This window comes from Streptomyces sp. NPDC028331 (assembly GCF_055565775.1).
In genome coordinates this window covers 1-55,565 of record NZ_JBVHTR010000021.1, presented here as the reverse complement: position 1 = coordinate 55,565, position 55,565 = coordinate 1, and the positions used below count along the sequence as shown (strand labels likewise).

Annotated in this window: 51 protein-coding genes (1 of these 51 running past the window's edge); 26 read left to right on the top strand and 25 right to left on the bottom strand. The window is 71.6% G+C overall.

Annotated features, from left to right (window positions below):
* From ACZ4SW_RS27255 to ACZ4SW_RS27235, 5 genes are all read right to left on the bottom strand, one after another.
* Nucleotides 1-1,200, bottom strand: the 5' portion of a protein-coding gene (locus ACZ4SW_RS27255) for a styrene monooxygenase/indole monooxygenase family protein (RefSeq protein WP_468250883.1). Its footprint begins 54 nt before the window's first position; only the first 1,200 of its 1,254 coding nucleotides appear in the window; it begins with the start codon at nt 1,198-1,200; the stop codon falls past the left edge of the window.
* 186 nt (nt 1,201-1,386) lie between these two features.
* Entirely contained in the window at nt 1,387-2,025 is a 639-nt protein-coding gene (locus ACZ4SW_RS27250; protein WP_468250881.1) for a GTP-binding protein, read from the bottom strand.
* The gene (locus ACZ4SW_RS27245) at nt 2,006-2,407 is read right to left on the bottom strand and encodes a DUF742 domain-containing protein (protein ID WP_468250879.1); all 402 of its coding nucleotides are present in this window, start codon (nt 2,405-2,407) and stop codon (nt 2,006-2,008) included. The genes ACZ4SW_RS27250 and ACZ4SW_RS27245 overlap by 20 nt, the downstream gene beginning before the upstream one ends.
* Entirely contained in the window at nt 2,404-2,907 is a 504-nt protein-coding gene (locus ACZ4SW_RS27240; RefSeq protein WP_468250877.1) for a roadblock/LC7 domain-containing protein, read from the bottom strand. The genes ACZ4SW_RS27245 and ACZ4SW_RS27240 overlap by 4 nt, the downstream gene beginning before the upstream one ends.
* Complete coding sequence (locus ACZ4SW_RS27235) at nt 2,904-5,918, bottom strand: sensor histidine kinase (RefSeq protein WP_468250875.1); 3,015 nt, start codon at nt 5,916-5,918, stop codon at nt 2,904-2,906. The genes ACZ4SW_RS27240 and ACZ4SW_RS27235 overlap by 4 nt, the downstream gene beginning before the upstream one ends.
* A 371-nt stretch (nt 5,919-6,289) precedes the next feature.
* Here ACZ4SW_RS27235 and ACZ4SW_RS27230 point away from each other — a divergent pair, with 371 nt between their 5' ends.
* Complete coding sequence (locus ACZ4SW_RS27230; protein ID WP_468250874.1) at nt 6,290-7,078, top strand: protein phosphatase 2C domain-containing protein; 789 nt, start codon at nt 6,290-6,292, stop codon at nt 7,076-7,078.
* Nucleotides 7,079-7,112: 34 nt separating this feature from the next.
* Here the strand turns inward: ACZ4SW_RS27230 and ACZ4SW_RS27225 are convergent, their stop codons facing one another.
* Together ACZ4SW_RS27225 and lon are read right to left on the bottom strand one after the other, a co-directional pair.
* Entirely contained in the window at nt 7,113-7,664 is a 552-nt protein-coding gene (locus tag ACZ4SW_RS27225; protein WP_468250872.1) for a MarR family winged helix-turn-helix transcriptional regulator, read from the bottom strand.
* A gap of 348 nt (nt 7,665-8,012) precedes the next feature.
* Nucleotides 8,013-10,430, bottom strand: coding sequence for an endopeptidase La (gene lon / locus ACZ4SW_RS27220; RefSeq protein WP_468250870.1), 2,418 nt, complete (start codon nt 10,428-10,430; stop codon nt 8,013-8,015).
* Nucleotides 10,431-10,606: 176 nt separating this feature from the next.
* Here lon and ACZ4SW_RS27215 point away from each other — a divergent pair, with 176 nt between their 5' ends.
* Nucleotides 10,607-11,275 (top strand): GNAT family N-acetyltransferase, encoded by a 669-nt coding sequence (locus tag ACZ4SW_RS27215; RefSeq protein ID WP_468250868.1) that lies wholly within the window; start codon nt 10,607-10,609, stop codon nt 11,273-11,275.
* A 174-nt stretch (nt 11,276-11,449) separates the two neighbouring features.
* Here ACZ4SW_RS27215 and ACZ4SW_RS27210 read toward each other — a convergent pair whose 3' ends face one another.
* On the bottom strand, nt 11,450-12,229 hold the full coding sequence (locus tag ACZ4SW_RS27210; protein ID WP_468250866.1) for a rhomboid-like protein: 780 nt from the start codon (nt 12,227-12,229) through the stop codon (nt 11,450-11,452).
* 211 nt (nt 12,230-12,440) lie between these two features.
* Between ACZ4SW_RS27210 and ACZ4SW_RS27205 the strand changes: the two genes are divergently transcribed.
* From ACZ4SW_RS27205 to ACZ4SW_RS27175, 7 genes are all read left to right on the top strand, one after another.
* Nucleotides 12,441-13,124, top strand: coding sequence for a spermidine synthase family protein (locus ACZ4SW_RS27205; protein WP_468250864.1), 684 nt, complete (start codon nt 12,441-12,443; stop codon nt 13,122-13,124).
* 112 nt (nt 13,125-13,236) lie between these two features.
* A complete protein-coding gene (locus ACZ4SW_RS27200) occupies nt 13,237-13,974 on the top strand; it encodes a response regulator transcription factor (protein ID WP_468250862.1) in 738 nt (245 codons plus the stop codon).
* Nucleotides 13,971-15,077, top strand: a complete 1,107-nt coding sequence (locus ACZ4SW_RS27195) for a HAMP domain-containing sensor histidine kinase (protein WP_468250860.1) — start codon at nt 13,971-13,973, stop codon at nt 15,075-15,077. Before ACZ4SW_RS27200 ends, ACZ4SW_RS27195 begins: the two co-directional genes overlap by 4 nt.
* A gap of 282 nt (nt 15,078-15,359) precedes the next feature.
* On the top strand, nt 15,360-19,196 hold the full coding sequence (locus ACZ4SW_RS27190) for a multifunctional oxoglutarate decarboxylase/oxoglutarate dehydrogenase thiamine pyrophosphate-binding subunit/dihydrolipoyllysine-residue succinyltransferase subunit (protein ID WP_468250858.1): 3,837 nt from the start codon (nt 15,360-15,362) through the stop codon (nt 19,194-19,196).
* A 192-nt stretch (nt 19,197-19,388) separates the two neighbouring features.
* The gene (locus ACZ4SW_RS27185) at nt 19,389-19,568 is read left to right on the top strand and encodes a DUF6104 family protein (protein ID WP_311692815.1); all 180 of its coding nucleotides are present in this window, start codon (nt 19,389-19,391) and stop codon (nt 19,566-19,568) included.
* 219 nt (nt 19,569-19,787) lie between these two features.
* Entirely contained in the window at nt 19,788-20,723 is a 936-nt protein-coding gene (locus ACZ4SW_RS27180; RefSeq protein ID WP_468250856.1) for a DUF4097 family beta strand repeat-containing protein, read from the top strand.
* A 1-nt stretch (nt 20,724) separates the two neighbouring features.
* Nucleotides 20,725-21,762, top strand: coding sequence for a PadR family transcriptional regulator (locus tag ACZ4SW_RS27175; protein WP_468250854.1), 1,038 nt, complete (start codon nt 20,725-20,727; stop codon nt 21,760-21,762).
* Nucleotides 21,763-21,828: 66 nt separating this feature from the next.
* Here the strand turns inward: ACZ4SW_RS27175 and ACZ4SW_RS27170 are convergent, their stop codons facing one another.
* The 4 genes from ACZ4SW_RS27170 to ACZ4SW_RS27155 form a co-directional block, all read right to left on the bottom strand.
* A complete protein-coding gene (locus ACZ4SW_RS27170) occupies nt 21,829-22,392 on the bottom strand; it encodes a Clp protease N-terminal domain-containing protein (protein ID WP_468251047.1) in 564 nt (187 codons plus the stop codon).
* Nucleotides 22,392-22,601 carry a helix-turn-helix domain-containing protein gene (locus ACZ4SW_RS27165; RefSeq protein WP_018571396.1) on the bottom strand — a complete coding sequence of 70 codons (210 nt, stop codon included), beginning with the start codon at nt 22,599-22,601 and terminating at the stop codon, nt 22,392-22,394. The genes ACZ4SW_RS27170 and ACZ4SW_RS27165 overlap by 1 nt, the downstream gene beginning before the upstream one ends.
* Before the next feature lie 124 nt (nt 22,602-22,725).
* Nucleotides 22,726-23,691 carry a zinc-binding dehydrogenase gene (locus ACZ4SW_RS27160; protein WP_468250852.1) on the bottom strand — a complete coding sequence of 322 codons (966 nt, stop codon included), beginning with the start codon at nt 23,689-23,691 and terminating at the stop codon, nt 22,726-22,728.
* Nucleotides 23,692-23,888: 197 nt separating this feature from the next.
* A complete protein-coding gene (locus tag ACZ4SW_RS27155) occupies nt 23,889-25,112 on the bottom strand; it encodes an NAD(P)-dependent malic enzyme (protein WP_468250850.1) in 1,224 nt (407 codons plus the stop codon).
* Between the two features lie 538 nt (nt 25,113-25,650).
* On the opposite strand from ACZ4SW_RS27155, the gene ACZ4SW_RS27150 reads away from it, so the two are divergent.
* The 3 genes from ACZ4SW_RS27150 to ACZ4SW_RS27140 are packed head-to-tail and all read left to right on the top strand — an operon-like array spanning nt 25,651 to nt 28,382.
* Complete coding sequence (locus ACZ4SW_RS27150) at nt 25,651-26,610, top strand: ABC transporter substrate-binding protein (RefSeq protein WP_468250848.1); 960 nt, start codon at nt 25,651-25,653, stop codon at nt 26,608-26,610.
* Between the two features lie 33 nt (nt 26,611-26,643).
* The gene (locus ACZ4SW_RS27145; RefSeq protein WP_468250846.1) at nt 26,644-27,579 is read left to right on the top strand and encodes an amino acid ABC transporter permease; all 936 of its coding nucleotides are present in this window, start codon (nt 26,644-26,646) and stop codon (nt 27,577-27,579) included.
* A 50-nt stretch (nt 27,580-27,629) separates the two neighbouring features.
* Entirely contained in the window at nt 27,630-28,382 is a 753-nt protein-coding gene (locus ACZ4SW_RS27140; RefSeq protein ID WP_468251045.1) for an amino acid ABC transporter ATP-binding protein, read from the top strand.
* A gap of 109 nt (nt 28,383-28,491) precedes the next feature.
* Here ACZ4SW_RS27140 and ACZ4SW_RS27135 read toward each other — a convergent pair whose 3' ends face one another.
* Nucleotides 28,492-29,283, bottom strand: coding sequence for a class I SAM-dependent methyltransferase (locus tag ACZ4SW_RS27135; RefSeq protein ID WP_468250844.1), 792 nt, complete (start codon nt 29,281-29,283; stop codon nt 28,492-28,494).
* 101 nt (nt 29,284-29,384) lie between these two features.
* On the opposite strand from ACZ4SW_RS27135, the gene ACZ4SW_RS27130 reads away from it, so the two are divergent.
* A complete protein-coding gene (locus ACZ4SW_RS27130) occupies nt 29,385-30,014 on the top strand; it encodes a CGNR zinc finger domain-containing protein (protein ID WP_468250842.1) in 630 nt (209 codons plus the stop codon).
* Here ACZ4SW_RS27130 and sodX read toward each other — a convergent pair.
* A complete protein-coding gene (sodX, locus tag ACZ4SW_RS27125; RefSeq protein ID WP_468250839.1) occupies nt 29,918-30,352 on the bottom strand; it encodes a nickel-type superoxide dismutase maturation protease in 435 nt (144 codons plus the stop codon). The two genes, ACZ4SW_RS27130 and sodX, sit on opposite strands and share 97 nt — an antisense overlap.
* 146 nt (nt 30,353-30,498) lie before the next feature.
* Here sodX and sodN point away from each other — a divergent pair, with 146 nt between their 5' ends.
* On the top strand, nt 30,499-30,894 hold the full coding sequence (gene sodN / locus ACZ4SW_RS27120) for a superoxide dismutase, Ni (protein ID WP_103839348.1): 396 nt from the start codon (nt 30,499-30,501) through the stop codon (nt 30,892-30,894).
* 533 nt (nt 30,895-31,427) lie between these two features.
* On the opposite strand, the gene ACZ4SW_RS27115 is transcribed toward sodN, so the two are convergent.
* Complete coding sequence (locus ACZ4SW_RS27115; protein ID WP_468250837.1) at nt 31,428-32,186, bottom strand: nucleotidyltransferase domain-containing protein; 759 nt, start codon at nt 32,184-32,186, stop codon at nt 31,428-31,430.
* A gap of 136 nt (nt 32,187-32,322) precedes the next feature.
* Here ACZ4SW_RS27115 and ACZ4SW_RS27110 point away from each other — a divergent pair, with 136 nt between their 5' ends.
* Nucleotides 32,323-33,291: an ATP-binding cassette domain-containing protein gene (locus ACZ4SW_RS27110; protein ID WP_468250835.1), complete on the top strand. Its 969-nt coding sequence runs from the start codon at nt 32,323-32,325 to the stop codon at nt 33,289-33,291.
* The gene (locus ACZ4SW_RS27105) at nt 33,288-34,064 is read left to right on the top strand and encodes an ABC transporter permease (protein WP_468250833.1); all 777 of its coding nucleotides are present in this window, start codon (nt 33,288-33,290) and stop codon (nt 34,062-34,064) included. The genes ACZ4SW_RS27110 and ACZ4SW_RS27105 overlap by 4 nt, the downstream gene beginning before the upstream one ends.
* 22 nt (nt 34,065-34,086) lie before the next feature.
* Here the strand turns inward: ACZ4SW_RS27105 and ACZ4SW_RS27100 are convergent, their stop codons facing one another.
* A complete protein-coding gene (locus ACZ4SW_RS27100; protein WP_468250831.1) occupies nt 34,087-37,218 on the bottom strand; it encodes an ATP-binding protein in 3,132 nt (1,043 codons plus the stop codon).
* 106 nt (nt 37,219-37,324) lie between these two features.
* On the opposite strand from ACZ4SW_RS27100, the gene ACZ4SW_RS27095 reads away from it, so the two are divergent.
* Together ACZ4SW_RS27095 and ACZ4SW_RS27090 are read left to right on the top strand one after the other, a co-directional pair.
* Nucleotides 37,325-37,756, top strand: coding sequence for a helix-turn-helix transcriptional regulator (locus ACZ4SW_RS27095; protein ID WP_468250829.1), 432 nt, complete (start codon nt 37,325-37,327; stop codon nt 37,754-37,756).
* Nucleotides 37,757-37,773: 17 nt separating this feature from the next.
* Nucleotides 37,774-38,190 (top strand): VOC family protein, encoded by a 417-nt coding sequence (locus ACZ4SW_RS27090; protein WP_468250827.1) that lies wholly within the window; start codon nt 37,774-37,776, stop codon nt 38,188-38,190.
* A gap of 118 nt (nt 38,191-38,308) precedes the next feature.
* On the opposite strand, the gene ACZ4SW_RS27085 is transcribed toward ACZ4SW_RS27090, so the two are convergent.
* The 4 genes from ACZ4SW_RS27085 to ACZ4SW_RS27070 all read right to left on the bottom strand — a co-directional run bounded on the left by ACZ4SW_RS27085 (nt 38,309) and on the right by ACZ4SW_RS27070 (nt 42,133).
* Entirely contained in the window at nt 38,309-38,509 is a 201-nt protein-coding gene (locus ACZ4SW_RS27085; RefSeq protein ID WP_468250825.1) for a hypothetical protein, read from the bottom strand.
* 57 nt (nt 38,510-38,566) lie between these two features.
* Nucleotides 38,567-39,163, bottom strand: a complete 597-nt coding sequence (locus ACZ4SW_RS27080) for a GNAT family N-acetyltransferase (protein ID WP_468250823.1) — start codon at nt 39,161-39,163, stop codon at nt 38,567-38,569.
* A gap of 285 nt (nt 39,164-39,448) precedes the next feature.
* Nucleotides 39,449-40,561 (bottom strand): family 2 encapsulin nanocompartment cargo protein polyprenyl transferase, encoded by a 1,113-nt coding sequence (locus ACZ4SW_RS27075; protein WP_468250821.1) that lies wholly within the window; start codon nt 40,559-40,561, stop codon nt 39,449-39,451.
* Between the two features lie 165 nt (nt 40,562-40,726).
* Complete coding sequence (locus ACZ4SW_RS27070) at nt 40,727-42,133, bottom strand: family 2B encapsulin nanocompartment shell protein (RefSeq protein ID WP_468250819.1); 1,407 nt, start codon at nt 42,131-42,133, stop codon at nt 40,727-40,729.
* 90 nt (nt 42,134-42,223) lie between these two features.
* On the opposite strand from ACZ4SW_RS27070, the gene ACZ4SW_RS27065 reads away from it, so the two are divergent.
* Complete coding sequence (locus tag ACZ4SW_RS27065; protein ID WP_468250817.1) at nt 42,224-43,231, top strand: 1-aminocyclopropane-1-carboxylate deaminase/D-cysteine desulfhydrase; 1,008 nt, start codon at nt 42,224-42,226, stop codon at nt 43,229-43,231.
* A 12-nt stretch (nt 43,232-43,243) separates the two neighbouring features.
* Here the strand turns inward: ACZ4SW_RS27065 and ACZ4SW_RS27060 are convergent, their stop codons facing one another.
* A complete protein-coding gene (locus tag ACZ4SW_RS27060) occupies nt 43,244-44,839 on the bottom strand; it encodes a Na+/H+ antiporter (protein ID WP_468250815.1) in 1,596 nt (531 codons plus the stop codon).
* A 61-nt stretch (nt 44,840-44,900) separates the two neighbouring features.
* Here ACZ4SW_RS27060 and ACZ4SW_RS27055 point away from each other — a divergent pair, with 61 nt between their 5' ends.
* The 3 genes from ACZ4SW_RS27055 (at nt 44,901) to ACZ4SW_RS27045 (ending at nt 46,984) form a co-directional block, all read left to right on the top strand.
* A complete protein-coding gene (locus ACZ4SW_RS27055; protein WP_468250812.1) occupies nt 44,901-45,161 on the top strand; it encodes a UBP-type zinc finger domain-containing protein in 261 nt (86 codons plus the stop codon).
* A 273-nt stretch (nt 45,162-45,434) separates the two neighbouring features.
* A complete protein-coding gene (locus ACZ4SW_RS27050) occupies nt 45,435-45,848 on the top strand; it encodes an ATP-binding protein (RefSeq protein ID WP_103839295.1) in 414 nt (137 codons plus the stop codon).
* Nucleotides 45,845-46,984: an RNA polymerase sigma factor SigF gene (locus ACZ4SW_RS27045; RefSeq protein ID WP_468250810.1), complete on the top strand. Its 1,140-nt coding sequence runs from the start codon at nt 45,845-45,847 to the stop codon at nt 46,982-46,984. Before ACZ4SW_RS27050 ends, ACZ4SW_RS27045 begins: the two co-directional genes overlap by 4 nt.
* A 330-nt stretch (nt 46,985-47,314) precedes the next feature.
* Here the strand turns inward: ACZ4SW_RS27045 and ACZ4SW_RS27040 are convergent, their stop codons facing one another.
* A complete protein-coding gene (locus ACZ4SW_RS27040) occupies nt 47,315-47,767 on the bottom strand; it encodes a hypothetical protein (RefSeq protein ID WP_468250808.1) in 453 nt (150 codons plus the stop codon).
* Between the two features lie 136 nt (nt 47,768-47,903).
* Between ACZ4SW_RS27040 and ACZ4SW_RS27035 the strand changes: the two genes are divergently transcribed.
* On the top strand, nt 47,904-48,872 hold the full coding sequence (locus ACZ4SW_RS27035) for a diacylglycerol/lipid kinase family protein (RefSeq protein WP_468250806.1): 969 nt from the start codon (nt 47,904-47,906) through the stop codon (nt 48,870-48,872).
* 321 nt (nt 48,873-49,193) lie between these two features.
* Nucleotides 49,194-49,451, top strand: a complete 258-nt coding sequence (locus ACZ4SW_RS27030; RefSeq protein WP_003992873.1) for a WhiB family transcriptional regulator — start codon at nt 49,194-49,196, stop codon at nt 49,449-49,451.
* Between the two features lie 227 nt (nt 49,452-49,678).
* Here the strand turns inward: ACZ4SW_RS27030 and ACZ4SW_RS27025 are convergent, their stop codons facing one another.
* Together ACZ4SW_RS27025 and ACZ4SW_RS27020 are read right to left on the bottom strand one after the other, a co-directional pair.
* Nucleotides 49,679-51,145 carry a sensor histidine kinase gene (locus tag ACZ4SW_RS27025; RefSeq protein ID WP_468251043.1) on the bottom strand — a complete coding sequence of 489 codons (1,467 nt, stop codon included), beginning with the start codon at nt 51,143-51,145 and terminating at the stop codon, nt 49,679-49,681.
* 495 nt (nt 51,146-51,640) lie between these two features.
* Nucleotides 51,641-52,366 (bottom strand): TetR/AcrR family transcriptional regulator, encoded by a 726-nt coding sequence (locus ACZ4SW_RS27020; RefSeq protein ID WP_468250804.1) that lies wholly within the window; start codon nt 52,364-52,366, stop codon nt 51,641-51,643.
* A 94-nt stretch (nt 52,367-52,460) separates the two neighbouring features.
* Between ACZ4SW_RS27020 and ACZ4SW_RS27015 the strand changes: the two genes are divergently transcribed.
* Nucleotides 52,461-53,213: an SDR family oxidoreductase gene (locus ACZ4SW_RS27015; protein ID WP_468250802.1), complete on the top strand. Its 753-nt coding sequence runs from the start codon at nt 52,461-52,463 to the stop codon at nt 53,211-53,213.
* Nucleotides 53,214-53,267: 54 nt separating this feature from the next.
* Here the strand turns inward: ACZ4SW_RS27015 and ACZ4SW_RS27010 are convergent, their stop codons facing one another.
* Nucleotides 53,268-54,338, bottom strand: coding sequence for an SIS domain-containing protein (locus ACZ4SW_RS27010; RefSeq protein ID WP_468250800.1), 1,071 nt, complete (start codon nt 54,336-54,338; stop codon nt 53,268-53,270).
* 351 nt (nt 54,339-54,689) lie between these two features.
* Here ACZ4SW_RS27010 and nagB point away from each other — a divergent pair, with 351 nt between their 5' ends.
* A complete protein-coding gene (nagB, locus tag ACZ4SW_RS27005) occupies nt 54,690-55,475 on the top strand; it encodes a glucosamine-6-phosphate deaminase (RefSeq protein WP_468250798.1) in 786 nt (261 codons plus the stop codon).
* Nucleotides 55,476-55,565 lie beyond the last annotated feature (90 nt).

Below are 55,565 nucleotides of genomic sequence, written 5' to 3'. Positions count from 1 at the left end.
GAAGTTCTCGAAGTCCGAGGGGTCGTTGAAGCCGTTGGCGATCCGGTGCGCCACCGGCGGCAGCGCCCCGGCCGCCCCGATCAGGTTCAGGACGTGCTCCGGCGGCACGCCCAGCATGGCGTTCGTCCACTTGGTGACGTGCTGCGCGGTCTCCCAGTAGCGGTCGAACGTCTGCTGCATCCACGCCTCGTCGAATTCCTTGTCCCCGTGCTCGAGGATCGAGGCCAGGTAGGCGGCCGCGCACTTGGACGCCGAGTTGGAGCCCTGCCCGGTGATCGGGTCGTTCGCCACGACCACGTCGGCGACGCCGAGCACCAGACCGCCGCCGGGCAGCCGTCCGATCGGCTTGCGCACGGTGGGCGCGTACCGCCCGGCCAGCGTGCCGCCCGCGTCGGTCAGCTCGACCTTGGTGGCCCGCGCGTACTCCCAGGGCGTGAACTTCTCCATGAGTTCCAGGGTCAGGGAGAGGTGCTCGCCGGGGTCCTTGACGCCCTTGAAGACGTCGAGCGGGCCGCCGGGTATGCCCTCCCAGAACAGGATGTCCGCACGGCCGGAGGTGGTGAGCGTCGGCATCACGAACAGCTCGCCGACGCCCGGGACCAGGTTGCAGCGGACCGCGTCGAAGTCGGGGTGCTCGGGGCGCGGGCCGAGGCCGTGGACGTACGACACGGCGAGGGCGCGCTGCGGCTCGCTGTACGGGGAGCGCTCCGGGTCCCGGGCGAACATGGACACCAGCTCGCCCTTGCCGGCCGACACCAGCACCAGGTCGTAGGTGCGGGAGAAGTAGTCGAGGTCGGAGACCGCCGCGCCGTGGATGACGAGCTGGCCGCCGCGCTGCGCGAACGTCTCCATCCAGCCGGCCATCTTCAGCCGCTGGTCGACCGACTGCGCGTACCCGTCGAGCTTCGCCACCCAGTCGATCGCGCGCTGCGAGGGGCCCGGGTCGAACGAGCCGGGAGCGGCGACGGACACGCCGAGTCCTTCGATCTTCGGGGCCTGGGACTCCCAGAAGTTCAGCTTCAGGTCGCGCTCGTGCTGCAGCGCCGTGTGGAACATGCACTGCGTCGACATGACCCGGCCGGTGCGGATCTCGTCCGCGGTCCGGTTGGACATCAGGGTGACCTCGTACCCGTGCGACTGGAGGCCGAGGGCGAGCTGGAGTCCGGACTGACCGGCTCCGACGACGAGTATCTTCCGCATGCGGGTGGTGCTCCCTATCTCTTGGCTCGTTCGCCTCCGGGGCGCTGAAGCCGGTGTCGAGGGCCCGATCGTGCTCAGCCCTTCGGGCCTCCGCGCTCCCCCAAGCTCTCGACTTCGCTCGAGCAGGGGGACTCCCAAGGCTCCTCGACACCGGCGCGCCCCTTCGGCTCGCTCGCTGCCGGGGGACTACTCGGGGGTGACGTCCAGCGCGTGGCCGACGAGGGCCAGGAGGGTCTCGATCACCGAGATCCGGCGGCGCGCATCCATGATCATGACAGGTATGTGTGCGGGAATGGTGAGGGCTTCGCGCACATCCTCGGGTTCGAACCGCTCGCTGCCGTCGAAGTGGTTCACCGCGACCATGTAGGGCAGGCCGCTGCTCTCGAAGTAGTCGAGCGCCGGGAAGCAGTCCGCGAGCCGCCGGGTGTCGGCCATGACGACCGCCCCTATCGCGCCGCGCACCAGGTCGTCCCACATGAACCAGAACCGCTGCTGGCCCGGCGTGCCGAAGAGGTAGAGCACCAGGTCGTCGTCGAGCGTGATGCGCCCGAAGTCCATGGCCACGGTGGTGGTGAGCTTGTCCGGGGTGTCGGTGAGGTCGTCGGTCTCCTCACTGGCCTCGGTCATCAGCGCCTCGGTCTGCAGGGGCGTGATCTCCGAGACGGCGCTCACCAGGGTGGTCTTGCCGACGCCGAAGCCGCCCGCCACCACGATCTTCGTGGCGATCGGGGCGCGCGTACGGTCCGTCTGCCAGGCCTTCAGTTCCTCGTCGGGCTCGACGAGTCGGTCGACGCCCGGGGCGGCGTCAGAGACGACGGAGTCCACTCAGCACCCTTTCCAGCAGAGCGCGGTCCGGCGCTCCCGTGCCGTGACCGGTTCCGTACACACGGATCTTTCCCTGGTCCGCGAGATCGCTCAGGAGCACGCGAACCACCCCGAGCGGCATCTTCAGCAGTGCCGCGATCTCCGCCACCGTGCGCATACGGCGGCACAGTTCGACGATGGCCCGCATCTCCGGCATCACGCGGGTGGACAGTGAACCATTCGTCAGTTCCCGCCGCTCCTCGGGGGCGTCCAGTGCGGCGACGAAGGTCTCCACGAGCAGGACGTGGCCGAAGCGGGTGCGGCCGCCGGTGAGCGAGTAGGGGCGGACCCGGGCGGGTTTGCGGTCGCCGCCGCGGACGGGAAGTTTCTGCGTGCCGCTCATCGGACGCTCCCCGAGGACTCGGCCTCCAGGGACCTGCGAAGCTCGCTGCGGAGCTCCGGGGTCAGGACGTGTCCGGCGCGGCCCACGAAGAGCGCCATGTGGTACGCCACCACGCTCATGTCGCAGTCCGCGGAGCCGTGCACGCCGAGCAGCGAGCCGTCGCTGATGGACATGACGAACAGGCTGCCCTCGTCCATCGCGACCATCGTGTGCTTGACCCGTCCGGCGTCCATCAGCTTGGCGGCGCCGATGGTGAGGCTGCCGATGCCGGAGACGATGGTGGCGAGGTCGGCGGCCGACCCCTTGGGGCCGCTGGGCCTGCCGTCGCTTCCGGCGCGGGCTTCCGCCACCCGGCCGGGGTCGGACGAGAGCAGGAGCAGGCCGTCGGAGGAGACCACCGCGACCGACAGGATGCCGGGCACCTCCTCCACCAGGTTCGTCAGCAGCCAGTGCAGGTTGCGGGCCTCACTGCTCAGCCCGAAGGTACTGGACGCGGTCAACTGCTTGCCTCCTCGACTGTGCCCCCCGATGATTCAACGTCCTGTGCGGTGCCGGGTGTCGCGTGCTGAGGTGGTGCGGTGGGGCCGTGCCCAGGTGCCCTGGTCTCCCCCGTCCGCTCGGCGATCTCCGCCTCGACGTGGCGGAAGCCCTCCTTGGCGCCCCGGTGGAACCCGCCGAGCCTGCGGCGCAGCGCCTCGGCGTCGACACCGCCGGCGCGCGGCCGCGGGGCCGGAGCGGGCGCGGAGATCTTGGGGGTGCGCTTCGGGAGTCCCTTGGCGGTGAGCCGGGGGGTCTCGGGTTCCTGGGGCGCCTCCGGCTCCTGGGGGGCCTCGGGGACGTTCGGCTGCGGAGCGGTGGTGCGGGGCGCCTGCGCGGCGGGCCGCGACACGCCCTCGTCCACGGCGCGCTCGTGGACCTCGGGGCCGATGGCGTAGGGGTCGGCGGCCGCCTGGGCGGGAATGCCGGCGGCCGGGCCGGGCTCCTCCGCCGGGTGTGCCGGCTCCGTCCGGGGCGACGGAAGGAACAGTTCCATCGTGGTCTCGGGACCGAACTCGGGCTCGGCGGCGGGCCCGAGGGCGGGCTCCGGGGCGGCGGGCTCCGGGGCGACGGGCTCCGGGGCGGCGGGCCCGCTCACGGGCGCGGCGTCCGGTGCGCTGCGGTCGTCCCGTACGGATTCGCCACCGGGTTCACCGGGTTCACCGGGTTCGCCGCGTCCACCGGGTACGGGCTCCTGCCGCTGCTCGCTCTCCTCCCGCTCCCTCACGGCCTCCTGCGCCGCCGCGATCAGGGGGTCCTCGTCGCCCTCCGGCCTCCCCGGCGCGAGCCGCGCGCGGCCGCTGAGGACGTTGGAGTTGACCTCGGCGTCCGCGCCGGGCAGCGAGAAGGAGTGCGCGCCCTGGGCCATCGGGGCCCCGGCGGGCACGGCCGCGGCCGGCGCCTCGGCGAGCAGCGGCTTCGGCAGGACCACGACGGCCGCGACCCCGCCCTGCTTCTGCTCCCGCAGCCGCACACGCACCCCGTGCCGGTGGGCGAGGCGGGCGACCACGTACAGGCCGAGCCCGAGGCCCTCGCCGCTCTCCTGGTCGTAGGGGTCCTCCGGGTGGAAGTCGGCGAGCCGGGCGTTGAGGCGGCTCATCCGATCGGCGGCCATGCCGATGCCCTCGTCCTGCACGGAGAGCATCACCTCGCCGCTCTCCAGGAGCCAGCCGGAGATCTCGACCGGGACGTCGGGCGGTGAGAAGGAGGTGGCGTTCTCCAGGAGTTCGGCCACCAGGTGCGAGAGGTCGTCGGCGGCGAACCCGGCGACGTGCGCGTGCGGCGGCAGCGCGGCGATACGAACGCGCTCGTACCGTTCGATCTCGCTGACCGCGGCGCGCACCACGTCGACGAGCGGCACCGGTCCGGCGTGCTGCTGGACGTGCTCGGCGCCGGCCAGGACGAGGAGGTTCTCGCTGTGGCGGCGCATGACCGTGGCGAAGTGGTCCAGCTTGAACAGCGTGGAGAGCCGCTCCGGGTCCTGCTCCCGCTCCTCCAGGCCTTCGATGACGGTGAGCTGGCGCTCGACCAGGCCGAGGGTGCGCAGAGCGAGGTTGACGAAGGTGGAGTGGATGCTGTGCCGGACCTGCTCCAGGTGGGCGGCGGCTTCGGCGAGCTCGGCGCGCAGCTTCTCGCGCTCGTCGGCCATGGTCTGCCGCTGGCCGACGAGGTGCTTGCGGTCGGCCTCCAGGGTGCCCAGGCGCTCCTGGAGGGCCACGGCGTGCGCGTGCAGGGCGTTGACGGAGCGGACGACCTGGGCGAACTCGTCGTTGCGGCCGGTGAACTTCACCGGTTCCTCGCCGGCCGGGTCGGCGGCCACGCGCGCGGTGCCGAGGCGGAGCACGGCGAGCGGGCGGGTGAGGCTGCGGGCCATGGCCATGGCGATGCCGACGGCGGCGAGCAGGAGCGCACCGAGGACGGCGATACGGATCTCCAGCGCGGTGACGTCGTCGTCGCGCAGCTTGGCCAGGTCCTTGGTGCGGGCGTCGTAGAGGGAGGACTCGACGCCGCGCATCAGGTCGACGCGGGCCGAGAGGGCGTCGCCGACCTTCTTGGTGCTGAGGCCGAGGTCGTCGTCGGAGAGGGTGGGCTGGTCCGTGAGGGAGGCCAGGTACTTCTCGGCGGAGGAGACCTCGGGGCCGGTGACCGTGGAGTCGTAGGACGACTTGGCCGCGGCGGGCGCGGTGTCGCGGAAGCCGGCGACGGCCGCGTCGGAGCGGACGGCGGCCTGCTGGGCGGCCGCGGTGAGCGCGTCGCGCTGCTTGGTGTCGGCGGCCGAGGAGGTGTTGGTGGTGGTCGGCAGGCCGGTGATCGGGTTGATGACGGTCCGGGTGGTGCTCGGGATGTTCAGGGCCGCGAGGAGCAGTCCGCGGGCGGCGGCGGCCTGCTGCACGGCGGTGTCGAGCTCGGCGAGGGAGTGGGCGCCGGAGCCCGCGCGCGGCGGCATCTGCTCGGCGAGCTGCTCGGCCAGGGCGTGCAGCTCGGTGATGGCGGCGGAGTACGCCTGATGCGTCGCCAGAGCGGTGCTCTTCCCGGTGAGCGCCGCTCGCCGGACGGCGGCCACGTCGTCGAGGTCCTTGCGCAGGCCGGCGGAGAGGTCGGGGTCGGCGCGCAGGTCCTCGATCTCCCGGTCGACGCGGGCCTGCTGCTGCTCGGCGGGCGCCTTGGAGCCGGGGCGCCCGGCGGCCACGTACGAGGTGACCTGGTCCCGTTCGTCGGCCAGCGAGTGGGCGAGGGCGAGGGCGTCCTGGGTCTGCCCGGCGAGCGTGACCAGGTTCTGGGAGTCGTGGAGCTGCCCGGAGGCGGCGACGACGCCGGGCGCCCCGGCCCCGGCGACGGCGGCGGCCACCACGGCCACCGCGACGATCAGCCGGGTGCGCACACGGGCGGGGCGGCCGTGGCCCGCGGACTCGGACGAGGCCCCCTGCGCGGGGGCCGTCTGCTTGCCTGTGCTCCGAGGCCGCGTTTTCTGCACCGGTGCTCGCACTTCCTCACTCGTGTACCCATGGGCCCGGGTGACGTTCCGTCACGGGGATGTCGACCCGGTACGACGGCTTCCGACCCTCCCAGTGCCGGTGGGCAGAGGTCTCGCTTCGCCTGACCCGCCACCCGAAGGAGTGAACATCGGCGGGGAGTTGGCGGGCAAGTTCCTCTGGCGCGTGCGGAGCCCTTGCGCGGTGGGCCGGTTGGACGTCGGCGGCGCACTTTGGCAATATTCGCCGCCACGCTTCACCGGAAGCGATTATTCCGTACCAAACCAGGCGGCTGACCTGTGCGGTAGCGCCGATTCGGGGTCCGTTGCCAGCCTTTCGTGGACCTTGTGAAGGCCTCGTGCAGACTGGCTGGATGCGTATTGAGCTGATGTCCGAGCCCGGCGATCCGACACGCCCCAACGAGGACTTCGCCGCCCTCGCGCTTCCGGCTTCAGGACAGGGCGGGGCGCTGGTCGTCCTGGACGGGGTGACCCCACCGGCCGGTGACGACGGCTGTCTGCATTCCGTCCCCTGGTTCTGTGCGCGTCTGGGCGGCCTGCTGACCGAACTGTCCGTTTCTGACCGGGATCTGACACTCTCGGAGATCCTCGCGGAGGCCATTGCCCGCACCGCCGACGGCCACGCCGCCACCTGTGAGCTTTCTCACCCGCGCACCCCCCAGGCGACCGTGGTCCTCGCCCGCTGGTCCGAGTCGGCGGTGGAGTACCTGGTCCTGTCGGACTCGGCGCTGCTCGTCGAGGCCCCCGACGGCAGGGTCACCGCCCTCCTGGACGACCGCCTCGCCCGCCTCCCGCGCGCGGCCCTGGCCACGGAGGCGCTGGTGGACGCGACGGTCCGCAACAAGGAGGGCGGCTTCTTCACAGCGGCCGCGGACCCCTCGGTCGCGGCCCGCGCGGTCACCGGCGAACTGCCGCGTGCGCGGGTGCGCGCCCTCGCGGCCCTGACGGACGGCGCGACGCGCTGGACGGAGAAGTTCCGCCAGGGCGACTGGACGGATCTGTTCACGGTCCTCCGCAAGGAGGGCGCGGCGGCGCTGGTGGAGCGCGTACGGGCCCTGGAGGCCGCCGACCGCGAGGACCGCACGCACCTCGGCCGCGGCAAGACCCACGACGACGCGACGGTGGTGTACGTGGAGCCGTGAAACTCCTGCCCCGCAGGACTGCTGCCCCGTAGGGCTACTGCTTCTCCATCCCCAGGTTCAACTGGTGCAGCAGCCGGGCCAGTTCCGCGACCTCGCGGGGGTCCCAGTGGGCGAGCTGGCGCACATAGCGGGCGCGGCGGGCCTCGCGTACCAGGCTCACGCGCCGGTGGCCCTCCTCCGTGAGGTGCACGAGCCAGGCGCGGCCGTCCGCCGGGTCGGGTTCCCGGGCGACCAGGCCGAGCTCCTCCAGGGCGCGGAGCTGGCGGGACATCGTGGCCTTGCCGACGCCGATGTAGGCGGCGAGTTCCGTGGCACGCTGGCGGCCGCACTCGTCCAGCCGTGCGAGGAGCCCGTAGGCGGCGGACTCCAGGTCCGGGTGGACCTCCCGCGCCATCTGGCCGGCGTTGGCGCGGGCGCGCCGCAGGAACACGGTCAGCTCGCGCTCGAGCGCCAGGAACTCCTGGTTCGCGCCGCGGGGAGCGCCCTCTCGCCCGGCACCGCCCGGGCGGCTCCCGGGCCGCCCGTCGCCGCTTTCCGGCACGTCCGATCCGACCGGCCGCCGCTCGCCGTTTCCGTCCTGGTGCACGTCAGCACTCCTGCTCCGGTTTCCCGCTCCTGAAAGTCACTGCCGAACGTCGCCATCGCCGCAGCCCGGCCAGTATTTCGCAGGCGTAGACCAAGGACGGCCTCCGGTCCCCTCCCCGGGCCGCGTCCTGCGTGCGGGGTGACGACCGGCTGAGGCCCGGGTCCACGGCGCGGGGCCCGGGGCCCGGGACGCACGCACGGCAAAGGCCCCGGGCGCGCACACGGCGAAGGCCCCGGGCGCACGCACGGCGAAGGCCCGGGCGCACCCACGGCAAGGCCCCGGGCGCGCACGGCGAAGGCCCGGGCCTCCCTCACGAAACCCGGGCCTTCCCTTGTCCGGCAGCGTCCGTCACGCCGCCACCGGAACCTCCGGCGTCGCGTCGCTCGTGGCCGGCGCGAGCGCCAGCTCCAGGACCTGGCGCACGTCCGTGACGGCGTGGACGTCCAGCTTGTCCAGCACCTCGGCCGGGACGTCGTCCAGGTCGGGCTCGTTGCGCTTGGGAATGATCACCGTGGTGACCCCCGCCCGGTGCGCGGCGAGCAGCTTCTGCTTCACCCCGCCGATCGGCAGCACACGGCCGGTCAGCGAGACCTCACCGGTCATCGCCACGTCCGTGCGGACCAGCCGGCCCGACAGCAGCGAGGCCAGCGCGGTCGTCATCGTGATGCCTGCGCTCGGGCCGTCCTTGGGGACCGCGCCCGCCGGGAAGTGGATGTGCACGCCCCGGTCCTTCAGGTCGCCGACCGGCAGTTCCAGTTCGGCACCGTGCGAGCGCAGGAAGCTGAGCGCGATCTGCGCCGACTCCTTCATCACGTCACCGAGCTGACCGGTCAGGGTCAGGCCCGCCGCGCCCGTCTCCGGGTCGGCCAGCGAGGCCTCCACGTACAGGACGTCGCCGCCGGCGCCGGTGACCGCGAGACCGGTCGCGACGCCCGGGACCGCGGTGCGCCGCTCGGCCGGGTCCTGGGCGGACTCGGGCACGTGGTGCGGGCGCCCGAGCAGCCCCCGCAGGTCCTCGTCCCGGACGGTGAGCGGCAGCTCGAGCTCGCCCAGTTCGTGCCGGGCCGCGACCTTGCGCAGCAGCCGCGCGATGGACCGCTCCAGGGTGCGCACGCCCGCCTCGCGGGTGTACTCGCCGGCGAGCTTGCGCAGCGCGCCCTCGTCGATCGTGACCTCGTCCTTGTCCAGGCCCGCCCGCTCGAGCTGGCGCGGGAGCAGGTGGTCACGGGCGATGACGACCTTCTCGTCCTCGGTGTAGCCGTCCAGGCGCACGATGTCCATGCGGTCGGCCAGCGCCTCCGGGATGGCCTCCAGGACGTTGGCCGTGGCGAGGAACACCACGTCGGACAGGTCGAGTTCGACCTCCAGGTAGTGGTCGCGGAAGGTGTGGTTCTGCGCCGGGTCCAGGACCTCGAGCAGGGCCGCGGCCGGGTCGCCGCGGAAGTCGGAGCCCACCTTGTCGATCTCGTCGAGCAGGACGACCGGGTTCATGGACCCGGCCTCCTTGACGGCGCGGACGATCCGGCCGGGCAGGGCGCCGACGTACGTACGCCGGTGGCCGCGGATCTCGGCCTCGTCGCGGACGCCGCCGAGGGCGACGCGGACGAACTTGCGGCCCATGGCGTGCGCCACGGACTCGCCGAGGCTGGTCTTGCCGACGCCGGGCGGTCCGACGAGCGCGAGCACGGCGCCGCCGCGACGGCCGCCGACGACTCCGAGGCCCCGGTCGGCGCGCCGCTTGCGCACCGCGAGGTACTCGGTGATGCGCTCCTTCACGTCCTCCAGGCCCGCGTGCTCGGCGTCCAGGACGGCCCTGGCGCCGCGGATGTCGTACGCGTCCTCGGTGCGCTCGTTCCACGGCATCTCGAGCACCGTGTCGAGCCAGGTGCGGATCCAGGAGACCTCGGGCGACTGGTCGCTGGTGCGCTCCAGCTTGTCGACCTCCTTGAGGGCGGCCTCGCGGACCTTCTCGGGGAGGTCGGCGGCCTCCACGCGGGCGCGGTAGTCGTCGGACTCCTCGCCCTCCCGGGTGTCGCCGTTGAGCTCGCGCAGCTCCTTGCGGACGGCTTCGAGCTGGCGGCGCAGCAGGAACTCGCGCTGCTGCTTGTCGACGCCCTCCTGGACGTCCTTGGCGATGGACTCGGCGACCTCCTGCTCGGCGAGGTGGTCGCGGAGCTGCTGGGTGGCGAGCTTCAGACGGGCCACCGGGTCGGTGGTCTCCAGGAGTTCGACCTTCTGTTCGGTGGTGAGGAAGGGCGAGTAGCCGGAGTTGTCGGCGAGCGCGGAGACGTCGTCGATGGCCTGGACACGGTCGACGACCTGCCAGGCGCCGCGCTTCTTCAGCCAGCTCGCGGCGAGGGCCTTGTACTCCTTGACGAGTTCGGCGACGTGGCCGGGCAGCGGGTCGGGCACCGTCTCGTCGATGCGCGTGCCCTCGACCCAGAGCGCTGCGCCGGGTCCGGTGGTGCCCGCACCGATCTTCACCCGTCCCCGGCCGCGGATGAGCGCGCCCGGGTCGCCGTCGGCGAGCCGGCCGACCTGCTCGACGGTGCCGAGGACACCGGTGGCGGCGTAGGTGCCGTCGATGCGTGGAACGAGCAGGACCCTGGGCTTTCCGGGTTCGGAGCGGGCGGCCGCCTGGGCGGCCTCGACCGCCGCGCGCACCTCGGAGTCGCTCAGGTCCAGCGGGACCACCATGCCGGGCAGCACAACCTCGCCGTCGAGCGGCAGCACAGGCAGGGTGAGCGGTGTGGACGTCGAAGCCATGATCTCCCCTTCGGCAGTCAAGTTGAGCTGTGCAGACTCAATGCACCAGAGGATGCGATTGTTCCCCAACACTTGTTCGCTCTGAGCGATCGGTCGGGTCGACTGCTGTGAACGGACAGGCCGGATGGGCACGCATGTAATAGACATAGAGCAACTTGACCTATTACGGGTGCCGCGTGAGCAGCATCGTACGAGCCTGGGTGGACGGTTGGGTCGTCTCGCGCGGGGCCGCGCCGCCCCGGGTGACGCCCTGGGGCTGGACCATCGACGTGGGACTGGCGGAGCACGTCGCCCGGCACGTCTTCGCGGCGACGGACGACGCGGTCGACGAGGCGGCCGTCCGCAAGGTGGCGGACGGGGTGACCGGCGCCGGGACCTGGCTGAAGGTGTTCGCCGATCCGGCGGTCGTACGGCCCTGGCTGGGCGAGGGCTGGTGGGTGGACCCCGAGCCGGGCTTCCTGATGTCCGTTCCGTTGCCGGCCCCGCGCGCGGGGAAGGTCGCGGCCGGCGCCGGCTACCGGCTGCGGACCTGGTCGCGCGGCGGCGTCACGCGCGCGGTGGTCACCGCGCCGGACGGCTCCTGGGCGGCGCGCGGCCAGATCGCCGTCACGGGCGGGACGGCGGTGGCCGACCAGGTGGAAACCGCCCCGGGCCATCGCCGCAGGGGCCTGGGCGGCCTGGTCATGACCACCCTCGCGCGCGTGGCGGCGGACGGCGGCGCGGAGACGGGGGTCCTGGCGGGCACCCCGCAGGGGCGGGCGCTGTACGAGTCGCTGGGGTGGCGGGTGGAGGCGCTCCTGACGAGCGCGAAGTTCACAGGACGCGGCACGGAGACCGACGCCTGACCCACACCCGCCGCGGATCCGGCGCACGGGCGGACCGCCGCACCGCGGACGGGAGACGGAAGCCGGAACGGAGACCGACGCCCGTCCGGCGCGGGGCACCGCCCCACGGCGGCCCCCGGCCGGCGCCGTGCGGTCGGCGCGCCGCCGGCGCAAACGCCGGGCGCCCGGCCGGAGTTACCGGGACGGCGTCACGGTGGCCGCCGCCTCGGTCCGGGACCAGCGCCGTACCAGTGGCCACGTCCCGATGCCGACCGCCAGGGCCAGCAGGTGGCCCCAGTTGCTCAACGGGTCCGTGAACTCGGCCAGGTCCTGCAGGAGCACGGCGGCGAACACGGTCAGCACCGGCCAGCGCAGCCAGGGCCGCAGCAACCCCGTCAGCGCGCCCAGGCTCGCCGCCACGCCGAAGCTGATGCCGTAGTCGAGGCGGTGCAGCGAACTGTCCGGCAGATGGCCCGCCAGCACCGCGAAGCCGACCGGGACCTCGGTGCCCAGCGTCGCGAGCACGTGGCCGAGCAGAAAGACGACCGCCGTGCGCGGGCCGCCTATCCGCCGCTCCAGCGCCGTCAGCACGACCAGGAAGACGAGCGTGTAGGACGACATCAGCCCGCCCGCGATCCACAGCGCGCTGGCTATCAGCACCACCACCGGACTGCGCATCAGATGCGCGACGTCCGTGCTGGATTCCTGGTACAGGGCGTCCACCAGCGACGGGTCGGCGTACTCGGCGAACAGCGAGGTGACCAGCAGCACGGCTGCGTACCCGAAGGTGAACGGCGTCCCCGTGGGGCTGGGCAGCGGCAGCACCGAGGACGGGCTCGTCCGCCGTACCGGGACCGGAGCCGGTGGCGGTGCGGGCGGCGGCGCCGTGCGCTGGCGCGGCATGCCGTCCAGCAGCGGCGCGCCCGGCTCGGGGGGCATGAGCGTGGCGTCGGCCGCCGAGACCGTACGTTCCAAGGTGCGGCGCTCCTTCCGTCACGCTCCACCCTTCGCGCCGCGCCGGTCGCTGTCTATGACCGACGCCACCCGAGACCGGATTCACAGCAACTTCCCAGCCGCTTCCGGCGTCCGGGGTGTTCGCGCACAGCCGTCGGCGACCACGACGGTCCGGTGCGGCCGCCGGGAAACCCCGTGGCCCACCACCCCGGCAGTCACCAGAATGTGGTCCATGCCTCATCCGTACGACACCGACGCCCCGGTGGTCCTGGACCGTCGCGAGGGCCCGCACGGCGAGGTCGTGCTGCGGCGCCACGGTGAACTGCTGCAGATCATCGCCAACGGCTGCTTCCTGATGGACACCTCCGACGGGCGCTCGGAGCGGCTGCTGGTCGAGGCCGCGCTGGACGCCCTGGACGGCCGCCCGGAGCCGAGCGTGCTGATCGGCGGGCTCGGCGTGGGTTTCTCGCTCGCGCACGCCGCGGCCGACCCCCGCTGGGGACGCATCACCGTCGTCGAACGCGAACGTGCGGTCATCGACTGGCACCTCGACGGCCCCCTGTCCGCGCTGTCCGCCGACGCGCTCGCCGATCCGCGCACCGGCATCGTCGAAGCCGACCTCGTCGCCCACGTCAATGAGACATCGGACACGTACGACGCCCTGTGCCTGGACATCGACAACGGGCCCGCGTGGACGGTCACGGACGACAACGACAGCCTCTACTCGACGGCCGGACTCGCAAGGTGCGCACGGGTGTTGAGACCCGGTGGCGTGCTCGCGGTGTGGTCGGCCGAGCCGTCTCCGGAATTTGAAGGAACCCTCAGGAATGCCGGGTTCCGGCAGGTGCGTACCGAAGAGGTCCCCGTTGCCCGGGGCGTGCCGGACGTCGTGCACCTCGCAATCGGCCCTGGATAGCCGACCGGCGGTAACTCCCCGTACGCTGCTTCCCTGACGCGGATCATTCAAGCGTCAAGCGCAGTCATGGGATCACCCCACGGATTCCGGAAAGCAACCCCAGGGGCGGGCGATGGAGCAGACACACACCTCCCACAACGGCACGACGGCGACCCAGGGCGCTCAACGGCGCGTCCTGGTGGTCGAGGACGACCAGACGATCGTCGAAGCCATCGCCACCCGTCTGCGCGCGGAGGGATTCCTCGTGCAAACGGCCGGTGATGGTCCGGCGGCGGTCGACACGGCGGAGGCATGGCAGCCCGACCTGCTGATCCTCGACATCATGCTGCCGGGCTTCGACGGCCTGGAGGTCTGCCGACGCGTCCAGGCCCAGCGCCCGGTGCCGGTGCTGATGCTCACCGCGCGCGACGACGAGACCGACATGCTGGTCGGGCTCGGTGTCGGCGCCGACGACTACATGACCAAGCCGTTCTCGATGCGGGAGCTGGCGGCGCGTGTGCACGTGCTGCTCCGCCGGGTGGAGCGGGCCGCACTGGCCGCCGCGACCCCGCGCACCGGCATACTGCGCCTCGGCGAACTGGAGATCGACCATGCGCAGCGCCGGGTGCGGGTGCGCAGCGAGGACGTCCATCTGACGCCCACCGAGTTCGATCTGCTGGTGTGCCTGGCCAACACCCCGCGCGCCGTGCTCTCCCGTGAGCAGCTCCTCGCCGAGGTGTGGGACTGGGCGGACGCCTCCGGCACCCGGACCGTGGACAGCCACATCAAGGCGCTGCGGCGGAAGATCGGCGCGGAGCGCATCCGGACCGTGCACGGCGTCGGTTACGCCCTGGAGACCCCCACCCCATGAGCGACGGGCCGGCCGCACGGAGGAGTCCCGGGCAGCCCTGGGGCGGCGTACGCCCGTTCTCGATCAAGACCAAGCTGGGCGCGCTGGTCGTCATCTCGGTGTTCATCACCACTGGCCTGCTGATGATCGCGGTGCGCACCGAGACCGAGCTGCGGTTCATCACGGTGTTCTCGGTGATCGCCACGCTGCTGATCACGCAGTTCGTGGCGCACTCGCTCACCGCCCCGCTGGACGAGATGAACGCGGTGGCCCGCTCCATCTCGCACGGCGACTACACGCGGCGTGTGCGCGACAACCGCAGGGACGAGCTGGGCGACCTGGCCCAGACGATCAACCTGATGGCGGATGAGCTGGAGGCCCAGGACAGCCAGCGCAAGGAGCTGGTGGCGAACGTCTCCCACGAGCTGCGCACTCCCATCGCGGGCCTGCGCGCGGTGCTGGAGAACATCGTGGACGGGGTCACCGAGGCCGACCCGGAGACCATGCGCACGGCCCTGAAGCAGACCGAGCGCCTCGGCCGTCTGGTGGAGACCCTGCTGGACCTCTCCCGTCTGGACAACGGCGTCGTCCCGTTGAAGAAGCGGCGCTTCGAGGTGTGGCCTTACCTCTCGGGCGTCCTCAAGGAGGCCCAGATGGTGTCCTCCGCGCGCGCGGGCATCGCCTCGGGCTCCGGCAGCCACACCCGTACGGACGTCCATCTGCACCTCGACGTCTCCCCGCCGGAGCTGACCGCGCACGCGGACCCCGAGCGCATCCACCAGGTCGTGGCCAACCTGATCGACAACGCCGTCAAGCACAGCCCGCCCCACGGCCGCGTCACGGTGAAGGCCCGGCGCGGCCCCACCCCGGACTCGCTGGAGCTGGAGGTGCTGGACGAGGGTCCCGGCATCCCCCAGTCGGAGTGGCACCGGGTCTTCGAACGCTTCAACCGCGGCGCCGTGAACCGCCCGCACGGGCCGGGCAGCGACGGCGGCACGGGCCTCGGCCTGGCGATCGCGCGCTGGGCGGTGGATCTGCACGGTGGCCGGATCGGTGTGGCCGAATCCCCACGCGGCTGCCGAATCCAGGTCACCCTTCCGGGAGAGCCATCTCTGTCAAGTTGACGTAAAGTTCGAAGCGGAGCAACAAGATCCGCGCCCGTCCGCGCAGCCGGACACGTGTGATCAGGCAGAGGCCCGCGCACTCCCCGCGCCGGGCCGGGGTCGTCGCACCCGCCCACAACCGGAACCACGCTTGTTTCCCGCCATTTCAACCCCTGAAACGCACTTTCCGATGTGACTTACGCGACGATGAACCGGCCCGACCTGACCTTCGCGGTCTTGGAGGCGTAGCCTTTATTCCCGCTGTCCAATCACCTTGTGAAGCGGAAGAGGGCGGTTGCCGCCGTGTCGCCACAGTCCCCCAGTAACCCGAGCGTCTCGACCGACGACCAAGCCGGGAAGAACCCCGCAGCTGCGTTCGGTCCCAACGAGTGGCTCGTCGACGAGATCTATCAGCAGTACCTCCAGGACCCGAATTCGGTAGACCGCGCCTGGTGGGACTTCTTCGCCGACTACAAGCCGGGGGCCGCCGCCGCTGCCTCCTCGGCTCCGTCGGGTACCGCGGCCGCGGGGGCCGCGGAGACCACCACGGCGCCCCAGGCAGCGCAGGCCGCGCCCGCGGCTCCCGCCGCACCGCAGGCCCCGGCCGCCGCCGCACCGCAGCCGGCCGCCGCGCCGGCCCCGGCGAAGCCCGCCCCGGCCGCAGCGCCCGCACCGGCGAAGCCCGCCGCATCCGCCGCACCCGCCGCCGCGAAGCCCGCCGCGGCCCCCGCCCAGCCCAAGAAGGACGAGCCCGTGTCCGAGGCCCCCGCCGGCCCCGAACTGGTGACGCTGCGCGGCCCCGCCGCCGCCGTCGCGAAGAACATGAACGCCTCCCTGGAGATCCCCACGGCCACGTCCGTGCGCGCGGTCCCGGTGAAGCTGCTCTTCGACAACCGCATCGTCATCAACAACCACCTCAAGCGCGCCCGCGGCGGGAAGATCTCCTTCACGCACCTCATCGGCTACGCGATGGTCCAGGCCATCAAGGCGATGCCGTCGATGAACTGGTCGTTCGCGGAGAAGGACGGCAAGCCCACCCTGGTCAAGCCGGACCACATCAACCTCGGCCTCGCCATCGACCTGGTCAAGCCCAACGGCGACCGCCAGCTCGTCGTCGCGGCGATCAAGAAGGCCGAGACGCTGAACTTCTTCGAGTTCTGGCAGGCCTACGAGGACATCGTCCGCCGTGCCCGCGACGGCAAGCTGACGATGGACGACTTCACCGGCGTGACGGTCTCCCTGACCAACCCCGGCGGCCTCGGCACCGTCCACTCCGTGCCGCGCCTGATGCCCGGCCAGTCGGTGATCATGGGCGTCGGCTCCATGGACTACCCCGCGGAGTTCCAGGGCACGAGCCAGGACACGCTCAACAAGCTCGGCATCTCGAAGGTCATGACGCTCACGTCGACCTACGACCACCGGGTCATCCAGGGCGCCGCCTCCGGCGAGTTCCTGCGCGTCGTCGCGAACCTCCTCCTCGGCGAGAACCGCTTCTACGACGAGATCTTCGAGGCCCTGCGCATCCCCTACGAGCCGGTCCGCTGGCTCAAGGACATCGACGCCTCGCACGACGACGACGTCACCAAGGCCGCCCGCGTCTTCGAGCTGATCCACTCCTACCGGGTCCGCGGCCACGTCATGGCCGACACCGACCCGCTGGAGTACCGCCAGCGCAAGCACCCCGACCTGGACATCGTCGAGCACGGCCTCACCCTGTGGGACCTGGAGCGCGAGTTCGCCGTCGGCGGCTTCGCCGGCAAGTCGATGATGAAGCTGCGCGACATCCTCGGCGTGCTGCGCGACTCGTACTGCCGCACCACCGGCATCGAGTACATGCACATCCAGGACCCCAAGCAGCGCAAGTGGATCCAGGACCGCGTGGAGCGCCCGCACTCCAAGCCGGAGCGCGAGGAGCAGCTTCGCATCCTGCGCCGCCTGAACGCGGCGGAGGCCTTCGAGACCTTCCTGCAGACGAAGTACGTCGGCCAGAAGCGCTTCTCCCTCGAGGGCGGCGAGTCCGTCATCCCGCTGCTCGACGCGGTGATCGACTCGGCGGCCGAGTCCCGCCTGGACGAGGTCGTCATCGGCATGGCCCACCGCGGCCGCCTGAACGTGCTGGCGAACATCGTCGGCAAGTCGTACGCGCAGATCTTCCGCGAGTTCGAGGGCAACCTCGACCCGAAGTCGATGCACGGCTCCGGCGACGTGAAGTACCACCTGGGCGCCGAGGGCACCTTCACCGGCCTGGACGGCGAGCAGATCAAGGTCTCGCTGGCCGCGAACCCGTCCCACCTGGAGACGGTCGACCCGGTCATCGAGGGCATCACCCGCGCGAAGCAGGACATCATCAACAAGGGCGGCACGGACTTCACCGTCCTGCCGGTGGCGATCCACGGCGACGCGGCCTTCGCGGGCCAGGGCGTGGTGGCCGAGACCCTGAACATGTCCCAGCTCCGCGGCTACCGCACCGGCGGCACGGTCCACATCGTCATCAACAACCAGGTCGGCTTCACCGCGGCCCCCGAGTCCTCGCGCTCCTCCATGTACGCGACGGACGTGGCCCGCATGATCGAGGCCCCGATCTTCCACGTGAACGGCGACGACCCCGAGGCCGTCGTGCGCGTCGGGCGGCTCGCCTTCGAGTTCCGCCAGGCGTTCAACAAGGACGTGGTGATCGACCTCATCTGCTACCGCCGCCGCGGTCACAACGAGTCGGACAACCCGGCCTTCACCCAGCCGCTGATGTACGACCTGATCGACAAGAAGCGCTCGGTGCGCAAGCTGTACACCGAGTCCCTGATCGGTCGCGGCGACATCACCCTGGAGGAGGCCGAGCAGGCGCTGCAGGACTACCAGGGCCAGCTCGAGAAGGTCTTCACGGAGGTCCGCGAGGCCACCACGGCCCAGCCGACCGCCGGCCCGGTGCCGGACTCGCAGGCGGAGTTCCCGGTCGCCGTGGACACCGCGATCTCCACGGAGGTCGTGAAGCGGATCGCCCAGTCCCAGGTCAACATCCCCGACACCTTCCACGTGCACCCGCGTCTGCTGCCGCAGCTCCAGCGCCGGGCGGCGATGGTCGAGGACGGCACCATCGACTGGGGCATGGGCGAGACCCTCGCGGTCGGCTCCCTCCTCCTGGAGGGCACCCCGGTCCGGCTGTCCGGCCAGGACTCCCAGCGCGGCACCTTCGGCCAGCGCCACGCGGTCCTCATCGACCGCCAGACGGGCGAGGAGTACACCCCGCTCCAGTACCTCGCCGAGGACCAGGCGCGCTACAACGTCTACAACTCCCTCCTGTCCGAGTACGCGGTCATGGGCTTCGAGTACGGCTACTCGCTGGCCCGCCCCGACGCGCTCGTGATGTGGGAGGCGCAGTTCGGCGACTTCGTCAACGGCGCGCAGACGGTGGTCGACGAGTACATCTCGGCGGCCGAGCAGAAGTGGGGCCAGACGAGCGGTGTCGTCCTGCTGCTCCCCCACGGCTACGAGGGCCAGGGCCCGGACCACTCCTCGGCGCGCGTCGAGCGGTTCCTCCAGCTCTGCGCCCAGAACAACATGACGGTCGCCATGCCGACCCTCCCGTCGAACTACTTCCACCTCCTGCGCTGGCAGGTGCACAACCCGCACCACAAGCCGCTGGTGGTCTTCACCCCGAAGTCGATGCTGCGCCTCAAGGCCGCCGCGTCGAAGACGGAGGAGTTCACGTCGGGTCGGTTCCGCCCCGTCATCGGCGATGCCGCGGTGGACCCTGCCGCCGTGCGCAAGGTCGTCTTCGTGGCCGGCAAGCTGTACTACGACCTGGAGGCCGAGCGCACCAAGCGCGGCATCACGGACACCGCGCTCATCCGCCTCGAGCGGCTGTACCCGCTGCCGGGTGCGGAGCTCCAGGAGGAGATCAAGAAGTACCCGAACGCCGAGAAGTACCTGTGGGCCCAGGAGGAGCCGGCGAACCAGGGCGCCTGGCCGTTCATCGCCCTCAACCTGATCGACCACCTGGACCTGGCGGTCGGCGCGGACATCCCGGCCGGCGAGCGCCTGCGCCGCATCTCCCGCCCGCACAGCTCGTCCCCGGCGGTGGGCTCGGCCAAGCGGCACCAGGCGGAGCAGGAGCAGCTCGTGCGTGAGGTGTTCGAGGCCTAGGCCCTACGGCACCGCGAGAGGCCCGGTCCCGAGTTCCGGCTCGGGGGCGGGCCCTTTCGCGTCCCGGGGAAGCCCGTCCACTCGCACGTGGCGGCGGGCGCGGGCAGGAGCCGTACGTGAGGTGATCCGGTGCGCTCCACGCGGCTTAACCTGGAGGTGTACGTCCGGCCCAGCGCCTTCAGGAGAGCATCCGTGTACTTCACCGACCGTGGCATCGAGGAACTGGAGAAGCGGCGCGGCGAGGAGGAGATCACCTTCGAGTGGCTCGCCGAGCAGCTCCGCGCGTTCGTCGACCTCAACCCGGACTTCGAGGTACCGGTGGAGCGGCTCGCGACCTGGCTGGCACGGCTGGACGACGAGGACGACGAGTAGGCGGCACCACCAGGTGGGGCGCCCCCGAGCGGGGGCGCCCCACCGTTTTGCGCGAGGGGTCACCGGAACGGGTGTCTTGACTTCCGCCGACCGCGATATATCGTGAATAGCGAAGACGCGATATGCCGCGTTCCGTCGAGCGTGTCGGGCGTGCCGAGCGTGTCCGGGCTACCGCCCCGTCACGCAGCCCCGTCCGCACCGGCCGAGGAGGTCAGCACCATGCCCGAGTGGTCCGTCGCAGAGCCGAGGAAGCTCACCTTCGACGCCCCCGTGACGGCACTCCACGTACGCACCGTCAACGGAACGGTCAACGTGGTGGGCACCGACGAGAGTTCCGCACGACTGGAGATCTCGCAGGTCGAAGGGCCCGCCCTGACGGTGACGCAGAAGGACGGCACCCTGACCGTGGCCTACGACGACCTGCCCTGGAAGGGCTTCCTCAAGTGGCTCGACCCCAAGGGCTGGCGTCGCAGCGCGGTGGTCTCCCTCGCCGTCCCCGCCTCCACCCGTGTGGAGGTGGGCGTGATCGGGGCCGACGCCCTGGTCTCCGGCATCGACGGCGGCGCCGACGTCAAGAGCGTCACGGGAGCGACGACCCTGGCCGGGCTCTCCGGTCCGGTCCACGCCACCACGGTGTCGGGGAGCGTGGAGGCCCAGGGCGTCACCGGCGAGCTGCGGCTCAACTCCGTCTCCGGCGATCTGACCGTCATCGAGGGCGCCTGCCCGTCCGTGAAGGCCGACTCCGTGAGCGGTTCGATCATCCTGGACCTCGATCCCGCGAGCGGCCCCACCGACGCCCGCCTGACGAACGTCTCGGGCGAGATCGCCATCCGCCTCCCCCACCCGGCGGACGCCGAGGTCGAGGCGAACACGGCCAGCGGCGCCGTGTCCAACGCCTTCGACGACCTGCGCGTCACCGGCCAGTGGGGCGCCAAGAAGATCACGGGCCGCCTGGGCGGGGGCAACGGCCGGCTGAAGGCGACCACGGTCTCCGGCTCCATCGCCCTGCTGCGCCGCCCGCCCGCGGAGGACGAGCCATGGGGCGCGCCGCCCGCCGAGGCGTCCCCCGACACCGGCAGCGGCGCCACCGCCGTCCCGGCCGACCGTTCCCCCGACGGCTCGACCGGCGGCCCCACCGAGCGGAAGGAGCTCTGACATGCCTCCCGTCTTCGCCCATGGACGCCTGCGGCTGTACCTGCTGAAGCTGCTGGACGAGGCACCGCGCCACGGTTACGAGGTGATACGGCTGCTGGAGGAGCGCTTCCAGGGGCTGTACGCACCGTCCGCCGGCACCGTCTACCCCCGGCTGGCCAAGCTGGAGGCCGAGGGTCTGGTCACGCACACCACCGAGGGCGGCCGCAAGGTGTACGCGATCACGGACGCGGGCCGCGCCGAACTGGCCGACCGCAGCGGTGAACTGGCCGACCTGGAGCTGGAGATCCGCGAGTCGGTCGCCGAGCTGGCCGCCGAGATCCAGGCGGATGTCCGGGGGGCGGCGGGCGACCTGCGCCGTGAGATGCGGGCGGCGGTCTCCGAGGCGCGCCGGGGCGCCAAGGAGCACGAGGGTGCCCACGGGGCGTACGGCGACCAGGACGAGAAGGAGGCGTGGCGCGCCGCCAGGGAGGAGATGCGCCGCGTCAAGCAGGAGTGGAAGGAGCAGGCCCGGCGCGCCAAGGACGAGAGCCGGCGGGCCCGTGAGGAAGCCCAGCGGGCGCGTCGCCAGGCCAAGGAGGCGCAGGAGCGGGCGCGCGCCCAGGCGCAGGAGGAGCTGCAGCGCATGGCGCGCCGGGTGCAGGAGCAGGTGCAGGACCACTTCGCGCGGGGCGACTGGCCGACGGGCGTGCGGGAGGGACTGGCCGAACTGGCCAAGGAGTTCGGCGAGTTCGGCAAGGACTTCGGGAAGGACTACGGCTTCGGGCGCGGGGCCGCGGGCGCGTCCAGGACGGCGGAGCAGCCCGCGTACTCGGCGACCCCCGAGGACTTTCCGGGGGCGTACGAGCCGTCCTGGGCGCACGAGGACTTCCCGGGCGACCCTGCCCGTGCCCTCGACCGGCTTCTGGACCGCTTCCGCGACGACATCCGCGACGCCGCCCGGGACCACGGGGTGACGGAGGAGCAGTTGCGCGACGCCCGTCGGCACCTGTCGACGGCTGCGGCGCACATCGGCGCGACGCTGCGGTCGCGGAAGGGGTGACGGCCCGACGGCGGTCCACACCTGCACCGGCCCGCCCGGCCTCCGAGGTCTCCCCTGTCCCGAGGCTCAGCCGGCCTTCGCGTGCCCGCCGCCCCAGAGCACACGTTCCACGGCGGCGTAGGTCACTCCGTGGTCGGCGAGGACCTCGGACGGGACACCGGGGCGGGCGGCCAGGGCGAGGAGGAGGTGCTCATCGCCGATGTGCCGGTCGCCATGTGCGACGGCGGCGCGCAGGGACCCGGTGAGGACGTCCTTGGCGCCACGGGTGAACGAGCGGCGCCCGGACCGCCGTACGACGCCCGCGCCGGCCGCGGCCAGCGCGCCCTCTCCGTGGGCCTCCTCGACCCGGGAGACGATCTCGGTGAGGTCGATGCCGAGCCCGGCGAGAGCATCCGCCTCGGCGCGCGTGAGGCCGCCGCGGCGGCGGGCCTCGGCGAGATCCCGTTCGACCGCCTCGCGGCGCCCGGTGAGCCCGAGCGCCGCCAGGGCGAACGCGGCGCGGCTGCCCTCACGGTCGAGGAGGGCGAGCAGCAGGTGGGCTTCCTCGACGCGTTGCTCACCGGCGCGTTCACAGTGCGCGACGGCGCCGGTGACCACCGCGCGGGCGTCCTGGGTGAACCTCTCGAACATCATTGCCTCCCGTACTTCTTGTGCACGGCCTGCCTGCTGACTCCGAGTTCCGCGGCGATCTCCTGCCACGACCAGCCCTGGTTGCGCGCACTGCGCACCTGTACCGCCTCGAGCTGCTCCAGCAGCCTGCGCAGTGCGGCGACGGCTCGCAGTCCGACTCGCGGATCGCGGTCGCCTGCGCGTTCGGCGAGATCCGTTGCTTCGGTCATGATGTCAACATAGGTTGACACGCCGGATCCTGTCAACCATGGTTGACGAGATCCCGCCACGGAAACGCGCAAGGCGGGCCCGGAACGACGTCCGAGCCCGCCCTGGCGGTGGAGTGAGGCGCCGTCAGCCGGCGGTCAGCACGATCTTCCCGAACTGGTCTCCGGCCTCCAGGCGTTCGAAGCCCTCACGGGCGCGGTCGAGGGGGAGGACTTCGTCGATGACGGGGCGCACACCGGTGGCGGCGCAGAAGGAGAGCAGGTCCTCCAGTTCGTCCTTCGAGCCCATCGTGGAGCCGACGACCTTCAGCTCGAGGAAGAAGATCCGGGTGAGTTCCGCATGTGAGGGCCGGTCGCCGCTGGTGGCGCCCGAGATGACGAGGGTGCCTCCGGGGCGCAGGGACTTGACGGAGTGCGACCAGGTGGCGGCGCCGACGGTCTCGATGACGGCGTCCACGCGCTGCGGCAGCCGGGCCCCGGACTCCAGGGCCTCCACGGCGCCCAGTTCCACGGCCCGCTTGCGCTTGGCCTCGTCCCGGCTGGTGGCGAAGACCCTGAGACCGGCCGCCTTGCCGAGCACGATCGCGGCGGTCGCGACACCGCCGCCCGCGCCCTGGACGAGGACGGAGTCACCGGGGCGCACACCGGCGTTGGTGAACAGCATGCGGTAGGCCGTCAGCCAGGCGGTGGGGAGGCAGGCGGCCTCCTCGAAGGAGAGTTCCCTGGGCTTGGGGAGGAGGTTCCAGGTGGGAACGGAGACCTGTTCGGCGAAGGTGCCCTGGTAGCGCTCGGTGAGGATGGAGCGGGGCTCGTCGGGGCCGACGCCGTGGCCGGTCTGGCCGATGACGGAGTGGAGGACGACCTCGTTGCCGTCCTCGTCGACGCCGGCTGCGTCACAGCCGAGGATCATGGGCAGTTTGTCCTCGGACAGCCCGACGCCCCTGAGGGACCAGAGGTCGTGGTGGTTGAGGGAGGCGGCCCTGACGTTTACGGTCGTCCAGCCGGGGCGCGCCTCGGGGGCGGGGCGCTCTCCCAACTCGAGGCCGGAGAGGGGGTTGTCGCGGTCGATGCGGGCGGCGTAGGCAGCGAACATGACCTTGAGGTTAGGCTCCGCACCTGGCGGAGGGAACCGAGACGGGCTGTGACGCGTGTCCCTGCCACCGCCTCGCCCAGTCGCGCCGCAGGGACGGCACCCGGGGCGTCGGCAATCCGCTCAGGAAGCCGCGCTTCACACCACGTGGGTGGGCGGGGTGAAGATCCCCCCGCCCACCGCGCAGCGCCACCGCAGCGTTACCGCCGGGCCACGCCCTCCGCCCGAGCCGCCGCGGCCACCGCCGCCGTCACCGCCGGGGCGACCCGCTCGTCGAACGGCGACGGGATCACGTAGTCGGCGGCGAGGTCGTCCCCGACGACTCCCGCCAGCGCCTCCGCCGCCGCGATCTTCATGCCCTCCGTGATGCGGGACGCCCGCACCTGCAGGGCCCCGGCGAAGATGCCGGGGAACGCCAGCACGTTGTTGATCTGGTTCGGGAAGTCGGAACGGCCCGTCGCCACCACGGACGCGTACTTGTGCGCGACGTCCGGATGCACCTCCGGGTTCGGGTTGGCCATCGCGAAGACGAACGCCCCCTCCGCCATCGACGCCACCGCCTCCTCGGGCACCGTACCGCCGGAGACCCCGATGAAGACGTCGGCGCCCTCCAGGGCGTGCTCAAGAGACCCCGAAAGCCCCGCCTTGTTGGTGAACTGGGCGAGCTCCCGCTTGACCGGCGTCAGATCGTCCCGGTCCGGCGAGACGACGCCCTTGCGGTCGGCGACGGCGACATCGCCGATCCCCGCCTCGACCAGCATCTTCGCGATGGCGAAACCTGCCGCGCCCGCGCCCGAGATGACGGCCCGCAGGTCGCCGAGCCCCTTGCCGGTCAGCCGCGCAGCGTTCCGCAGGGCTGCCAGCGTCACCACGGCCGTACCGTGCTGGTCGTCGTGGAAGACCGGGATGTCCAGCCGCTCCTGGAGCCGGCGCTCGATCTCGAAGCACCGCGGCGCCGAGATGTCCTCCAGGTTGACGCCCCCGAAGGAGGGCGCGAGCCGGGCCACGGTGTCGACGATCTCGTCCACGTCGGTGCAGTCCAGCGCGATCGGCACCGCGTCCACGCCGCCGAACTGCTTGAACAGGATCGCCTTGCCCTCCATCACCGGGAGGGAGGCCTCGGGGCCGATGTCACCGAGCCCCAGCACCGCCGTGCCGTCGGTCACCACGGCCACGACCGACGACTTCCATGTGTAGTCGTGGACCAGCTCCGGCTGCTCCGCGATGGCCGTGCACACCCGGGCGACGCCGGGTGTGTACGCCAGGGACAGGTCGTCCTTGTCGCGGACCGGCACGGTGGCCTGAACTGCCATCTTGCCGCCGCGGTGCAGCGCGAACGCCGGATCGAAGGAATCGTGGGGTTCGACCCCGCCGTCCTGCTCCGTATTGCTGTCGCTGCGCGAGTTGACGATCTCCGCTGCCACTGTGTCGTACCCCTTAGATCTGCATGGTTTGAGGGTGACCACTCCTGGTTGAGGGGTGGGCGGGCACCGCGCATGTCCCACGTGACTGGTGCGTAAGGGCACATACGCGACGGGCGCGCCGCACACGCGCCCTGAGCCCCGGATGAGGGGTGTAAGGCACCTTCTTACCGGACGGATGGTGTCCGGGACGAGTCCATAACGCGAAGGTCACACGCCGGTGAGATGACTCATGGCCGAAAATGTGGACACGTCCCCGGCACGGCCTCACAAGATCACGCATGCGGGCGTGAGGCCGACCGCACGGTGGGATGCACCGAAGATCTTCCGGCCGGAAGGAACGATTCCCGCACAAGGTGCGGCCGAAATCAGCCGTCCGTGGCGGTTCGGGGGTCACCCGTTATCCGATTTTGACATGGCGAGTCCCCTGAATGCCGCTGTCCGACTGGCAAGATGCGTCAATCACACGAGGTCGCGACACCCGAAGGTGTGTGTTCTCGACGACCCCGTCGGCACAAACCCATTCGCCGGAGGAACCACCATGACCGCACGCTCCACACGTCGTACGGCCGCCACGCGCTCCCGGATAGCCGCGGTCGGCGCGATCGCGGTCGCGGGCACCCTGGTGCTTGCCGGTTGCGGCGACCAGACCAAGAGCCAGAGCGGCAGCAGCTCGAGCAGCCCTTCGGCCTCGGCTCCGCTGGCCGACAAGCTCCCCGCGCAGATCCGCCAGGCCGGCGTCATCAAGGTCGGCTCGGACATCGCGTACGCGCCGGTGGAGTTCAAGGACAGCTCCGGAAAGACGGTTGGTCTCGACCCCGATCTCGCGGAGGCCATGGGCAAGCAGCTCGGCGTGAAGTTCGAGTTCGAGAACGGCACGTTCGACGCCCTGCTCACGGGTATCCGCTCTAAGCGTTACGACATCGCCATGTCCGCGATGACCGACAACAAGAGCCGCCAGGAGGGTGTCGACTCCGACACCGGCAAGAAGGTCGGCGAGGGCGTCGACTTCGTCGACTACCTGACCGCGGGTGTCTCCATCTACACGCGCAAGGGCGACACCGGTGGCATCTCGACGTGGTCGGACCTGTGCGGCAAGAAGCTCGCGGTCGAGCGCGGCACCGTCTCGGAGGACCTCGCCAAGAGCGAGACCAAGAAGTGCCCGGCCGGCAAGAAGATCACCATCGAGGCCTTCGACGACGACCAGCAGTCCCAGACCCGGCTGCGCTCCGGCGGCGCGGACGCGGCGTCTTCCGACTTCCCGGTGGCGGCGTACGCCGTGAAGACCTCGGGCGGCGGCAAGGACTTCCAGATCGTCGGCGACCAGGTCGAGGCGGCCCCGTACGGCATCGCGGTCTCCAAGGAGAACACGCAGCTGCGCGACGCGCTGCAGGCCGCGATGAACGCGGTCATCAAGAGCGGCGAGTACGAGAAGATCCTCCAGAAGTGGGGCGCCCAGGACGGCGCCGTCAAGGAGTCCGTCATCAACGGCGGCAAGTGACCGCAGCGCAGCGGGCACTGAAAGGCATCACCCGTGACTGTTGACATCGACAAGACGGCGGGCCCCCAGGACACTCCCCCGGCCGGACCGGAGGCCATCAAGGCCATCCCCGTCCGGCACTACGGGCGGTGGGTCGCCGCCGTCGTCGCGATCGCGCTTCTCGCCGCGATCGTGTACGCGTTCGGCCAGGGCAGGATCAACTGGCACGCCGTGCCGGACTACTTCTTCGACCACCGCATCCTGACGGGCGTCGGCAAGACCCTCATGCTGACCGTCCTGTCCATGCTGATCGGCATCGTGGGCGGCGTCGTCCTCGCGGTGATGCGCCTGTCGAAGAACCCGGTGACGTCGTCCGTCGCCTGGTTCTACATCTGGTTCTTCCGCGGCACCCCGGTCCTCGTCCAGCTGTTCCTGTGGTTCAACCTGGGCCTGGTCTTCGAGTACATCAACCTCATGCCGTTCTACAAGGACTACTGGTCGAACTTCATGACGCCGCTGCTGACGGCGCTGCTCGGCCTGGGTCTGAACGAGGCCGCGTACATGGCGGAGATCTGCCGGGCCGGCCTGCTGGCCGTCGACGAGGGGCAGACGGAGGCGGCGCACGCGCTGGGCATGAGCCACGGCAAGACGCTGTGGCGGATCATCATCCCGCAGGCGATGCGGGTCATCGTGCCGCCGACGGGCAACGAGGTGATCAACATGCTGAAGACCACCTCGCTCGTGGCGGCCGTCCAGTTCCCCGAGCTCTTCCGGTACGCACAGGACATCGGCCAGACCTCCGGCGCCCCGGTGGAGATGTACTTCCTCGCCGCCGCCTGGTACTTGATCATGACGTCCGTACTGAGCGTCGGGCAGTACTACATCGAGCGGTACTACGCGCGTGGCTCCAGCCGCCAGTTGCCGCCGACGCCGTGGCAGAAGGTGAGGGCGCATCTGACGTCCTTCTCGAGCAGGAAGGTCACGGCATGACCGAGAAGCCGACCAAGACCGACGCCGTCCCGCGGGACCCGTCCGTGGCGATGGTCAGGGCCGAGAGCGTGCACAAGTCGTTCGGCCAGGTCGAGGTCCTCAAGGGCATCGACCTCCAGGTGAAGGCCGGCGAGGTGTTCTGCCTCATCGGTCCCTCCGGTTCCGGCAAGTCGACCTTCCTGCGGTGCATCAACCACCTGGAGAAGATCAACGCCGGGCGGTTGTACGTGGACGGCGAACTGGTCGGCTACCGGCAGCAGGGCGACAAGCTGTACGAGCTGCGCGACCGCGAGGTGGCGATGAAGCGCCGGGACATCGGCATGGTCTTCCAGCGCTTCAACCTGTTCCCGCACATGACCGCCCTGGAGAACGTCATCGAGGCGCCGGTGCAGGTCAAGGGCGTGAACAAGGCGGAGGCGAAGGAGCGCGCCATGCAGCTCCTGGACCGGGTGGGGCTGGCCGACCGGGCCGGGCACTACCCCTCGCAGCTCTCCGGCGGCCAGCAGCAGCGCGTGGCGATCGCCCGCGCGCTCGCGATGGACCCCAAGCTGATGCTGTTCGACGAGCCGACCTCGGCCCTCGACCCTGAGCTGGTCGGCGACGTCCTGGACGTCATGCGGGACCTCGCCGAGTCCGGCATGACGATGGTCGTCGTCACCCACGAGATGGGCTTCGCCCGCGAGGTGGGCGACTCGCTCGTCTTCATGGACGACGGTGTGGTGGTCGAGTCCGGCCACCCGCGCGAGGTCCTGACGAACCCCCAGCACGAGCGGACGAAGGCGTTCCTCTCGAAGGTTCTCTGACGCGACGCGCCAGGGGGCGCTCCGGACGCGCCGGATGCTCCGGGAGAAGAGGGCGGCACGGGGTTCCCGTGCCGCCCTCGCCTCTTGCCGTCCGAGCCACGCCCGCGCCCTACTTGAGCGCCAGCAGCAGCGTGTCCGACGGTGAGCACCACACCGGGCGTGCCTCGGCGAATCCCTTGTCGCGCAGTACGCGCGCGTGCCAGGCGGCGGAGGGCATCTCACCGTCGGCGTGGGCGCCGTAGATCTCGAAGCGGCGGGCGGTCGGCGCGGCGAGGACGGGGTCCTTGGCGGCCAGCGCCCACCACTCGGCCCAGTCGAGGGCGCCGCCGCGCATGGCCTGGTCCATGCGGGCGTGCCGCTGGGCGCTCTCGGCCGCGTTGATCCGGGGCGTGGTGTCGTCGATCATGTGGTCGGCGTTCATGAAGACGCCGCCGTAGCGGACGAGTTCCGCGATCTGACCGTAGAGGGCCTCGAGGGGTTCGGTGCGCAGCCAGTGGAGGGCCGTGGCCGTGAGGACGGCGTCGTACGCTCCGTACGGCAGCCGCGCCGGCCAGTCGGGGTCCTTGAGGTCGGCCTCGACGAAGGTGACGCGGTCGTCGCCCTCGAAGGTGCCGCGTGCGATGGTGAGCAGGGCCGGGTCGAGGTCGACGCCGATGCTGGTCGCCTTCGGGAACCGGGCCAGGAGCCGGGCGGTGATGCTGCCGGTACCGCACGCGAGGTCGAGCACGCGGGGTTCGGTGCCCACGAACGCCTCCACCATGTCGAGCATGACGCGGAAGCGTTCCTCGCGGTCGGGCATGTACCACTCCTGCTGGCGGTCCCAGCTCTGCTGCCACGCCTGCCAGTCGGTGCCCGTCGTGGATCCGGTCGTCGTGCCCGTCGATCCGGTCGTCGTGTCCATCGGAAGCCCCCTTGTTCACGGAACCGCGTAATACCCTGGACGTACGGTCGTCTGTTACGCAACGCACCCACGACGATAGAGCGCCCTGGTAAGGACTACAAGTGGAACTGGCCTATTACTCGGATTACGCCGTACGCCTCGTGAACAGCGAGGAGCCGGCCCGGGGCAAGGACTCGCTCACCTCGGTGGAGGCCGTCCGCGACCTCTTCGGGGTCAACCAGTCGGCGGCCCGCCGCGCCACCGACGCCGACGTGACCCGCTTCCGCTCGGTCCGGGCCCGGCTGCGTGGCGTCTTCGAGGCGGCGGACGGGGGCGACGAGACGCTCGCCGTGGACCTGCTGAACTCCCTGCTCCTCGAATTCCCGGTGAGCCCGCAGATCTCCGGGCACGACCACCGCGACGACGACGGCCGCCCCCTGTGGCACATGCACCTCGCGGACCACCCGTCGAACGCGACCGCCGGCTACGCGGCGATCGCCGCGATGGGGCTCGCCTTCCACCTCACCGAGTACGGCGTGGACCGCCTGGGCCTGTGCGAGGCGGCCCCCTGCCGCAACGCCTACCTCGACACCTCGACGAACCGGTCCCGGCGCTACTGCTCGGACCGCTGCGCGACCCGTGCCAACGTGGCCGCCTACCGGGCCCGCAAGCGCCTGGAGGCGGACCGGTCGGAGAGCACGGGCCGGGCGGCGGAGAGCGCCCAGCGCAGCAGCGCGAACGCCGAACGCTGATCGTCCCTGAGCGGCCGGTAACGGAACCACACCTTCCCGAGGATCAGCTCCTCGGGAACCGTGCCGTAGTCGGTGCTGTCCCCGCCCGCGTACGGGTTGTCGCCGAGCACCCACCAGCCGCCCTCGCGCAGCTCCACGGCGCGCTTGACGACCAGCAGGTCCTGCTGGAAGGGGTGGCGCAGGACGATGACGTCACCGGGCCGTACCCGGGCCCCGTACTGCAGGAGCAGCCGGTCCCCGTGCTGGAGCGTGGGTACCATGGACGGCCCTGTGACCTCCGCCACCCCCAGCGGCAGCAACGCCCTCGTGCGCTCGGTCTCCTGTGACAGCTCCGGCATCACCCGGCACCTCCCCGGTCCGTTCCTCCACCAGTCCCAGTCTCACCCTGGACTTTTGGCGTAAGCCCATGGGGGCACTCGCCAAAACCGGTCCCCTACGGAGTAATGTCCCACCTGAGATGACGATCACGAGGAAGGACAGCTTCATGCTCTCCCGCCTGTTTGCCCCGAAGGTCAAGGTCAGCGCCCACTGCGACCTCCCCTGTGGTGTCTACGACCCGGCCCAGGCCCGCATCGAGGCGGAGTCGGTGAAGGCCATCCAGGAGAAGATGGCGGCCAACGACGACCCGCACTTCCAGGCGCGCGCCACCACCATCAAGGAGCAGCGCGCCGAGCTCGCCAAGCACCACGTGTCGGTGCTGTGGAGCGACTACTTCAAGGCCCCGCACTTCGAGAAGTACCCGGAGCTGCACCAGCTGGTCAACGACACCCTGAAGGCCCTCTCGGCCGCCAAGGGCTCGACGGACCCGGCGACGGGCCAGAAGGCGCTGGACTACATCGCCCAGATCGACAAGATCTTCTGGGAGACCAAGAAGGCCTGACCTTGGTCCATGCCCTCTGACCTGCGATTTCGTTTGGTCGCAGCGTCTCCCCGTCCGCACCCGGTCCGCAGGCCGCCGAGCACGGCGTCCACGGCGGCCCGGGTGCGGTCTTCTTCGCCCGGCCACAGGGGCGGGCGCACCTCCACAGCCTGATGCCGGCGGACGCATGGCCGAGGCCGAGCCGGACCTCCTCGACGCTCGGCCGGTAGGTCGATCCGGCGACACCCGCCACGGCGTCACACCGCCCCGCGTTGTGCGGCCTCGGACATCGGATGCGGCGGACGTGCGACGGGCGAAAGCGAGCGGGAGCGCAGTGCTCTTCGGGCCGTCGGCGCGTCGGGACACCAAGTCCGTCTCGCCGAGCGCCTTTGCCGGGCTGCGGGACATCGCCCTCGTGGGAAGCCCGTAGAAGTCCGGGACCTTGAAGGGTGTGGAGGCAAGTCCGGACCGCATACGTGCGGCGATGGTGGCTCAGCAACGGATACTTGCGACAGCACACCGAGCCAGCGGTCCGCTGAACGGGCTGAGCCCGTTCAGCCGCCGCTCTTCCCGCGATCGGCCCAGATGCCCGAGTGGCCCTCCCTCAGGGGGCCGCCCACGAGGTCGAGGATCTCGTGGGCGATCGCGGTCAGCGGGGCGGGGTCGGCGTGTTCGGCGACCCCGAGGTGGGCCCGGAGGAGGGCGGGGCCCAGGACCGGGTCGGCGGTCGTCAGGCGGCGCGGGAGCCACTTGCCGTTGCCCCACCAGGCGCGGCGGTGGTCCGACAGCAGGATGGCCGCGGCCCTGAGCACCAGGCCCGCGATGACCAGTTGCTCGTGGCGGTCGTGGACGTCGGCCAGATCGTCCAGCAGATCGGTGAGCCCGTAGCGAACGTCGTCGCGCTCCTTCGGGGGCAGCCGGTCGGGCCCCGCCTCCACCCGGGCGCGCGCCTCGGCGCGGAGGGCCGCCGCGTGCCCGTCCGGGTCGTGCACCGGGACCGACTCGGCATAGAGGAAGAGCATGGTCCCGCGGCGGCCCGCCCGGTCCGCGGCGAAGATCTCCTCGAGACCGGCACGGGTGTGCGCGAACACCTCCACCACCCTCCCTTCGTGACGGAGCGTCTCGCGACGCGTGACCTCCCCGTCCGGAAGCAGGACGACCACGTCGAGATCACTGGTGGCGGTCGCCCTTCCCCGGGCCGTCGAACCGCCGAGCGCGGCGGCGAGGGCATCCGGGTAACGGCCGTGGACGAGACGGCGTGCCTGCTCGACGGCCGGGGCCGAGGGGACCTCGGGCGGTGGGTGCGGATCCATGGGGGCATGCTGGCACCGCCCTGCGCCCGACGCCCGCGAATTTCCCCGGGCGTCCTGACCAGCCGGTTTCACCGCTCCCCCAGCCATGAAACCGCCGTGAAACCGCCGCAAAGCCGGGTGCCCGCACGCTCCTTTCATGACCACGACACACCACGCGATCACCGCGAGCGGGCTGCGGAAGGCGTACGGCGAGCACGTCGTTCTCGACGGGCTCGACCTGGCCGTCGCCGAGGGCACCGTCTACGCGCTGCTGGGACCCAACGGCGCCGGCAAGACCACCACCGTGCAGATCCTGTCGACCCTGACCTCCGCCGACGGCGGGGACATCCGCGTCGGCGGGCACGACCCCGTCCGCGACCCCCGTGCCGTACGGGCGCAGATCGGCGTCACGGGACAGTTCGCGGCCATCGACGCCAGGCTCACCGGCGAGGAGAACCTGATCCTCATGGCCGACCTGCACCACCTCGGCAAGCGCGAGGGACGCCGGCGCGCGGCCGAACTCCTCGAACGGTTCGGCCTCACCGACGCGGCCCGCAAGCTGCCCTCGGACTACTCCGGCGGCATGCGGCGCCGCCTCGACCTCGCCATGACCCTGGTCGGCGAACCCCGCATCATCTTCCTCGACGAGCCGACCACCGGCCTCGACCCGCGCAGCCGCCACGCGATGTGGCAGATCGTGCGGGAACTGGTCGCGGGCGGCGTCACCGTCTTCCTCACCACCCAGTACCTGGAGGAGGCCGACCAGCTCGCCGACCGCATCGGTGTCCTCAACGGCGGCCGGCTCGTCGCGGAGGGCACGGCCGAGGAGCTCAAGCGGCTAGTCCCCGGCGGCCATGTCCGCCTGCGCTTCGCGGACCCGGCCACGTACGAGCGCGCCGCCCGGGCTCTCGCCGGCATGACCCGGGACGACGAGGCGCTGACCGTGCAGATCCCCAGCGACGGCAGCACCCGGGAGCTGAAGTCCCTCCTGGACTGGCTGGACGTCGAGTCGATCCAGGCGGAGAGCCTGACCGTGCACACCCCCGACCTCGACGACGTGTTCTTCGCCCTGACGACCGAAGCATCTCCCGAAGCATCCTCCGCACAGAAGGCGACCACCCGATGAGCACCCTCTCCTACACCGTCGCCGACTCGGCGACCATGCTGCGCCGCAACCTCAAGCACGTGATCAGGTACCCGTCCATGACCGTCCAGCTCGTCGCGGTCCCGGTCGTCCTGCTGCTGCTGTTCGTCTACATCTTCGGCAACGCTCTCGGCGCCGGCGTCACCCCCGGTGCCCACGGCCACTACGTCGACTACGTGACGCCCGGCATCATCCTCATGTCCACCACCTACGGATGTGTCTCGGTCGCGGTGTTCGTCTGCTCCGACATGACCGAGGGCATCGTCAACCGCTTCCGTACGCTGTCGATCTCCCGCACCGCGGTCCTGAACGGCCACGTCCTCGGCGGTGTCATCCAGACCCTCTTCAGCATCGTCCTGGTCATCGGCGCCGCCCTGCTCACCGGTTTCCGCCCGAACGCCACACCCGTCGAGTGGCTCGCCGCCGCCGGTCTGCTGGCCCTGGTCGTCGTGGCCCTCACCTGGCTGGCGGTCTCCATGGGACTGCGCGCCAAGACCGTGGAGGCGGCCAGCAACGCCCCCACCCCGCTGACCTTCCTGCCCTTCCTCGGCAGCGCGATCGTCCCGACCGGCTCGATGCCGACGGCGGTGCGCTGGTTCGCGGAGTACCAGCCCTTCACTCCGATCACCGAGACCCTGCGCGGTCTGCTCATGGGCACCGCGATCGGCAACAGCGGGATCATCGCGGTCGCCTGGTGCCTCGGACTCAGTGTCCTCGGCTACTTCCGGTCCCGGTGGGCCTATGACAAGGCGTGAGCTTCCCCCGGCGACGGCGGCGTCACCGACGGTCCTCCAGCGCGTCCAGCAGCTTCAGCGCCTCGGCCCGCAACTCCTCACGCCCCAGGGCGGCGTACGTGGACACCGCGTCCTCGTACGCCGCCCTGTCGGCACGCTCCACCGCCTCGTCGACGCGCGCCGAGGACATCGTCGGCTGGAAGTTGCGCAGCAAACGGCAGCGTTCGGCGAGGGCGATCAGCCGGGCCGCCGGGGCCGCGGCGCCGCGGTCCAGCTCCACCAGGGCGAGCGCGAGGAGCAGCACGCTGCAGAGGGCGAGGTGGGCCGTGTACGCGGGCCGGTCGACGGCGGGTCCGGACAGCAGGGTCCGCAGTTTGCCCGGGAGTTCACCGACGAGCTCCGCGACCTGGTCGAGCCGGCCGTGCTGGGCGTGGGCGATCACCGCGGTGCCCTGGGCCTCCAGCGTCCAGGACTCGAAACCGGGCGGCTCACTGGGCGGAAACGGCCTCTCGGCCACCGGGGAGGGCTCGGCGGCCCGGCGCCACATGCGCAGTCCCGCCTCGGTCTCGCCGCGGGCGAGCAGCATCTCGGCGCGCACCCCGCGCTGGAACGTGGCCTGACCGTAGGCGTCGTACGCGTCGTCGGCGTCCTGGGATGTCGACAACTCGAGCCAGTACTGGGCCTCGTCGACGTCGCCGAGCAGCAGCGCGGCCACGACGAGCGCCCAGCGGATCCCGATGCCGTCGGGGCCGGGGCCGAGCCCGAGGAGCCGCTCCTGGAGGTGGAGCGCCACCCGCAGGTGGTGCCGGGCCCGTTCGCCCTGCTCCAGCTTCAGGCTGAGCTCACCGATGCGGGAGTGGGCGAGCAGCAGGACGGCGGGGCGGCGGTCGTCGTCGAGGGCGTCGAGCATGCGGTCCGCGGCGGCGAGGGCGCCCTCGGTGTCGCCGTGCGCCTCCCGTACGTACCCGGTGACGATCTCGGCGACGGCGGCGGCCAAGGGCATGGTGTGCGGCGGCGCGACGGGCGCCAGCACCGCGCGGGCGTCGGCGAGGACAGTCGCGAGGGCGCGGGGGACGGTGTCCGGCGGGGCGGGCGGCAGCCGGCGCAGGACGGTGACGAACCGCAGGGCGTGGGGGTCGACGCCCCGGAGCAGGAAGAGGTCGGAGGCGAAGAACGCGGCGGCCGTGCGGGTGGCTTCCACGAGCGCGGGCCCGGGCCGGAAGTGGCTCAGGAGGTGGCCGGTCTCCTCGATGAGCGCGATCAGGCGAGTGAAGCGGGGCTCGATGTTCCACAGGCCGGCCAGCACGGCGGCGCACGCCACGACGGTGGGCGCCTCGTCGCGGGCGAGCGCGAGGCGCAGGGCGTGCAGCAGGTTGTCCTGCTCGGCACGGACCGGGGCGATGTCGAGGAAGGAGTCGGCGTCGGGGACGGAGGTGTGATGGCGGATCCCGAACTCCCGTGCCCACGCCAGGAACCGGCGAGTGACCTGCTCTGCCTCACCGGCCTCCTTCCGGCGGGCGGTGCTGAACTCCCGTACGGTCTCCAGCATCCGGAAGCGGGCTCCGGACGGGGTGTCCGCGACCTTGAGCAGCGACTGCTCGACGAGATCCTCCACCACGTCGCCGTCTCCGAGGAGTTGGGCGGCCGCGTCCGCGGTGAAGCCGTCCGGGAAGACGGACAGGGCCCGCAGGGCCCGCTGCGCGGCCTCGTCGAGGAGGTGCCAGCTCCAGTCGACGACGGCGAGCAGGGTGCGGTGCCGTTCGGGCGCGTCGCGGGCGCCGCCGCGCAACAGGGCGAAGCGGTCGTCGAGGCGTCGCGCGATCTCGGGGACCGACATGACGCGGACGCGGGCGGCGGCCAGTTCGACGGCGAGGGGCAGCCCGTCGAGGTGGCGGCACAGTTCGTGGACCGGCCCCGGGGGCAGGTCGACGCCTGGACGGGCGGCGCGGGCCCGTTGCTCGAACAGTTCGACCGTGGTCGCGAGGCTCAACTCGGGCAGCAGGTGGACGGATTCGGAGGTCAGTCCGAGCGGGGCACGGCTGGTGGTGAGGACGCGCAGGTCGCGGGTGAGGGAGACGAGGGCGCGCACCAGGTCGGCGGCGCCGCGCACCACCTGTTCGCAGTTGTCGAGGACGAGCAGGGCGGGGCCGGGGCCGAGGGCGGTGGCGATCCCGGTGAGCGGGTCGGCGTGCACGGTCTCGGCGATGCCGAGGGCGGAGGCGACCTCGGCGGTCACGTCGTCGTCCCGGGTGACCCCGGCGAGCGGGACGAAGTAGACGGCCTTCTGCTCGGCCTCGCGGGCTACCACTTGCGCGAGCCGGGTCTTGCCGAGGCCGCCCGGGCCGACGATCGACACGACCCGCCAGGTGCGCAGCAGCCCGGCCACGGCCGCGATGTCGTCGGCACGGCCGAGCAGCGGGTTCGGTTCGTGCGGGATGCCGCGGCGCACGCTGGGCGCCTCCTCCCGCAACAGCTCCTGGTGGACCGCGCGCAGGGCGGGGCCCGGGTCGGTGCCGAGGTCGTCGCGCAGGGCGCGGCGGTAGGCGTCGAAGCGGGCGAGTGCGGCGGCCGGGCCGGCGGTCGCGGCCTCGCAGCGCAGCAGCTCGGCGAGGATCTCCTCGTCGCGCGGGTGGCCGGCGGCGAGCGCGGTGAGCGGTTCGACGGCCTCCGCGTGGCGGCCGAGCCGCGCCAGGGCCAGCGCGCGGGCGCGTACCAGGGCGGCGTACGTCGTCGCGCGCGCCGCCCGCAACGCCGAGACCGGATCGTCGGACATCTCCGCGCCGGGCGGTGCGTCCCAGTGGGCCAGCCCGGCCTCGGCGTGGGCGAGGGCGGCGGTGTGGTCGCCGTCCCGGGCGGCGCGGGCGGCGCGGGTGGCGGCGAGCAGCACGGCGGAGGTGTCGACGGCCTCGGCGTCCAGGGCCAGCCGGTAGCCGGTGGGGGTGGCGGCGATGGTGTCGGGGCCGAACTGGGAGCGGGCGCGGGAGACCAGGACCTGGAGCGCCTTGGTGGGATTCTCCGGCTGCTCGTCGGGCCACAGCCCGTCCACCAGCCGGGCGACGCTGCACCCGGCGCGCGGCTCGTCGGCCAGCAGCGCGAGCAGTCCACGCAGCCGGGGTCCGCTGACCTCCCGCCCGCGATAGGACACCCGTGCGAGGAAGGTCAGCTCGATCGTCACCCGAGTAGGTTAGAGGGGCCCCGTGGATCTTGCGGCTTCCTTTGCCGAGGTGCGGGAGCCGCTTCGGCGCGGGTCCGTTGTCGGTGGCCCGTGCGATAGTGACGGCGTGGATGTGGAGGACCTGGTCCGGCTGCGGCGGGCACGCGACCGGATGGACCGCGAGTACGCCGAGCCGCTGGACATACCGGCGCTCGCCCGCACCGCGCTGATGTCGCCGGGGCACTTCCAGCGCAGCTTCCGCGAGGCGTACGGGGAGACGCCGTACGGCTACCTCATGACCCGGCGTATCGAGCGGGCCAAGGCGCTGCTGCGACGCGGCGACCTGACCGTGACGGAGGTCTGCATGGCCGTGGGCTGCACCTCGCTGGGGTCCTTCAGCTCACGTTTCACGGAACTGGTCGGCGAGACTCCGAGCTCGTACCGGGCGCGGTCGCACGAGCAGGGGGCGCCGATTCCGCCGTGCGTGGCGAAGAACCTGACGCGGCCCCGCCGGGGACGGCCGGGCGACACAAGGACAGACCCTCGCGAGCAGCTCTAGCGTTCTAGCCTGGTCCCATGGACGTGAAGCTCTCCCAGTGTTTCATCGCCGTCGACGACCATGACAAGGCGCTCGCCTTCTACCGGGACGTCCTCGGCCTGGAGGTGCGCAACGACGTCGGCTTCGAGGGGATGCGCTGGGTGACGGTCGGCTCCCCGCTCCAGCCGGACGTGGAGATCGTCCTGGAGCCCCCCGCGGCGAACCCGGACGCCTCCCCCGCCGACCGTCGCGCGATGGCGGAACTGCTCGCCAAGGGCCTCCTGCGCGGTGTCATCTTCTCCACCGAGGACTGCGACGCCCTCTTCGCCCGTGTCCGGGAATCCGGCGCGGAAGTCCTCCAGGAGCCCATGGACCAGCCGTACGGCGTGCGGGACTGCGCCTTCCGCGACCCGGCGGGCAACCTGCTGCGCTTCAACGAGCGCCGCAGCGCCTGACCGGCGCGGGAAACGCCTCTGCGCGCGAGCGGACGGCACGGGAGACGGTGACGGTACGAGCCCGTGCCCCGTCTGCAAGAAGAGGGACCATGCCCCGGCGGGAGTCGTCGGACGCCCCCTAGCGGTCTTTCCCGGCGCGTGCCCCGCGCCGGTCCCGCTGCGTCTGCCCGGGTTCCCGGGCCGCACTCGCCGGGCACTGCGGATTCCGGCAGGGGCCGGGGCGCCATACGGGGACGACGGCGCCCAGCGTCTTGTGGCGCCGTACGACGGTGGCGACGGGCTGCCCGCAGGACGGGCAGACGTGGTCCTGGCTGCCCATGCCTCCAGCGTAGGGCGGGTACGGGCGCGGCGCCCGCCCTGGATCGGGTCGCTGGGTTCAGCGCGGCTCGCGCCACATCGGCCACATCCGCGGGCCGTCCGGCAGGTCCACGGTGCGTCCGGTGCAGGCGAAGCCGAGGCGTTCGTAGAGCCGGGTGCTGCGGGCACTGCTCGCCTCCAGGTAGGCGGGCAGGCCCTCGCGGTCGCAGCGGTCGAGGACGTGCTGGATGAGCGCGGTGCCCAGTCCTTCGCCCTGGCGTGCGGGGGCCACGGCGATCATCCACAGGTACTCGTGGGCGCGGTCCGCGGGGTGCACCTCGGCCACCAGCCGGGCGATCCGTTCCACGCGCTCGTTCTCCGGGTCGACGGCCTCCCGCAGCCGCACCGCCTCGTCCCCTTCCCCGCCCTCCGAGTGGTCCCCGGCGGGCACGGACAGCCACAGCGCGCACGCCGCGCCGTCCTCGGTCAGGTCGATGCGGCCCTCGACGAGCACCACGTCGGTGAACGCGGCCATCAGCCGGGGGTGCGTCCTGCGGCGGTACTCCTCTCCCGGGAAGACCCAGCCGCTGACCGGATCGTTCTGGAACGCCTCGTCCAGCAGCCGGACGACCAGCTCGCGATCGCTCCCGTCGGCTGCCCGAATGGCCACGCCCATCAGCCCGCCCCCTCGCGTCAACTCCGCTACTACGTACGGCGGTTGCAGCCTATCCGGAACGGGATCGGCCGCGGTGAGGCGGGGCGGGAGCCGGCGGGCCTCCGCATCTCGCAGGGAGGCGGGGATGGCCGCCTCTCGATCGGCCGCGGGGACGCAGGGCAGGAAGAGGCAGGCCCTCCGCACATCGCGGTGAGGTGCGGAGGGCCGCCCGGCCGGAACCTCCGGGACCGTGCGGGGTCAGGAGCCGCGCGGGCCCGGGGCTCCGGGGTCCGGCGGTGGTGCCGGTCAGGTGCTGCGCCGCGTGACGAACTCGGCCAGCGCCAGCAGACCGCCCGCCGCCTCCGGGTCGGGGATCGCGCGGGACAGCTCCTGCATCGCCCGGCCCATCCGGTCGGCCGCCTGCGACTGCGCCCAGTCACGACCGCCCGCCCGCTCGACGGCGAGCACGGTGCGCTCCAACTCCCCTTCCTGGTAGGGCCGCTGGTACAGCTCCGCGAGGTCGGCCGCCGCCGGTGTGCCGGAGGTGAGCGCGGCGACCACGGGCAGCGACTTCTTGCGGGCCATGAGGTCCGCTCCGGCCGGCTTGCCGGTGCGGCTGGGATCGCCCCAGATGCCGATCACGTCGTCGATGAGCTGGAATGCGAGCCCGGCCGCACGGCCGAACGCGTCCAGCGCCTCGACGTCCGCCGCGTCCGCCCCCGCGTACAGTGCGCCGAGCGCGCAGGCGCAGCCGAGCAGGGCGCCCGTCTTCGCCTCGGCCATGGCGAGCACCTCCGCGACGGTGACCTCGTGGGGGCCGCACCGCTCCATGGCCGTGTCCGCGTGCTGCCCGGCGCACAGCTCGACGACGCAGGCCGCGAGCCGGGCGGCGGCCGCACCCGACGCCGGGTGCGGGTCCTCGGCGAGCAGGCGCAGGGCCAGCGCCTGCAGGGCGTCCCCCGCGAGGATCGCATCGGCGTCGCCGAACACGGTCCACGCGGTGGGGCGATGCCTTCGGGTGGTGTCCCGGTCCATCACGTCGTCGTGCAGCAGCGTGAAGTTGTGGACGAGTTCCACCGCGGCGGCGGCCCCTACGGCGGCCGCCTCCTGCCCGCCCAGCGCCCGGACGGCGGTCAGCACGAGCGCGGGTCGTATCGCCTTGCCCGCGTTGCCGGTGGCCGGGGTGCCGTCCGCGTGCTCCCAGCCGAAGTGGTAGCGCGCGATCCGGCGCATGGAGCCGGGCAGCGAGTCGACGGCCCGGCGCAGCGCCGGGTCGACCGCGGCGCGGGCATGCTCCAGGATCGCCGCCGCCTCGTGTCCGTCGGGCGGGGCCGGCCGGCCCGGGAGCGGGTCACGCCGCCTCGGGGTGCCGGCCGGACCACGCCGTGCGAGGGCGCTTCCCCGCTTCGGCTCCGTCATGAACTCACCCATGGGACCGCCTCGTTGAGTCTGCGGACGGTGACGCTTCCGCTGCCACCGGGCACATACCCGGAGGATCTACCCGCAGTGACGGGCGCGACACCGGATGCCGCTCGCGGATGGCGGGTGATAGTGCCCCGTGGGCGAACGAGCCGGGAAACGACGTCACCTCCAGCGGCCGATCTCGACGTTCTCCAGGACCCCCAGCGCGTCCGGGACCAGGACGGCGGCCGAGTAGTAGGCCGTCACCAGATAGCTGATGACCGCCTGCTCGTTGATGCCCATGAACCGCACCGACAGGCTCGGTTCGATCTCGTCGGGGATGCCGGACTGACGGAGACCGATGACGCCCTGGTCCTCCTCTCCGGTACGCATGGCGATGATCGAGGTCGTACGGGCCTCACTGACCGGGATCTTGTTGCAGGGGTAGATCGGCACTCCCCGCCAGGTGGGGATGCGGTTGCCGCCAATGTCGATGGTCTCCGGCACGAGTCCGCGCTTGTTGAGTTCGCGGCCGAACGCGGAGATCGCACGCGGGTGGGCCAGGAACAGCTTGGTGCCTCGCCGCCTGCTGAGCAGCTCGTCCATGTCGTCGGGGCTCGGCACGCCGTCGTGCGGCTGCAGCCGCTGGTCGTACTCGCAGTTGCTCAGGAGCCCGAAGTCGGGGTTGTTGATGAGTTCGTGCTCCTGGCGTTCCTTCAGCGCCTCGACCGTCAGCCGCAACTGGTGTTCGGTCTGGTTCATCGGCTGGTTGTAGAGGTCGGCCACGCGCGTGTGGATGCGCAGGACGGTCTGGGCGATGCTCAGTTCGTATTCGCGGGGCGATGCCTCGTAGTCGACGAAGGTGTGCGGGATGTCCGGCTCGCCGCTGTGGCCGGCGGCGAGGTCGATCTCCTTCTCGCCGTACTTGTTGGTGCGCTGGGCGGGGATCGAGCGCTGCCGCTGGAGGTGGTCGCTCAGTGAGGAAGCCCGCTCCGCGACCTGTTCGACGTCCCGGCGGGGCAGGGCGAGCACCGTGCAGGCGGTGACCGCGCGGGCCGTGTACTCCCAGATGGCGTCCGGGTCGATCAGCGCCTGGTCGCCGAAGTAGGCGCCGTCTGCCAGGACGCCCAGCACCGCGTCGTCCCCGTAGGGGCCCGTGCCGATCTTCTCCACCTTGCCGTGCGCGAGCAGGAACACCTCGTCGGCCTGACTGCCGAACTCGGCGAGCACGTCCCCCGGCGCGAACCTGCGCTGCTGGCAGCGCTGGGCGAGTTCGCCGAGCACGTCCAGGTCGTCGTACGCGCGCAGCGCGGGCAGCTCGCCCAGCTCCGCGGGGATCACCGTGACCTGGTCGCCGGTCTTCACGAAGGTCACACGGCCGTCGCCGACCGCGTAGGTGAGGCGGCGGTTCACCCGGTACGTGCCGCCCTGCACGTTCACCCACGGCAGCGTGCGCAGCAGCCACCGTGAGCTGATCTCCTGCATCTGGGGTGCGGACTTGGTGGTGGTGGCCAGGTTCCGCGCGGCCGCGGTGCCGAGGCTCTGCTGCGGCCTGTTCTCCCCGGCGCGGACCTCTTCGCCTACCGACATTGGTAATGCCCCTCCCGGTCATGCGTCTGATCTGCGGCAACAAGACTCCCATCACACAACGTGGTCGCACCATTACACGATTGAGCGGGAATGGATCACCGTGGGGCTGGGCACTGGAGCGCGGTTGCGAGCGACTGCGGGCGGTGGCAGGTGTCCGACAATGGCGGGGTGACCAGCCCTGACGCGCGATATGACCGTGAAACGCCCGACCCGGCGACCGCGCTGCGTCCGCGCCTGCCGTCGCCGCTGCGGGAGGTCGTGGACGAGCGGTTCGCCCGGCACGGCGTGCGGCTGCTGCTCAAGCGCGACGACCTGATCCACCCGGACGTGGGCGGCAACAAGTGGCGCAAGCTCGTCCCCAACCTGCGGGCCGCGGCGGGCCGCCCCCTGCTCACCTTCGGCGGCGCGTACTCCAACCATCTGCGGGCCACGGCCGCGGCGGGGCGGCTGCTGGGGCTGGAGACGATAGGAGTGGTCCGGGGCGAGGAACTGGCCGACCGTCCGCTCAATCCCACGCTGGCCCGGTGCGCGGCCGACGGCATGCGGCTGCACTTCGTCGACAGGTCGACGTATCGCCACAAGACGGAGCCGGAGACGCTGGCCGGCATAGTGCGCGCCGCGGACGCCGAAGAGGCGTACGTGGTGCCGGAAGGCGGCAGCAACTCCCTCGCCGTGCGAGGCTGCCGCGCGCTCGGCGAGGAACTGCGCGGCCGGGCGGACGTGGTCGCCGTGGCCTGCGGCACCGGCGGCACGCTGGCGGGCCTCGCCGCGGGCCTCGCCGCCGGCCAGCGGGCCCTGGGCGTTCCCGTCCTGAAGGGCGACTTCCTGGCCGCCGAGGTGACCGCCCTGCAGACCCGCGCCTTCGGCGGTCTCCGCGGCACCTGGTCCCTGGACGGCCGTTTCCACTTCGGCGGGTACGCCCGCACATCCCCCGATCTCGATGCGTTCGCAACCGACTTCGCCTCCCGCCACGGCCTGCCGGTGGAGCGTCTCTATGTCGCCAAGCTGCTGTACGGACTCGTCACGCTCGCCGAGGAAGGGGCGTTCCCGAGGGGGACGACGGTGGCGGCCGTGATCACGGGCCGCCCCTTCCCCTGACCCGGCGGGGGCTCATGTCGCCTCCCGGTACGCCGCCGCCTCCTCCAGGTCCAGGCGGCGCAGCAGGGTGCGAAGCATCTCGTCGTCGATGTAGCGGTGGTTGCGCAGCTTGACGAAGACCTCCCGTTCCGCGCCGATCATCTCGCGGGACAGACGCCGGTAGGTGTCGTCGACCGTTTCGCCGGTCACCGGGTTCACCGAGCCCAGCCGCTCCCAGACCGCGTTGCGGCGGCGCTCCAGGACCGTGCGGAGGCGGTCGGCCAGTGGCGGCGGCAGCGCGTTGCGCTCGTCCTGAAGGAGTTCGTCCAGACGCTGCTCGGCGGCCCGGGACGCCTGCGCCTGGGCGTTCGCCTCCGCGAGCGTCTCCGCCTGGGGGTCGCGGCCCGGCAGGCGCAGCAGCCGGATGATCGGGGGCAGGCTCAGTCCCTGCACCACCAGCGTGCCGATCACCGTCGTGAAGGTCAGGAAGAGGACCAGGTTGCGGTCGGGGAACGCGCCGCCGCCGTGCACGGTCCGCGGGATGGAGAAGGCGATCGCGAGCGACACCACGCCCCGCATCCCCGCCCAGCCGATGATGAACGGTCCCTTCCAGGTCGGGTTCTCCTCGCGCTCGCGGATGCGTCCGAACAGCGCACGCGGCAGGAAGGTCGCCGGATACACCCAGACGAACCGGGACACGACGACCACCAGGAACACGACCACCGCGTACCAGGCCGCGCGCGTGCCCTCGTAGGGCCCCAGCCCTCTGAGGACGACCGGCAACTGCAGTCCGATGAGCGCGAACACCGCCGACTCCAGCACGAACGCGACCATCTTCCACACCGCCTCCTCCTGGAGCCGGGTCGCGAAGTCGACCTGCCAGTTGTGGTAGCCGAGGTAGAGGGCGACGACGACCACGGCGAGCACGCCGGAGGCGTGCACCCACTCCGCGGCCCCGTAGGCGACGAACGGGATCAACAAGGAGAGCGTGTTCTGCAGCAGCGCCTCCTTCAGGTGGGTGCGCAGCCAGTGGATCGGCATCATCAGCAGCAGACCGACCACGACCCCGCCGACCGCAGCGAGCAGGAACTCCCGCACCCCGCCGGTCCAGGTCGCGCCCTCGCCGACCGCCGCGGCGAGCGCCACCTTGTAGGCGGTGATCGCGGTCGCGTCGTTCACCAGGGACTCGCCCTGCAGGATGGTGGTGATCCGTGACGGCAGCCCCACCCGCCGGGCGACCGCCGTCGCGGCCACCGCGTCCGGCGGCGCGACCACCGCGCCCAGCACCAGGGCCGCCGTCAGCGGCAGGCCCGGCACGATCAGGTAGGCCGCCCAGCCCACGGCGAGCGTGGCGAAGAGCACGTACCCGACGGACAGCAGCGCCACCGGCCGCATCTGCGCCCTCAGGTCCAGGTAGGAGCTGTCGGTGGCCGCCGTGTACAGCAGCGGGGGCAGCACCAGCGGCAGGACGACCTCGGGGTCGAGGGTGTACCCGGGCACGCCGGGCACGTACGAGACGGCCAGACCCACCGCGACGAGCAGCAGGGGCGCGGGCACCGGGGTGCGACGCGCCGCCCCGGCGACGGCCGCGCTGCCGGCGACCAGCAACAGCAGTGGCACCACGTTCATCGTCTTCCGCCCGCCCTCTTTTTCCGCCCGCTACCCACGGAGCCGTCGTAATCTGGCAATCATGAAACAGTGCACGCATGCCGGCGCGCTGCCGCACCCCGAGCCCGAGCCCCAGAGCGAGACCTGCCTGGAGTGCCTCGCCGCCGGCACGCACCCGGTGCAACTGCGGCTGTGCCTGGAGTGCGGACACGTGGGCTGCTGCGACTCCTCGCCCCTGCGGCACGCCACGGGGCACCACGAGGCCACCGGCCACCCGGTGATGCGCACCTTCGAACCGGGCGAGAACTGGCGCTGGTGCTTCGTCGACCATGTACTCGTGTGACCCGCGACCCGCGCCTGTGTGACCCTGGACCGGGACGGTTCGCCGGTCCGGCGTCCGGGTACGTCAAACCGGCGCGCGCTCTTCCCAATTGATTCCGGCAGACCCCTAGCCACTGTGCGTATACATGGGTTTACTATGAGTGACAGTAAGGGGTCGGGGTCCCGGGACAGGTACGTTGAGAGCGCGATAGCGTCACCGCTGAACCACGAGGGGCGTTACCCCGGGGGGTGACCCTCGGTCCCCGAAACAGCTTGTATCACCTTGGAGGTGAGGGTGTCCCAGATCGCAGGCGAGCCCGCGACCCAGGACTTCGTGGAAGTCCGGCTGCCGGCCGCGGGTGCCTACCTGTCGGTGCTGCGCACGGCCACGGCCGGTCTCGCGGCCCGTTTGGACTTCACCCTCGACGAGATCGAGGACCTGCGCATCGCGGTCGACGAGGCCTGCGCGATCCTGCTGCAGCAGGCCGTGCCCGGCTCGGTGCTCAGCTGTGTCTTCCGGCTCATCGACGACTCGCTGGAGGTCACGGTCGCGGCCCCGACCACGGACGGCCATGCCCCCTCGCGGGACACTTTCGCCTGGACCGTCCTGTCGGCGCTGGCCGGCAAGGTCTCCTCCGCGGTCTCCGACGACAAGACCGTGTCCATCAGCCTCTACAAACAGCGCGGCGCGGGACCCGGGCCGGCGTGACGAACGGGGACGGGCCGGTGCGGGACGAAGAGCGCGGCACACGGAAGTTCTCCGCCGGGAGCGCGGGCGGCCCGGGCGGGGCGCGACGCACGGCGGAAGGCGTGGACGGCATCCCCGAGCAGGCTCGTCCGCACCCGGAGGGCCAGGCTTCGGCGGTCATGGCACCCGTGCCGACGGGACCGGCCGGGGCGGACGAGGCGCTCTCCGCCCGGGGCGGCGGACGACGGGATCCAGGCGGAGCCACGAGCACGTCCTCCGGAGGGAACGGGGCCTCCCCTGCTCGAGCGGAGTCGAGAGCTCGGGGAAGGACGACGGGCGGGACGATGAGCGAGCACGAGCGAAACGCTGAGCAGGGTGTGCCGGTCGGCGCACAGCACGACCCACAGGACCGCAGCGGCGCGCGGGCGATGTTCGTCGAACTGCGCAAGCTGAAGGAAGGCAGCCCGGAGTACGCGGAGCTGCGCAACCAGCTGGTCCGCATGCACCTGCCGCTCGTCGAGCACCTCGCGCGCCGCTTCCGCAACCGGGGTGAGCCGCTGGACGATCTGACCCAGGTCGCCACCATCGGTCTGATCAAGTCGGTCGACCGTTTCGACCCGGAGCGGGGCGTCGAGTTCTCGACCTACGCAACCCCGACGGTCGTCGGCGAGATCAAGCGGCACTTCCGCGACAAGGGCTGGGCGGTACGGGTGCCGAGGCGCCTGCAGGAGCTGCGCCTGGCCCTGACGACGGCGACGGCCGAGCTGTCGCAGCAGCACGGCCGCTCCCCGACGGTCCACGAGCTGGCCGAGAAGCTGGCCATCTCGGAGGAGGAGGTCCTGGAGGGCCTGGAGTCCGCCAACGCGTACTCGACGCTGTCCCTGGACGTCCCCGACACGGACGACGAGTCCCCGGCGGTCGCGGACACGCTGGGCGCGGAGGACGAGGCGCTGGAAGGCGTCGAATACCGCGAGTCGCTGAAGCCGCTGCTGGAGGACCTTCCGCCGCGGGAGAAGCGGATCCTGCTGCTGCGCTTCTTCGGCAACATGACGCAGTCACAGATCGCGCAGGAGGTCGGCATCTCCCAGATGCACGTCTCGCGTCTGCTGGCCCGGACGCTGGCACAGCTGCGGGACAAGCTGCTGGTGGAGGAGTAGGGCGGCTCGGGGTGCCGGTCGGCGGCATTCTTCGGCGGCCGGGCGGTGTCCCGGCCGCCGCGTCGCTTCGGCTCGGCACGTGGCGCCCGCGCGCAGGGCTGCCGACCTACATGCCCGCAGTGCCACTGGGCCACTGGGGCTCCTCGGCGACGACCGCCATGCCGTCGGCGCGTCCGGGCAGGAGTCACTCGGCGAGGTCCGTGCCAGGCCCCACGCGCCAACGAGGGTCGGCGGCCGGACACGCCGACAGGGGATGTCCGGCCATGCGCGTCGGATCAACGCGCGGGGGCCGGTGCGGTGCGGCGCAAGGCGGAGGGTCTCCCTTACTCCCTAGCGCTTCGGCTCCTCCGCACGGCCGGGTCCGCGGATTCCGAGGGCCTGCGTCGTCGCCGGGTTCACCAGGAGCACCAGAGCCGTCACCGCGACGACCGCGAGCACGATGCCGACGGGGATCGCGACGCTGTCGGCCCTAAGCAGGTTGTACGCCACCGGCAGCGCCATGATCTGGGTGATGACGGCGGGCCCCCGGCTCCAGCCGCGCCGCAGCAGCAGACCGCGCGCCGCCAGCAGGGGCAGCAGTGCGAGCACGATCAGGGTGATGCCCAGGGTGACGGCCTGACGACGGTCGTCCGGCGAGCCCGTGAAGCCCAGGACGAGCGTCCAGACGCCGCCCGCGACCAGGGCGAGCCCCTCGAGGCCGGCCAGCGCCGCCGCGGCGGTCAGCCGCGCGGGGCGGGGCCCGGCTTCGCGGCTCTCAGGGGTGGGGTTCTGCTCAGCGCTCACCCCTGAAGGGTAGCCCTCGGGCCGGGCCCCGCCGCCGGTGCTCCGGCGCCGCTGTGCCCAAGGCCACTGCCGGGCTTCTTACCGCATCCCTACCCGGGCTGGGGTCGAGTACCGCTCAGTAGGTACCCTGCACACCATGCGTGCACTTCTCGTGGTCAATCCGGCGGCAACCACCACAAGCGCACGTACTCGTGACGTCCTGATCCACGCGCTGGCGAGCGAGATGAAGCTCGAGGCGGTGACCACCGAGTACCGGGGACATGCCCGGGACCTGGGCCGTCAGGCCGCGGAGAGCGAGGACATAGACCTGGTCGTGGCGCTCGGCGGGGACGGCACGGTCAACGAGGTCGTCAACGGCCTGCTGCACCACGGCCCCGACCCCGACCGCCTGCCCCTGCTGGCCGTGGTGCCCGGTGGCTCGACCAACGTCTTCGCCCGCGCCCTCGGCCTGCCCAACGATGTCGTGGAGGCCACCGGCGCCATCCTGGACGGCCTGCGGGAGCGCCGGGAACGCACGGTCGGCCTCGGTCTCGCCGCGGGCACCCCGGGCACCGAGGACGAGGCGGCGCCCTCCCGCTGGTTCACCTTCAACGCCGGCCTCGGCTTCGACGCCGGTGTGGTCGGCCGGGTGGAGCAGCAGAGGGAGCAGGGCAAGCGGTCCACCCATGCGCTGTATCTGCGCCAGGTGGCCCGGCAGTTCCTGGGCGAACCGAACCGCAGGCACGGCACGATCACCCTGGAGCGTGAGGGTGAGGAGCCGGTCACCGATCTGGTGATGTCCATAATCTGCAACACCGCCCCCTGGACGTTTCTCGGCAATCGTCCGGTGTACGCCTCACCTAAGGCCTCGTTCGATACCGCCCTCGACGTGCTCGCCCTGAGCCGCCTCTCGGCGGCCTCGGTTGCCCGGTATGCGACCCAGTTGCTCACTTCGTCCCCCGAGCGCGGACCCCAGGGCAGGCACGTCGTCTCGCTGCACGACCTGACCCGCTTCACCTTGCATTCGAAGGTGCCCCTGCCCCTGCAGATGGACGGCGACCACCTCGGAGTGCGGACCAGCGTGACGTTCACAGGCGTACGCCGTGCACTGCGTGTGATTGTGTGAGCAGAACGGGCCAAAGTCCTTTCACTCGAACGTTTAGGCCAGGATCCACCCCTTGGAAGTACGGCTGTGACCTAGTCGACACCAAGGAATCAAAAAAAACTTTCCGGAAGGGGTTGTATCCGCCGCCGAGGTTTGCGAGTCTCTACGTGGCGCTCGGGACAGCCCGCAACACCGGCTCCCGTCGAGAGCGCCCGAACCCCTCTCCAATTCACAGGACCACGTCAGTGAGTCTGACGATCGGCCCTTCACTTGTTGAGGGATTCGTGAAAGCGTTCACATTCACAAGCAATCTGCACGTAATACCACGGAGAGGTAGCAGCCATGGACTGGCGTCACAACGCCGTTTGCCGCGAGGAAGACCCCGAGCTCTTCTTCCCCATCGGCAACACCGGTCCTGCGCTGCTGCAGATCGAGGAAGCCAAGGCCGTCTGCCGTCGCTGCCCGGTTATCGAGCAGTGCCTGCAGTGGGCGCTCGAGTCCGGCCAGGACTCCGGCGTCTGGGGTGGTCTCAGCGAGGACGAGCGCCGCGCCATGAAGCGCCGCGCCGCCCGCAACCGGGCCCGTCAGGCCTCCGCCTGACACACCCGCCCCGACGAGCCTGAGCTTGGCGGCGCGTACAGCGAGTACGCTTCTCCCGCCCCCGAGCCGCAGCGCGCAGTCGCTAGCAGCAGCTGGCACCAACGAGCTTTAGCCCCGGACCACTTGGTGGTCCGGGGCTCATTGCTGTGTGGACATGGCCACGCGTCGCCGAGGGCGGCGGTGCCGGGGCACGGCGGTGCCGGTATGTGCTCGGCCGCCGCGTCGGCTCATTTCTGGGCACGGACGGGGATGTCCAGGATCACCCGCGTGCCGCGCCCCGGAGCCGGAACCATGTCGAAGGTCCCGCCCAACTCCCCCTCCACCAGCGTCCGCACGATCTGCAACCCGAGGTTGCCCGCGGTCTGCGGGTCGAAGCCCTCGGGCAGGCCGACCCCGTCGTCCTGGACGGTGACCAGAAGGCGCGCCTCCTTCGCCGTACCGCCACGGACGGCCGAGACCTCGACCGTGCCGGTGTCGCCCTGGCGGAAGCCGTGTTCCAGGGCGTTCTGCAGGACCTCGGTGAGCACCATGGACAGCGGGGTGGCGACCTCCGCGTCGAGGATGCCGAAGCGGCCGCTGCGCCGGCCCGTGACCGTGCCCGGCGAGATCTCCGCGACCATCGCGAGCACCCGGTCGGCGATCTCGTCGAACTCCACCCGCTCGTCCAGGTTCTGGGACAGCGTCTCGTGCACGATCGCGATGGAGCCGACCCGCCGCACGGCCTCCTCCAGGGCCTCCCGGCCGCGTTCGGAATCGATACGGCGGGCCTGGAGGCGGAGCAGGGCGGCGACCGTCTGGAGGTTGTTCTTCACCCGGTGGTGGATCTCCCGGATGGTCGCGTCCTTGGTGATCAACTCCCGCTCCCGCCGCCGCAGTTCGGTGACGTCCCGGAGCAGGACGAGCGAACCGATACGGGTGCCCTTGGGCTTGAGGGGGATCGCGCGGAACTGGATCACCCCGTCGTTGGCCTCGATCTCGAACTCGCGCGGCGCCCATCCGCTCGCCAGCTTGACCAGCGCCTCGTCCACCGGCCCCTTCGTCGGGGCGAGTTCCGCCGTGGTCTTGCCGAGGTGGTGGCCGACGAGGTCGGCGGCGAGGCCGAGCCGGTGGTAGGCCGACAGGGCGTTCGGTGACGCGTACTGGACGGTGCCGTCCGCGTCGAGCCTGATCAGTCCGTCGCCGACGCGCGGTGAGGCGTCCATGTCGACCTGCTGGTCGGGGAACGGGAAGGCGCCGGCCGCGATCATCTGGGCCAGGTCGGACGCGCTCTGCAGGTAGGTGAGCTCCAGCCGGCTCGGTGTGCGCACGGTCAGCAGGTTGGTGTTGCGCGCGATGACACCGAGGACGCGTCCGCCGCAGCGTACGGGGATGGACTCGACCCGGACCGGGACCTCCTCGCGCCACTCGGGGTCGCCCTCACGCACGATCCGGCCCTCGTCCAGCGCCGCGTCCAGCATCGGGCGGCGGCCGCGGGGGACGAGGTGGCCGACCATGTCGTCCTGGTAGGAGGTCGGGCCGGTGTTGGGGCGCATCTGCGCCACCGACACATAGCGGGTGCCGTCGAGAGTGGGCACCCACAGGACCAGGTCGGCGAAGGAGAGATCGGACAGCAGCTGCCACTCCGACACCAGCAGATGCAACCACTCCAGGTCGGAGTCGCTGAGGGCGGTGTGCTGGCGGACCAGCTCGTTCATGGAGGGCACGTGTGCGAGGGTACCTGGGCGTTCGGACATGGATCGAAATCGGCCGGCGCGGGTGACCCAGCGGCGCACGTCCCGTACGACCCCGCCGAGGAGGCGGTCGCGGTGCGGCTCGCACGGCCCCGGAAGCACCCGCGGGCCGCGGCGCCTGGGAGGGACCCTCAACCCTCCCGGCACCGCAGCCCGGAGCATCAACGGCCGTGGGGTGTGCGGTCCCGGTCGGCCGAAGGCCGAGGAGCCGGAGCAGTCAGGGCAGAGAGCGCCGGTTCCCCGGTCCGCCTTCCTGTGCGGGGAAGGCGGGGCTTTGTGGCTTTACTTGTTTAACCCACAGGCGGTGGTCTGGTGGACTAGACCACGCCGACGAGACCATGGTGCTGTGTCCCGGCGCCTGTGTCCATGCGTTGGAGGATGTTTGTTGTTGTCTCTTTATCAGACATCCCCGCCGTCGCGCATCCCGCCGGCCGGACGCCTCGACCACTCACCCGGAGCCTAGCCCCCGGACGCTGCCTCGCGGGGCCAGACGGTCAGGGCGACCTGAGCGAGAGCCTCCAGGTCCTCCCGGGTCGCTCCGTCGCGCGCCTGTTGGGACATGCCCTGGATGATCGCGCCGACGTACCGGGCGAGGCCGCGGGCATCGGTGCCGGCGGGCAGCTCACCGGCGTCGACTCCCGCCCGGACACGGCTCTCGAAGGCGTCGATGTTGGCATTGCGCCGCGCCCGCAGGGACTCCTCGACCTCGGGCGTCGAACAGTTGGTGGCCGCGTGGATGACGAGGCAGCCGTGCGGGCGCCCGGGGGCCGTGTAGCTCTCGGCGGCCTCGCGGAGCATGCGCTCGAAGGCGGCACGAGCGGTCGGCTCCTCGGCGAGGGCACGGTCGCCGAAGGACCCGTACCGCTCTCCGTAGACACCGACGACCTCCTCGAAGAGGGAGCGCTTGTCGCCGAACGCCGCGTACAGGCTCGGTGCGCCGATCCCCATGACCCGGGTCAGGTCCGAGACGGAGGTGGCCTCGTAGCCGTGCTCCCAGAAGGCGAGGAGGGCCTTTTCGAGCGCGGTCTCGCGGTCGAAGGAGCGGGGGCGCCCGCGAGGGCGGGAGGGCCCGGAGCCGCCGGGTGCGGATGCCGGCCCGTTCGCGGGCCGACGCTCCGGCACGGTCTCCGTCGGGGCCCCGGGTCGCGGCTCGGGCACTCGGTCGCTGTCCTGGCTCTCCACCATGGGGTGGATTTTATAGCGGGTGCTAGAGAAATGTCGCCGCCCTGCGGTACGGTCTTTTCTGTATCGACCGCTAGGGAATTGGAGGGGTGTCGGCATGGGTGTGCTCACGGGGAGGACCGCGCTCGTCACGGGGGCGAGCAGGGGCATCGGCCGGGGAATCGCCGAGCGGCTGGCACGTGACGGTGCGCGGGTGGGGGTGCACTACGGCAGGAACGAGTCGGCGGCGAAGGAGACGGTCGCCGCCATCGAGAGGGCGGGCGGTTCCGCGTTCGCGATCGGCGTCGAGCTGGGACTGCCGGGCGACGTGCAGGCCCTGTGGGAGGCGTTCGACCGCCATGCGGACGGGGTGGACATCCTGGTCAACAACGCCGGGATCGGCAGTACGCGCCCGCTGCCCGAGATCGACGAGGAGGAGTACGACAAGGTCTTCGCGGTGAACGTGAAGGCGCCGTTCTTCCTCGTGCGCCAGGGCCTGGACCGGCTGAGGGACGGAGGTCGCGTCATCAACATCTCCTCCGGCCTGTCCAGGACGGCGGCGATGCCGCAGCTGAGCGCGTACGCGATGACCAAGGCCGCACTGGACGTCTTCACCCGCGACCTGTCCAAGGTGCTGGGCCCTCGCGGCATCACCGTGAACTCGGTGGCGCCCGGGATCATCGACACCGACAACACCGCCGAGTTGCTGCACGGCACACCGGACGGCGCGGCCTGGGCCGCCTCGATATCGGCACTGGGCCGCGTGGGCACCCCGGCGGACGTGGCGGACGTGGTGGCGTTCCTGGCCTCCGACGCCGGCCGCTGGGTCACGGGAAGCTGGGTCGACGCGACGGGAGGCTCGCTCATGTAGTGCCGCGACGGGCAACGTTCGCCCGTCGCGACGCCCCGCACACCCGGTCGCTCCTCAGTGGGTCTCCGTCACCTTCGCCAGGGCGCGCGGGGCGTCCGGGTCCTGGCCACGGGCGATGGTGACCTCGTACGCCAGGAGCTGGAGCGGGATGATCTCGAGGATCGGCTGGACCTCCTCGGCCACGCCCTCGGTCGGCAGGACGAACCCGGCCGACGCCTGCTCGACCTGGCTGCGCGGGCCGATGACGACGAGGTCGGCGCCGCGGCCGCGCAGCCGGTCGAGCACGGGCTGGAGCGCGGCGCCGCCCTTGCCGTCCGTGACGACGGCGATGACCGGCGAGACGTTGTCGACCATGGCGAGCGGGCCGTGCAGGAGGTCGGCGCCGGAGTAGGAGAGGGCGGGGATGTAGCTGGTCTCCATCAGCTTCAGGGCGGCTTCCTTCGCGGTGGGGTAGCCGTAGCCGCGCGAGGTGATGACCATGCGCTCGGCGAAGCGGTAGCGGGCGGCGAGGGTGCGGACCTCGTCCTGCCGGGCGAGGAGTCGCTCGGCGAGGTCGGGCAGTGCCTTCGCGGGGGCGCCGTCGCCGCCGCGCAGTCCTTCGACGAAGAGATAGAGGGCGAGAAGGGAGGCGGTGTAGGTCTTGGTCGCGGGGAGGGCCTTCTCCTCACCGGCCATGATGTCGATGTGGTACTCGGAGACCGCGGCGAGCGGTGAGTCCGGGTTGTTGGTCACGGCGAGCGTGAGGGCGCCGGCCTCGCGGGCGGCGCGCGTCGAGGCCACCAGGTCCGGGGATCCGCCGGACTGGCTGACGGTGATGACGAGGACGTCGGTGAGGTCGGGGCGGGCGCCGTAGGCCGTGGTCGTGGACATCGAGGTGAGACCGCAGGGCAGGCCGAGGCGGATCTCCAGGAGGTATTTGGCGTAGAGCGCGGCGTTGTCCGAGGTGCCGCGGGCCGTCAGCAGCACGAACCGGGGCCTGCGGGCGGCGACCTCGCGGGCCACCTCCCGGATGCGCGGCGCCCCTTCGTCCAGGATGCGGCGCAGCACGGCGGGCTGTTCGGCCATCTCCCGGGCCATGGTCCGCCCCGGCAGATCTCGCTGAGGGTCCGGTGTCGTCGGCGTCATGGGGTTCCTCCCGGGGGTGGGCAGTGCCTCTCGCTCTGGGGTGACGGCTCCTATTCCACCCCCTCGGACCGGACGGCGCCTCGCCGGGGACGGTGTGGCGGATGTGCGTCCGGGGATACCGGGCGGAGCGGGGCGGACCCGTCGTGGCGTCGGCCGCGATCCGCCCGGCAAGCGCCCTGCCCGGCCATCGTGTTCGGGAGGCCGCCGGCTTGTGGGAGACCACCCTCCGCCTCACCGGCGAACAGCCCTGTCCCCAGCCCCGTCGGCACCCCCGGCTCTGTTAGATTGGTCTAAACCACATGGTCCACTCCCCCGGTTCCCCGTCCCTCTCCTCAGATCGGCAGGCCCAGCGTGGAAGTTGTCATCGTTCCGGACGCCCAGGCGGGTGGCGAGCTCATCGCCGAGGCCATGGCGCAGCTGCTCCGACGCAAGCCCGACGCCCTGCTCGGTGTGGCCACCGGGTCGACACCGTTGCCCGTCTACGAGGCGCTCGCGGCCAAGGTGCGCTCCGGTGCCGTGGACGTCTCGCGGGCGCGCGTCGCCCAGCTCGACGAGTACGTCGGGCTCCCCGCGGACCACCCGGAGTCCTACCGTTCCGTCCTCCGGCGGGAGGTGTTGGAGCCGCTCGGGATAGGCATGGACGCCTTCCTGGGGCCCGACGGCACCGCGGAGGACGTGCAGGGTGCGTGCGAGGCGTACGACAGGGCGCTCACCGCAGCCGGTGGCGTGGATCTGCAACTGCTCGGGATCGGCACCGACGGGCACATCGGGTTCAACGAGCCGTGCTCCTCGCTCGCCTCCCGCACCCGGATCAAGACGCTCACCGAGCAGACCCGCATCGACAACGCCCGTTTCTTCGCCGGCGACATCGACCAGGTGCCGCACCACGTGATCACCCAGGGCATAGGCACGATCCTCGAGGCACGGCACCTGGTGCTGCTGGCGACCGGCGAGGGCAAGGCGGACGCGGTCGCCGCGACCGTCGAGGGCCCGGTCGCCGCCGTCTGCCCGGCCTCCGCGCTCCAGCTCCACCCGCACGCGACCGTCGTCGTGGACGAGGCCGCCGCGTCCAAGCTGAAGCTCGCCGACTACTTCCGCCACACCTACGCCAACAAGCCCGACTGGCAGGGCATCTAGTGCTGTGACCGGAAAGGTTTGCCGGGAAGCTCGCGGCGTCCGGTGCGGTACATCGCAAGGCGGAGCATCGCCCGCGTACTGGATGTACTC

Bases quoted from the DNA above. Each gene is read 5' to 3' on its own strand.
- ACZ4SW_RS27245 (WP_468250879.1), bottom strand. From the start codon at position 2,407: ATGAGCGGCACGCAGAAACTTCCCGTCCGCGGCGGCGACCGCAAACCC.
- ACZ4SW_RS27230 (WP_468250874.1), top strand. From the start codon at position 6,290: ATGCGTATTGAGCTGATGTCCGAGCCCGGCGATCCGACACGCCCCAAC.
- lon (WP_468250870.1), bottom strand. From the start codon at position 10,430: ATGGCTTCGACGTCCACACCGCTCACCCTGCCTGTGCTGCCGCTCGAC.
- ACZ4SW_RS27205 (WP_468250864.1), top strand. From the start codon at position 12,441: ATGCCTCATCCGTACGACACCGACGCCCCGGTGGTCCTGGACCGTCGC.
- ACZ4SW_RS27200 (WP_468250862.1), top strand. From the start codon at position 13,237: ATGGAGCAGACACACACCTCCCACAACGGCACGACGGCGACCCAGGGC.
- ACZ4SW_RS27195 (WP_468250860.1), top strand. From the start codon at position 13,971: ATGAGCGACGGGCCGGCCGCACGGAGGAGTCCCGGGCAGCCCTGGGGC.
- ACZ4SW_RS27180 (WP_468250856.1), top strand. From the start codon at position 19,788: ATGCCCGAGTGGTCCGTCGCAGAGCCGAGGAAGCTCACCTTCGACGCC.
- ACZ4SW_RS27175 (WP_468250854.1), top strand. From the start codon at position 20,725: ATGCCTCCCGTCTTCGCCCATGGACGCCTGCGGCTGTACCTGCTGAAG.
- ACZ4SW_RS27170 (WP_468251047.1), bottom strand. From the start codon at position 22,392: ATGTTCGAGAGGTTCACCCAGGACGCCCGCGCGGTGGTCACCGGCGCC.
- ACZ4SW_RS27165 (WP_018571396.1), bottom strand. From the start codon at position 22,601: ATGACCGAAGCAACGGATCTCGCCGAACGCGCAGGCGACCGCGATCCG.
- ACZ4SW_RS27160 (WP_468250852.1), bottom strand. From the start codon at position 23,691: ATGTTCGCTGCCTACGCCGCCCGCATCGACCGCGACAACCCCCTCTCC.
- ACZ4SW_RS27150 (WP_468250848.1), top strand. From the start codon at position 25,651: ATGACCGCACGCTCCACACGTCGTACGGCCGCCACGCGCTCCCGGATA.
- ACZ4SW_RS27140 (WP_468251045.1), top strand. From the start codon at position 27,630: ATGGTCAGGGCCGAGAGCGTGCACAAGTCGTTCGGCCAGGTCGAGGTC.
- ACZ4SW_RS27135 (WP_468250844.1), bottom strand. From the start codon at position 29,283: ATGGACACGACGACCGGATCGACGGGCACGACGACCGGATCCACGACG.
- sodX (WP_468250839.1), bottom strand. From the start codon at position 30,352: ATGCCGGAGCTGTCACAGGAGACCGAGCGCACGAGGGCGTTGCTGCCG.
- sodN (WP_103839348.1), top strand. From the start codon at position 30,499: ATGCTCTCCCGCCTGTTTGCCCCGAAGGTCAAGGTCAGCGCCCACTGC.
- ACZ4SW_RS27115 (WP_468250837.1), bottom strand. From the start codon at position 32,186: ATGGATCCGCACCCACCGCCCGAGGTCCCCTCGGCCCCGGCCGTCGAG.
- ACZ4SW_RS27110 (WP_468250835.1), top strand. From the start codon at position 32,323: ATGACCACGACACACCACGCGATCACCGCGAGCGGGCTGCGGAAGGCG.
- ACZ4SW_RS27105 (WP_468250833.1), top strand. From the start codon at position 33,288: ATGAGCACCCTCTCCTACACCGTCGCCGACTCGGCGACCATGCTGCGC.
- ACZ4SW_RS27090 (WP_468250827.1), top strand. From the start codon at position 37,774: ATGGACGTGAAGCTCTCCCAGTGTTTCATCGCCGTCGACGACCATGAC.
- ACZ4SW_RS27085 (WP_468250825.1), bottom strand. From the start codon at position 38,509: ATGGGCAGCCAGGACCACGTCTGCCCGTCCTGCGGGCAGCCCGTCGCC.
- ACZ4SW_RS27080 (WP_468250823.1), bottom strand. From the start codon at position 39,163: ATGGGCGTGGCCATTCGGGCAGCCGACGGGAGCGATCGCGAGCTGGTC.
- ACZ4SW_RS27075 (WP_468250821.1), bottom strand. From the start codon at position 40,561: ATGACGGAGCCGAAGCGGGGAAGCGCCCTCGCACGGCGTGGTCCGGCC.
- ACZ4SW_RS27070 (WP_468250819.1), bottom strand. From the start codon at position 42,133: ATGTCGGTAGGCGAAGAGGTCCGCGCCGGGGAGAACAGGCCGCAGCAG.
- ACZ4SW_RS27065 (WP_468250817.1), top strand. From the start codon at position 42,224: ATGGATCACCGTGGGGCTGGGCACTGGAGCGCGGTTGCGAGCGACTGC.
- ACZ4SW_RS27060 (WP_468250815.1), bottom strand. From the start codon at position 44,839: ATGAACGTGGTGCCACTGCTGTTGCTGGTCGCCGGCAGCGCGGCCGTC.
- ACZ4SW_RS27055 (WP_468250812.1), top strand. From the start codon at position 44,901: ATGAAACAGTGCACGCATGCCGGCGCGCTGCCGCACCCCGAGCCCGAG.
- ACZ4SW_RS27035 (WP_468250806.1), top strand. From the start codon at position 47,904: ATGCGTGCACTTCTCGTGGTCAATCCGGCGGCAACCACCACAAGCGCA.
- ACZ4SW_RS27030 (WP_003992873.1), top strand. From the start codon at position 49,194: ATGGACTGGCGTCACAACGCCGTTTGCCGCGAGGAAGACCCCGAGCTC.
- ACZ4SW_RS27025 (WP_468251043.1), bottom strand. From the start codon at position 51,145: ATGAACGAGCTGGTCCGCCAGCACACCGCCCTCAGCGACTCCGACCTG.
- ACZ4SW_RS27020 (WP_468250804.1), bottom strand. From the start codon at position 52,366: ATGGTGGAGAGCCAGGACAGCGACCGAGTGCCCGAGCCGCGACCCGGG.
- ACZ4SW_RS27015 (WP_468250802.1), top strand. From the start codon at position 52,461: ATGGGTGTGCTCACGGGGAGGACCGCGCTCGTCACGGGGGCGAGCAGG.
- ACZ4SW_RS27010 (WP_468250800.1), bottom strand. From the start codon at position 54,338: ATGACGCCGACGACACCGGACCCTCAGCGAGATCTGCCGGGGCGGACC.